General features: G+C 56.7%; 55 protein-coding genes, 1 tRNA gene and 2 pseudogenes. 23 read left to right on the forward strand and 35 right to left on the reverse strand.

Annotation, left to right across the window (positions count from 1 at the left end):
- Positions 1-70 precede the first annotated feature (70 nt).
- Together E5K03_RS17865 and E5K03_RS01550 are read left to right on the forward strand one after the other, a co-directional pair.
- Positions 71-280 (forward strand): restriction endonuclease, encoded by a 210-nt coding sequence (locus E5K03_RS17865; protein WP_138004683.1) that lies wholly within the window; start codon positions 71-73, stop codon positions 278-280.
- 400 nt (positions 281-680) lie between these two features.
- Positions 681-1,079: a hypothetical protein gene (locus E5K03_RS01550; RefSeq protein WP_138004621.1), complete on the forward strand. Its 399-nt coding sequence runs from the start codon at positions 681-683 to the stop codon at positions 1,077-1,079.
- 236 nt (positions 1,080-1,315) lie between these two features.
- Here the strand turns inward: E5K03_RS01550 and E5K03_RS01555 are convergent, their stop codons facing one another.
- The 3 genes from E5K03_RS01555 to E5K03_RS01565 all read right to left on the reverse strand — a co-directional run bounded on the left by E5K03_RS01555 (position 1,316) and on the right by E5K03_RS01565 (position 4,156).
- On the reverse strand, positions 1,316-2,410 hold the full coding sequence (locus E5K03_RS01555; protein WP_138004622.1) for a type I restriction enzyme HsdR N-terminal domain-containing protein: 1,095 nt from the start codon (positions 2,408-2,410) through the stop codon (positions 1,316-1,318).
- 618 nt (positions 2,411-3,028) lie between these two features.
- Positions 3,029-3,517, reverse strand: a complete 489-nt coding sequence (locus E5K03_RS01560; RefSeq protein ID WP_138004623.1) for a hypothetical protein — start codon at positions 3,515-3,517, stop codon at positions 3,029-3,031.
- A 309-nt stretch (positions 3,518-3,826) separates the two neighbouring features.
- Positions 3,827-4,156 (reverse strand): hypothetical protein, encoded by a 330-nt coding sequence (locus E5K03_RS01565; protein WP_138004624.1) that lies wholly within the window; start codon positions 4,154-4,156, stop codon positions 3,827-3,829.
- Between the two features lie 382 nt (positions 4,157-4,538).
- Here E5K03_RS01565 and E5K03_RS01570 point away from each other — a divergent pair, with 382 nt between their 5' ends.
- The gene (locus tag E5K03_RS01570) at positions 4,539-5,174 is read left to right on the forward strand and encodes a hypothetical protein (protein ID WP_138004625.1); all 636 of its coding nucleotides are present in this window, start codon (positions 4,539-4,541) and stop codon (positions 5,172-5,174) included.
- A gap of 1,038 nt (positions 5,175-6,212) precedes the next feature.
- Here the strand turns inward: E5K03_RS01570 and E5K03_RS01575 are convergent.
- The 6 genes and pseudogenes from E5K03_RS01575 to E5K03_RS01600 all read right to left on the reverse strand — a co-directional run bounded on the left by E5K03_RS01575 (position 6,213) and on the right by E5K03_RS01600 (position 15,079).
- Positions 6,213-6,839, reverse strand: a complete 627-nt coding sequence (locus E5K03_RS01575) for a hypothetical protein (protein ID WP_138004626.1) — start codon at positions 6,837-6,839, stop codon at positions 6,213-6,215.
- 334 nt (positions 6,840-7,173) lie between these two features.
- Positions 7,174-7,356 (reverse strand): annotated as a pseudogene (locus tag E5K03_RS17815) (HesB/IscA family protein); the annotation flags it as partial.
- 104 nt (positions 7,357-7,460) lie between these two features.
- Positions 7,461-8,045, reverse strand: a complete 585-nt coding sequence (locus E5K03_RS01585; RefSeq protein WP_138004627.1) for a DUF7437 domain-containing protein — start codon at positions 8,043-8,045, stop codon at positions 7,461-7,463.
- A 199-nt stretch (positions 8,046-8,244) separates the two neighbouring features.
- Positions 8,245-11,133 carry a UvrD-helicase domain-containing protein gene (locus E5K03_RS01590; RefSeq protein ID WP_138004628.1) on the reverse strand — a complete coding sequence of 963 codons (2,889 nt, stop codon included), beginning with the start codon at positions 11,131-11,133 and terminating at the stop codon, positions 8,245-8,247.
- Positions 11,126-13,711, reverse strand: a complete 2,586-nt coding sequence (locus E5K03_RS01595) for a PD-(D/E)XK nuclease family protein (protein ID WP_138004629.1) — start codon at positions 13,709-13,711, stop codon at positions 11,126-11,128. Before E5K03_RS01595 ends, E5K03_RS01590 begins: the two co-directional genes overlap by 8 nt.
- Positions 13,712-14,131: 420 nt before the next feature.
- Positions 14,132-15,079: a hypothetical protein gene (locus E5K03_RS01600; RefSeq protein WP_138004630.1), complete on the reverse strand. Its 948-nt coding sequence runs from the start codon at positions 15,077-15,079 to the stop codon at positions 14,132-14,134.
- A 138-nt stretch (positions 15,080-15,217) separates the two neighbouring features.
- Here E5K03_RS01600 and E5K03_RS01605 point away from each other — a divergent pair, with 138 nt between their 5' ends.
- Both E5K03_RS01605 and E5K03_RS01610 read left to right on the forward strand, forming a co-directional pair.
- Positions 15,218-15,463, forward strand: a complete 246-nt coding sequence (locus tag E5K03_RS01605) for a hypothetical protein (RefSeq protein WP_138004631.1) — start codon at positions 15,218-15,220, stop codon at positions 15,461-15,463.
- 49 nt (positions 15,464-15,512) lie between these two features.
- Complete coding sequence (locus tag E5K03_RS01610; protein WP_138004632.1) at positions 15,513-16,562, forward strand: metallophosphoesterase; 1,050 nt, start codon at positions 15,513-15,515, stop codon at positions 16,560-16,562.
- Positions 16,563-16,766: 204 nt separating this feature from the next.
- On the opposite strand, the gene E5K03_RS01615 is transcribed toward E5K03_RS01610, so the two are convergent.
- Entirely contained in the window at positions 16,767-17,693 is a 927-nt protein-coding gene (locus E5K03_RS01615) for an ADP-ribosylglycohydrolase family protein (protein ID WP_138004633.1), read from the reverse strand.
- A 338-nt stretch (positions 17,694-18,031) separates the two neighbouring features.
- Between E5K03_RS01615 and E5K03_RS01620 the strand changes: the two genes are divergently transcribed.
- Complete coding sequence (locus E5K03_RS01620) at positions 18,032-19,414, forward strand: serine hydrolase (protein WP_171006571.1); 1,383 nt, start codon at positions 18,032-18,034, stop codon at positions 19,412-19,414.
- A gap of 350 nt (positions 19,415-19,764) precedes the next feature.
- On the opposite strand, the gene E5K03_RS01625 is transcribed toward E5K03_RS01620, so the two are convergent.
- The 3 genes from E5K03_RS01625 to E5K03_RS01635 form a co-directional block, all read right to left on the reverse strand.
- Positions 19,765-19,837 (reverse strand) — tRNA-Arg (locus E5K03_RS01625).
- 105 nt (positions 19,838-19,942) lie between these two features.
- Positions 19,943-20,527 (reverse strand): 2Fe-2S iron-sulfur cluster-binding protein, encoded by a 585-nt coding sequence (locus E5K03_RS01630; RefSeq protein ID WP_138004635.1) that lies wholly within the window; start codon positions 20,525-20,527, stop codon positions 19,943-19,945.
- 132 nt (positions 20,528-20,659) lie between these two features.
- Entirely contained in the window at positions 20,660-21,559 is a 900-nt protein-coding gene (locus E5K03_RS01635) for a decarboxylating 6-phosphogluconate dehydrogenase (protein ID WP_138004636.1), read from the reverse strand.
- Positions 21,560-21,691: 132 nt separating this feature from the next.
- On the opposite strand from E5K03_RS01635, the gene E5K03_RS01645 reads away from it, so the two are divergent.
- The 3 genes from E5K03_RS01645 to E5K03_RS01655 all read left to right on the forward strand — a co-directional run bounded on the left by E5K03_RS01645 (position 21,692) and on the right by E5K03_RS01655 (position 23,929).
- Entirely contained in the window at positions 21,692-22,798 is a 1,107-nt protein-coding gene (locus tag E5K03_RS01645) for an aminopeptidase (RefSeq protein WP_138004638.1), read from the forward strand.
- A 34-nt stretch (positions 22,799-22,832) separates the two neighbouring features.
- Positions 22,833-23,429, forward strand: a complete 597-nt coding sequence (locus E5K03_RS01650) for a metal-dependent hydrolase (RefSeq protein WP_138004639.1) — start codon at positions 22,833-22,835, stop codon at positions 23,427-23,429.
- 161 nt (positions 23,430-23,590) lie between these two features.
- Entirely contained in the window at positions 23,591-23,929 is a 339-nt protein-coding gene (locus E5K03_RS01655; protein ID WP_171006572.1) for an ArsR/SmtB family transcription factor, read from the forward strand.
- Between the two features lie 235 nt (positions 23,930-24,164).
- Here E5K03_RS01655 and E5K03_RS01660 read toward each other — a convergent pair whose 3' ends face one another.
- A complete protein-coding gene (locus E5K03_RS01660) occupies positions 24,165-26,291 on the reverse strand; it encodes a bacterio-opsin activator domain-containing protein (RefSeq protein ID WP_138004641.1) in 2,127 nt (708 codons plus the stop codon).
- Between the two features lie 49 nt (positions 26,292-26,340).
- Positions 26,341-27,027, reverse strand: coding sequence for a DUF5806 family protein (locus E5K03_RS01665; RefSeq protein WP_138004642.1), 687 nt, complete (start codon positions 27,025-27,027; stop codon positions 26,341-26,343).
- A gap of 97 nt (positions 27,028-27,124) precedes the next feature.
- On the opposite strand from E5K03_RS01665, the gene E5K03_RS01670 reads away from it, so the two are divergent.
- A complete protein-coding gene (locus E5K03_RS01670) occupies positions 27,125-27,493 on the forward strand; it encodes a universal stress protein (protein WP_138004643.1) in 369 nt (122 codons plus the stop codon).
- Positions 27,490-28,047 carry a GNAT family N-acetyltransferase gene (locus tag E5K03_RS01675; protein WP_138004644.1) on the forward strand — a complete coding sequence of 186 codons (558 nt, stop codon included), beginning with the start codon at positions 27,490-27,492 and terminating at the stop codon, positions 28,045-28,047. The genes E5K03_RS01670 and E5K03_RS01675 overlap by 4 nt, the downstream gene beginning before the upstream one ends.
- Positions 28,048-28,094: 47 nt before the next feature.
- On the opposite strand, the gene E5K03_RS01680 is transcribed toward E5K03_RS01675, so the two are convergent.
- Positions 28,095-28,544 (reverse strand): universal stress protein, encoded by a 450-nt coding sequence (locus E5K03_RS01680; protein WP_138004645.1) that lies wholly within the window; start codon positions 28,542-28,544, stop codon positions 28,095-28,097.
- Positions 28,545-28,668: 124 nt separating this feature from the next.
- Here E5K03_RS01680 and E5K03_RS01685 point away from each other — a divergent pair, with 124 nt between their 5' ends.
- Both E5K03_RS01685 and E5K03_RS01690 read left to right on the forward strand, forming a co-directional pair.
- Positions 28,669-29,103 carry a universal stress protein gene (locus tag E5K03_RS01685; RefSeq protein WP_138004646.1) on the forward strand — a complete coding sequence of 145 codons (435 nt, stop codon included), beginning with the start codon at positions 28,669-28,671 and terminating at the stop codon, positions 29,101-29,103.
- 115 nt (positions 29,104-29,218) lie between these two features.
- On the forward strand, positions 29,219-30,451 hold the full coding sequence (locus tag E5K03_RS01690) for a DHH family phosphoesterase (RefSeq protein WP_138004647.1): 1,233 nt from the start codon (positions 29,219-29,221) through the stop codon (positions 30,449-30,451).
- A gap of 48 nt (positions 30,452-30,499) precedes the next feature.
- On the opposite strand, the gene E5K03_RS01695 is transcribed toward E5K03_RS01690, so the two are convergent.
- The 6 genes from E5K03_RS01695 to E5K03_RS01720 all read right to left on the reverse strand — a co-directional run bounded on the left by E5K03_RS01695 (position 30,500) and on the right by E5K03_RS01720 (position 34,770).
- Positions 30,500-30,934, reverse strand: coding sequence for a DUF5807 family protein (locus E5K03_RS01695; RefSeq protein ID WP_138004648.1), 435 nt, complete (start codon positions 30,932-30,934; stop codon positions 30,500-30,502).
- Positions 30,935-31,021: 87 nt separating this feature from the next.
- Positions 31,022-31,456, reverse strand: a complete 435-nt coding sequence (locus tag E5K03_RS01700) for a DUF7112 family protein (protein WP_138004649.1) — start codon at positions 31,454-31,456, stop codon at positions 31,022-31,024.
- A gap of 40 nt (positions 31,457-31,496) precedes the next feature.
- Positions 31,497-31,898, reverse strand: a complete 402-nt coding sequence (locus E5K03_RS01705) for a 30S ribosomal protein S6e (protein ID WP_138004650.1) — start codon at positions 31,896-31,898, stop codon at positions 31,497-31,499.
- A 97-nt stretch (positions 31,899-31,995) separates the two neighbouring features.
- Positions 31,996-32,460: a PaaI family thioesterase gene (locus E5K03_RS01710; RefSeq protein ID WP_138004684.1), complete on the reverse strand. Its 465-nt coding sequence runs from the start codon at positions 32,458-32,460 to the stop codon at positions 31,996-31,998.
- A gap of 106 nt (positions 32,461-32,566) precedes the next feature.
- Positions 32,567-33,766 (reverse strand): multicopper oxidase domain-containing protein, encoded by a 1,200-nt coding sequence (locus E5K03_RS01715; protein WP_138004651.1) that lies wholly within the window; start codon positions 33,764-33,766, stop codon positions 32,567-32,569.
- Between the two features lie 104 nt (positions 33,767-33,870).
- A complete protein-coding gene (locus tag E5K03_RS01720; RefSeq protein WP_138004652.1) occupies positions 33,871-34,770 on the reverse strand; it encodes a hypothetical protein in 900 nt (299 codons plus the stop codon).
- 168 nt (positions 34,771-34,938) lie between these two features.
- On the opposite strand from E5K03_RS01720, the gene E5K03_RS01725 reads away from it, so the two are divergent.
- Both E5K03_RS01725 and E5K03_RS01730 read left to right on the forward strand, forming a co-directional pair.
- Positions 34,939-35,646, forward strand: a complete 708-nt coding sequence (locus E5K03_RS01725) for a lipoate--protein ligase family protein (protein ID WP_138004653.1) — start codon at positions 34,939-34,941, stop codon at positions 35,644-35,646.
- Positions 35,647-35,705: 59 nt separating this feature from the next.
- The gene (locus E5K03_RS01730) at positions 35,706-37,040 is read left to right on the forward strand and encodes a dihydroorotase (protein WP_138004654.1); all 1,335 of its coding nucleotides are present in this window, start codon (positions 35,706-35,708) and stop codon (positions 37,038-37,040) included.
- On the opposite strand, the gene E5K03_RS01735 is transcribed toward E5K03_RS01730, so the two are convergent.
- Entirely contained in the window at positions 37,014-37,529 is a 516-nt protein-coding gene (locus E5K03_RS01735) for a hypothetical protein (protein ID WP_138004655.1), read from the reverse strand. The two genes, E5K03_RS01730 and E5K03_RS01735, sit on opposite strands and share 27 nt — an antisense overlap.
- A gap of 141 nt (positions 37,530-37,670) precedes the next feature.
- Here E5K03_RS01735 and E5K03_RS01740 point away from each other — a divergent pair, with 141 nt between their 5' ends.
- A complete protein-coding gene (locus E5K03_RS01740; RefSeq protein ID WP_138004656.1) occupies positions 37,671-38,150 on the forward strand; it encodes a DUF7529 family protein in 480 nt (159 codons plus the stop codon).
- A gap of 75 nt (positions 38,151-38,225) precedes the next feature.
- Positions 38,226-39,605: a serine--tRNA ligase gene (gene serS, locus E5K03_RS01745; RefSeq protein WP_138004657.1), complete on the forward strand. Its 1,380-nt coding sequence runs from the start codon at positions 38,226-38,228 to the stop codon at positions 39,603-39,605.
- Between the two features lie 51 nt (positions 39,606-39,656).
- Here the strand turns inward: serS and E5K03_RS01750 are convergent, their stop codons facing one another.
- Both E5K03_RS01750 and E5K03_RS01755 read right to left on the reverse strand, forming a co-directional pair.
- Positions 39,657-40,649 (reverse strand): zinc ribbon domain-containing protein, encoded by a 993-nt coding sequence (locus tag E5K03_RS01750; protein ID WP_138004658.1) that lies wholly within the window; start codon positions 40,647-40,649, stop codon positions 39,657-39,659.
- Positions 40,650-40,730: 81 nt separating this feature from the next.
- Complete coding sequence (locus E5K03_RS01755; protein WP_138004659.1) at positions 40,731-41,057, reverse strand: nuclear transport factor 2 family protein; 327 nt, start codon at positions 41,055-41,057, stop codon at positions 40,731-40,733.
- A 91-nt stretch (positions 41,058-41,148) separates the two neighbouring features.
- Here E5K03_RS01755 and E5K03_RS01760 point away from each other — a divergent pair, with 91 nt between their 5' ends.
- The gene (locus tag E5K03_RS01760; protein ID WP_138004660.1) at positions 41,149-41,679 is read left to right on the forward strand and encodes a DUF367 family protein; all 531 of its coding nucleotides are present in this window, start codon (positions 41,149-41,151) and stop codon (positions 41,677-41,679) included.
- A 35-nt stretch (positions 41,680-41,714) separates the two neighbouring features.
- Here E5K03_RS01760 and E5K03_RS01765 read toward each other — a convergent pair whose 3' ends face one another.
- Positions 41,715-42,074, reverse strand: a complete 360-nt coding sequence (locus tag E5K03_RS01765) for a DUF5518 domain-containing protein (RefSeq protein ID WP_138004661.1) — start codon at positions 42,072-42,074, stop codon at positions 41,715-41,717.
- A gap of 154 nt (positions 42,075-42,228) precedes the next feature.
- On the opposite strand from E5K03_RS01765, the gene E5K03_RS01770 reads away from it, so the two are divergent.
- Complete coding sequence (locus E5K03_RS01770; protein WP_138004662.1) at positions 42,229-44,712, forward strand: heavy metal translocating P-type ATPase; 2,484 nt, start codon at positions 42,229-42,231, stop codon at positions 44,710-44,712.
- Between the two features lie 68 nt (positions 44,713-44,780).
- Here the strand turns inward: E5K03_RS01770 and E5K03_RS01775 are convergent, their stop codons facing one another.
- Together E5K03_RS01775 and E5K03_RS01780 are read right to left on the reverse strand one after the other, a co-directional pair.
- A complete protein-coding gene (locus tag E5K03_RS01775) occupies positions 44,781-45,344 on the reverse strand; it encodes a magnesium transporter (protein WP_138004685.1) in 564 nt (187 codons plus the stop codon).
- Positions 45,345-45,445: 101 nt separating this feature from the next.
- On the reverse strand, positions 45,446-46,018 hold the full coding sequence (locus E5K03_RS01780; protein ID WP_138004663.1) for a magnesium transporter: 573 nt from the start codon (positions 46,016-46,018) through the stop codon (positions 45,446-45,448).
- Between the two features lie 119 nt (positions 46,019-46,137).
- On the opposite strand from E5K03_RS01780, the gene E5K03_RS01785 reads away from it, so the two are divergent.
- Together E5K03_RS01785 and E5K03_RS01790 are read left to right on the forward strand one after the other, a co-directional pair.
- A complete protein-coding gene (locus tag E5K03_RS01785) occupies positions 46,138-47,082 on the forward strand; it encodes a hypothetical protein (RefSeq protein ID WP_138004664.1) in 945 nt (314 codons plus the stop codon).
- Positions 47,083-47,128: 46 nt separating this feature from the next.
- Positions 47,129-47,422 carry a hypothetical protein gene (locus tag E5K03_RS01790; RefSeq protein WP_138004665.1) on the forward strand — a complete coding sequence of 98 codons (294 nt, stop codon included), beginning with the start codon at positions 47,129-47,131 and terminating at the stop codon, positions 47,420-47,422.
- A 38-nt stretch (positions 47,423-47,460) separates the two neighbouring features.
- Here E5K03_RS01790 and E5K03_RS01795 read toward each other — a convergent pair whose 3' ends face one another.
- Positions 47,461-48,105: a DUF7344 domain-containing protein gene (locus E5K03_RS01795; protein ID WP_321167620.1), complete on the reverse strand. Its 645-nt coding sequence runs from the start codon at positions 48,103-48,105 to the stop codon at positions 47,461-47,463.
- Positions 48,106-48,871: 766 nt separating this feature from the next.
- On the reverse strand, positions 48,872-49,093 hold the full coding sequence (locus E5K03_RS01800; protein ID WP_138004666.1) for a hypothetical protein: 222 nt from the start codon (positions 49,091-49,093) through the stop codon (positions 48,872-48,874).
- A 1,141-nt stretch (positions 49,094-50,234) separates the two neighbouring features.
- On the opposite strand from E5K03_RS01800, the pseudogene E5K03_RS01805 reads away from it, so the two are divergent.
- A pseudogene (locus tag E5K03_RS01805) lies at positions 50,235-50,396 on the forward strand (IS66 family transposase); the annotation flags it as partial.
- A 124-nt stretch (positions 50,397-50,520) separates the two neighbouring features.
- Here the strand turns inward: E5K03_RS01805 and E5K03_RS01810 are convergent.
- Both E5K03_RS01810 and E5K03_RS01815 read right to left on the reverse strand, forming a co-directional pair.
- Positions 50,521-51,138, reverse strand: a complete 618-nt coding sequence (locus tag E5K03_RS01810; protein ID WP_138004667.1) for a hypothetical protein — start codon at positions 51,136-51,138, stop codon at positions 50,521-50,523.
- A 28-nt stretch (positions 51,139-51,166) separates the two neighbouring features.
- Entirely contained in the window at positions 51,167-51,736 is a 570-nt protein-coding gene (locus E5K03_RS01815) for a DUF1102 domain-containing protein (RefSeq protein WP_138004668.1), read from the reverse strand.
- Positions 51,737-52,178: 442 nt separating this feature from the next.
- On the opposite strand from E5K03_RS01815, the gene E5K03_RS01820 reads away from it, so the two are divergent.
- Positions 52,179-53,411, forward strand: coding sequence for an MBL fold metallo-hydrolase (locus E5K03_RS01820; protein ID WP_138004669.1), 1,233 nt, complete (start codon positions 52,179-52,181; stop codon positions 53,409-53,411).
- Between the two features lie 38 nt (positions 53,412-53,449).
- Here E5K03_RS01820 and E5K03_RS01825 read toward each other — a convergent pair whose 3' ends face one another.
- The 3 genes from E5K03_RS01825 to E5K03_RS01835 all read right to left on the reverse strand — a co-directional run bounded on the left by E5K03_RS01825 (position 53,450) and on the right by E5K03_RS01835 (position 56,301).
- A complete protein-coding gene (locus E5K03_RS01825) occupies positions 53,450-55,186 on the reverse strand; it encodes a histidine kinase N-terminal 7TM domain-containing protein (RefSeq protein WP_138004670.1) in 1,737 nt (578 codons plus the stop codon).
- 290 nt (positions 55,187-55,476) lie between these two features.
- Complete coding sequence (locus E5K03_RS01830; RefSeq protein WP_138004671.1) at positions 55,477-55,947, reverse strand: redoxin domain-containing protein; 471 nt, start codon at positions 55,945-55,947, stop codon at positions 55,477-55,479.
- A gap of 60 nt (positions 55,948-56,007) precedes the next feature.
- Positions 56,008-56,301 carry a DUF6360 family protein gene (locus E5K03_RS01835; RefSeq protein ID WP_138004672.1) on the reverse strand — a complete coding sequence of 98 codons (294 nt, stop codon included), beginning with the start codon at positions 56,299-56,301 and terminating at the stop codon, positions 56,008-56,010.
- Positions 56,302-56,308 lie beyond the last annotated feature (7 nt).

Raw genomic sequence — 56,308 nt, forward strand, 5'->3', positions numbered from 1 at the left:
TCGCTATAGTTCGGTCAAGTTCTTCTACAGCCAGTACCCCTCAGTAAAATTTCACAAATAGGGTCTCCAGATTCACACTTCGCTTGGAAGTACGCCACTTCAGAAGCTTGCAAGTACCTTGGCGATGGGAACAGCAGATCAAATCGTTGTTGTAACAAGTTCATCGTTTGCTAAGACTGCGAAAGATTATGCCCGCGACTTTGGCTCTGAGATATTATTGGTTGATGGATCAGATCTAATTCATCGGCTCACGGATGCTGAAGTTCCGCCACCATTATAAATTTTCTAGGCTCTTACCGAATTGAGTAAAACAACACCCTGAAAATTACGGCATCCCGCCGTACGCTAGTCGCTATGTACGAACAGTCAGCCTTCGGCGAGATGCTACGAAATATTGTTGATCTTGGGTCAATAGTGTTGCGCCTAAGGCCGCTCCATTTCATCATCGAGCGGCGCTGTAAACAAGCGTGGGAGCAGGCTCTTTGTCCGAAGTGTGGCGAAACCACCATCCTGCCCGAGGACCGCAGTCCCCCGGATCTGGTTTCCAACTGCCGGTATGTCTTCACCTACACGCGCAACACTCCCTTCGAAGGGCGAACTCTCTCATCTGCGTCACTAAGAGCTACCTCCCGTAATACAACAGCCAAAATATCATTAGAATGTGCCTCAATATCTAAATTATGGTTGACAGAACAACTGAAACGCGTGTTACGACCGAAACGGTCGACAGGTACGTCTGTCCCAACTGCGAACAAAAATATGACGAGAAGGAAATGGTATCTATCGGACTAGGAATTTCAAGAGAAACAAAACAATCTGTCAGGTTACCAGTTAATAAAAATGTAACTAGGTGTTCAGAAATATCAGCAATATGTGAGAACTGTTCAGAGAATATTTTTGATTATAACGGCGAAAATGGGGATCTATTACATAAAAATGCTTCCGAGTTTGAATTACCTTCTAAGACTTTGATGGAGTCTCTACTTGATCATGAAAAGCTACCATTCTTCTTCTGGGTGATCATAGTACCACTCTTAATATTAATAATAATTTTGTTGACTTTTTCTCCCGGGATATGACACCGTATCATCAACTGTAGGAATATAGTCAACTAGATACAAAATTCGAGCAATTCAGCTGTCAGGCTTAATCGAACACAAATGGCGATATTCAAGCTCAGAGATGACCAAATCGTGGTAAAGGTCGAAGATACTTTGTCCCAAAATATTCGCGTCACTAAGCAAGCTTCAACGACTGGCTGTTTCCTTCTGTGATAGCTGAAAGATAGGATTTCAAGGAGCCGATTCAATTTGTTCTAATGGGACTCCCAACCGCCTTCAAACTCAACGCCAAGACTACACATTTCGGCAAACCGCTGTACGTGACGCTTTTTTGAATCTTGATTTAGACTTGTATAGAGGTAGTATCCGGAGTTCAATTCACGATACGTTCTCATCTCCCGATCACCGCCGGGATGGACAGGCTGGTCGTTGAGAATCGCATTCTTTTGACCGGGGACATAGGGTAGTGGCCCAACCTCAGAGATCAAATTGTAGTTCACAATCATGTACTCTGTCGCTTCCGCCATCACATTGCTTTGATTGTCATCCGCAAAGTTAGCAATAATAGTATCTCCGTCTGTTATTTTGATACTGTACTCACCGGTTATATCGTCACTACTCCTAATTTCTGGCGTGGGTACGTCATTTGCTTCACTCGGCGATGTTGTAGTGCCAATTGCTCTTCGCTGTTCCTCAAGAACGGAAATTAGCTCGTCAACAAACTCTGTGGCTTGCGCTTCAGTATCCAATGGGACGGACGCACCAATTTCATCCAACAGTACTTTGTTGAGTTCATTCGCCACCTGTTGCTTATTTTCTCGAAGATGGAGGATCGCTTCGCCTGCCTGTGCGATCTGAGTAGCGATCTCATCAGACTTACCGGACTGAATCGAATTTTTAGAGAGAATTTCCACCAACTCGGGACGCTCTTTCAGGTCATCCAACTGAAACTGAATGAGCGAGATCTCTTCTTGTCTGCCGTCAGTTCCCTTAGTTAACACCTCAAACGATTTGCCATTGGTCACGACACCCCAATCAACTTCCAACTTCTGACGCATATAGCTCCGAAGTTGTGCGACACTATCCTCATCGAGCCCTGAACGGGCGGGCTTGGCTTCAATAAAAACAACTGGCGTATCTCCTATCAGTAGAGCGAAATCTACCTTTGTCTTACCAGTCGCCATCCGAACCGTATATTCTGGCTCAACTTCTGTTGAGCGAGTATCCCATCCAAGAAGCTCAATAAAGGGCAAGATGAGACGTAACTTCGTCTTCTCTTCATCCATTTGCGGTGACGCTTCTAAGATAGATTCAGCTTCCTCAACAAACCCTCTCACCGCCTGTTCCATGATTGATTATAGAATGTTCAGTCTACTGTTATAAAGGTATCCGGCTCATCGTGCAAAATCGGATCAGATTCGGTCTTCTGTGGCTATTGTGTGAAAATACAGGCAACTCAGGCAGGTCTGTACCTGTGTCAAAGAGCAATGCCGGGTAAAAAACCCGACGAACTGACAAAGTATGGAACGTGGGAGTAGCCGGACGGACCAACGGCAGACGAGACGCAACAGCGTTGTGTTTCGTACTATCGACTAAGCGTTTAGCGTTCGTTGGCTTTGTTGAAATATTTATCAGATGATATTTATGACCTGGCTCCGGCCAATACATGAGTATCACATACCGATTTCGACTACTAACTTCTACGCAACATGTCCGTAGCGGCGTACAAGATGTGATTATAAGTTCAGCAACAGTCGATCGCTCATTTCAACGTATTATATTTACTCTTTCGACAAGCAATCAGAGAAATCCCAGTGTGCTAATAGAGTGAGATGGGTCATGAGGTTTTATATATTCTCCAAAAGTTGAGTATAATCGGCTATATGACTTCCTTTCAGCATACAGTATGAGGTTCTACGATAACCCCTATAAATACGCATATTGAGTATGAGTTTAGCGTCTGACTGTTATCCGACCTCCTCGATAACTTCAGATTCTTTTAAACTTTCTTTCTCGTAATAAAGTCGATCATCAGTTGTTGTGAGCACACGATAGTACCTGTGATGCCGATTGTTGTGACTAGCTCCACTGACTTTGATGATATCTCCACTTTCCAAGCCAGATACGTCCATATGATACGTTTCATCTATCCTCTGTTTTTTAAGCCATTCTCCATCTACGCTATATTTATCATGGGTGTCAGTAACATGCAGGATCCATGGCCTGACAGCCTTTAGATTTGGATGTGCAGAAAGTTCACTCCATTTAACCCATCGACGGTTCACAAGAGGGAGGCTCTCAGCATCCTCAAGATCAGTCTTGCTGTCACGTTGTTCAAGTTCTTCAGCAATCTTAGTTTGGAGTTGCTTGAGTTCCTCCATTCCAAGTTGCTGAATTTTGTTTTTGAACTGATTAAACTTGATTTGGTCTCCATCGTTGGTGCTATTAGTAGACATCTCTACAAACCAAAGTATGAGATATTTAGTTTAAAAGGTTAGCCCTACTAAATAATATTGAGGGAGTGGAGCTCCAATACTTTCTAAAAAATTCAAGCAACAGCACGTCGATCAGACTAATAGCAGGACTGTATTGCGATCGTAGAAAATGATTTTTCAAAAGATCATTTGTAAAAATATTATTTCATTGGTTAGGTGATTGGAATTAATTACAGAAAGAAACGTTCGATATGGAAGATTGAAAATTATATTTGCTTCTTTACGGTGAGAGCAGATGGATCGTTCAGCGATACGACCCATTCCTCTGCGTCACTTTTCCATTCCGCTCTTGCCACAGGATCGCGGATATCGGATAAAAATCCGGGCAACCAGCGCACTCCGGATTTGCGATCCAATCCGTGAATGGACCATATCCTCCTCGTATTTTTGTTCGCTGTTGGGGATATCGATGATCTCATCTGGTAAGTTGAGCTCGTCGATGAGCCAATCCTCAAGAGCGTCGAGAGCAACCAGAGGATCCCCAGCATATCCGTGACATCCGAGCACCCAGTCGTTTTCCGCTCGGAGAAACGAATAATCGCGCACGTTGTCCGGACCGCCTTTGGGAATTGTGATACCATGTGTTTCTGTTGATACCATTGCAAATAGTGGGGCCCTGTTGAAGCCCTAAAGAATTGATAGGGTCGGCGTGCGAGATACAGAGCGTGAATTCAGCAAGTTCGAGTCGTCTCTATCCAAAATGAATTGGTTGAAACACCGTTAATTGCGTGAGCCATGCTGGTCAATTTTGACCCATTCTCACCCTACGATCTTGCAGGGAATATTGTTTGTGGAGAGCGATTTGGTGATTTCACCAGGCGACCGTGGTCTACAAGAGGGGTGCGAGTCTAGTCCAGCGAGGAATTCTATCGGCCCAACTCAATGTATGGGCCGTCACCAACAATCTGCTTCACAAGAGTATATCATAATACATCTTATGATTGTAGCAAGTTCTATAAATATCGTTGAGCAATTCTCATGTATGTCAATAAGTGACGCAGCCCTCAATTCCCGAGTAACTAATGCTCTATCTGTAGGTCTAACCAGTGGGGGTTTGCTTCTGGTAATAATCGGTGTGATACTCACTTTACAAAATATGCGGAATGGGAATTCTGCAGCGACTAGTCACTATTCTTCATTTGTAACTGCTTCTGCGACAATAGTATTGGTAGGTGTGACATTATCGTATGCTTCAATTAGCAATCGGATTGCTAACGAGCATCAGAAAGACCGGCAACAGCGGAAGAATCAACGAGAAGAGGCAGCGAAGGGTCTGAGAAGGGCATTACGAAACGAGATCATGTCGGACAGTAACTACGACGACGCTATGGATTGGTCGTTGCAGGAGCTCATTACCGTAGAATCGTGGAGAAACGACAGACTGTACCTACAGAATGCTACACGGATGCATTTATTGACGGAAACTGAGATAGATAAGATTATTGGTTTTTATACAGCACAAAAATCGGTCGATAATATATGTAGCTCATACGAGACCTCAGATGATCTTCCTGAGAATTATGGTCGACTACATGAGAGAATCAGAAACAAACTCAAGGAGCTAGATACCGCACAAAAAAAGGCTAAATCTGAAATTGAACAGCATCTGGTTGATTAAAATCAAATGATTTCTTGACGCTCCTATAGAGAGCACTGTTGGTGGAGAGCGGTTCGGTAACTTTGCTGTGATTTAACCAAGCGACCGTGATCTCCAAGGTGGGTGCGAGGCTGGTCCAGCGAGGAGTTCTATCAGCCGAATACACGGGTCGTCACTAACAATTAGCTTCACAAGAGCATTTTTGACTACTCTGATGCGAGATATGCGGTGTGTATTCAGCAAGGCTGTTGAAACTTATCATCGATTGAGGGTTTCAACAAGGCTTTAAAAATCGAAAAAGAACCTGAACAGCTCATCGTACAGGAGACAGACGGTCGCGGCTGATTTTTTCATATACAAATGAAATGAGATGAGCGGGAGCTCAGGAATTCGCTCTGTTGATTAGCGGGATGTGGCACCCCCTGCGTATTGGAGTAATTTGTAATGGTGATCACTGATCGTTTCGTAGGTGGCTATCTCGTTAGCCTCTGCGAGCGTCCGGCCGAGGAACCGTAGTGTGGCATCATCTACTTTGGTCGTGTCGCGGAACTCGAATGGGAGATATGTGGCATACTCATATCGATCGAGTTGGTCAACGATCGGCGAGATCGTGTCACGTACCGCTCCGAGCGTGATGTCGAGTGTGTCTGTAGTTGCCCAGTGTGCGAATGATGACGTGGTTGGGAAGCAGTCGAGCGCCAGGCGTTCGAATGATCTGCTGAAATACCGCGAGTATTCCTCGATTGAGGACGCAAGTTGGTACTCACCGATGAGTGCGCCGACGATGATCTGTGGAAGGATATCTTCCTGACACCAAGTGTAGACTGTGTCCGTTGACGTGTTGGCTAATATGCTCGATAGCGCGTTTCGAGTAGTCGCACTGGGGCATCAGCCGGTTGCCGTTCATCAAGAGGACGACATCATTCTGAGCGATGCCCTCTTGTACACGGGTTTCGATCTCGCCAGGGTCAGAGACGGACTCTGGCTGGAACGTCATAGAGAGTAGTACACGGCGCTGCGGCAAATGGATTCCGCAAAGTCTGATGTGGTTCCGGTGGCCTACTTGTAGAAGAACCACCAAGCTGCGGTTCTTGAGTAGTCCCATCTCCGAGAGCCGCCGCCCCCGCCTCCCGAGTTCTGATTGGCGGTGTCGGAATCGCCGAACAACAGTGCAAGGATCAGGAGTACGAACACTATCTGTAGGCCGTGGATGATGGTCGCGTACTGCGGGAAGAAGATCTTAGCAAGATCTCCTGCGAAGTACAGCGATATCGGGAGTGAGATAAGCCACCCTGCGACCCCTATTATCGCAGGAATCATCATTAGCGGCGACAGGAGGGGGATATCCATATCGATTATAATCATTGAGATGATGAAGCCCCCGAAAACCAAAATGTACAGTATCTGGAAATCAGTCCAGAGGCCACCGGGGTCCGGACCCATCATCTTAGGAATCTGCAATATGACGAGTGGGCCAATCGTGACTGACAGACCGACAATTATGAAGACCCCAAAGCTGATGAGATCTAGACAAGTGCGCAGGAGTGATCTGTCTTCTACTTCTTCGTCCTGATCGGTAGATTCTAGAGACTCTTCTGTCATATCATCCGTATTTTCCGCCGGCTTCTGGGCGTTCGTGTACATGCCCTGACTCTCGAGATAGTCACGATATTCTTCTTCATCCATCTGTGTATATCATATATTAGATACTATATAAAACTGCTGACAGGATGGCCGCGGGAGGGGTAGTGCTGGTTACTCTTCGTCGGGGTCCGCATCACCGACGCCGTGGGTCAAGAGCATCCCCATTGCCTCTGAGGTCCGGCGCTCGATCATACGCCACCTCTGAGAGTGTAAGATGCCACGCCGCTCGACCGGGGGCGAGCAACCGGCGCGGGTGGCGTGGCGTTCATGCTGGCATGAGAATAAGGATCGTCCGTCTTGAAACCTCCCGTCTCTCAGAAGAGTTGTGTAACGACCGTGGCCGGTCTGTTCCTCTCGTTAGTGCTCTGTGCTAACGCTACGTTCGGAAAGACTCACCGCAGCCACACTCGGAGACGACGTTGGGGTTATCAACGTTGGACCCAACGGCCTGAAGACCGTTTTCGTAGTTGAGTGTGCTGCCGCCGATATAGTCTTATCTCGCTAGATCGATGAAGGTGCGCAGGCCGTGATGTTCGGTGAGGGAATCGTCTTCCTCGGGGTTGTGATTCTGCTGGCGACCACATGCAATGAAGAGGCCTGTATCGGCGACCCATGCTACCTACTTGTGCAACGGATCGAACGGCTCGCTCATCTCCCTCGCACTCACTCCTCGACGATTGGTGGCTGCTCACGAGCGTTCCGGATTTCGTCGAAGTACGGATCGACTGTCCTCATATCAACGACGACATCTCGCAAGGCCTGCAACACAGCAATTGTGAACGAGTATTGGAGATCAAGCTCACGGGCTGCGACCCGTTCTGACATCTCACCCTCTGCGTACGGGAGCGCATACGCGATCGCTGCGGCGAGCTTTCCGAGTCCATACCGCTCGATCAGGAGGTCAAGGTCCTGATCTCGGGGTGATCGACCGTATGTTTCGATGAGCGTTGGAGTAATCGTGTACTTGTCTCCGTCGAGATTCGCGGTGAGCGTGATTGGAACTGCCGAGTACGTGTGGGTCTTTTGTTCTTCGTCTCGAATCAGTACCCCGAGTTCAACGAGCGTACCCGCATCAGAGTACGCCGTGGTTCGCGGCATCTCCAATTCTGCAACGATATTGTCGATGGTAACTTCGCCCTCGCGGAGAACGAACGTGTAGAGTCGCGCCAGCCGTGGCTCCTCTAACAACTGTGCGACCGACAGCAGGCCATTAACCGCTCGCTCGGGATCGCCAGCAGCCTTCGACATGTAATTTATAATTCGTGTATTATGTAATAACGCTTGGGGAGATGGACACGCGATAAGATGCGAGTAATGTAGCCCATTGGTACCAGAATCGTACTCGATGCGATGTCTCTACAGCTTGGCGTCAGTTGGGATATAGTGATACTGGTCAAGAAGCGGCTACTTCCTACATAGCGTGCCTGCCGTGGAACTTTGCGTACAACTATTCGTCTTCGTCATTGCCTGCTTCGACTGTGCGAATGATGTCACGCAATTGGCCCAGTGAGAGTGGATCAATGTGCTGTCGTTCATTGGTCGCCGTATAGAAGATACTGGCAGTGACCTCCTTCTCGGGAAAACAGTCCGTGAGGACGTGGTAGTACACACTGAGCTGTTTGCAGTATTCTTTTTCCGCGCGTCGTGTCTGATCGGTTTTGTAGTCAATGATTTCAACGCGAGTTGGAGTCTCGTGGACAAGATCGACGATCCCAGAGACAGTCACTTGCTCGCCATCCACCGCAAGCGGGAGCACTGCTCGTTCTTCGACGTGTAGATCGCCGGGGAGGGAGTCAATGAACGCTTTGACGTGTTGTTCGTCGTCAGCATCGCTAGTCGTTGGAGAGACATCTTCCCCGAGTGCGTAGGCCTCGGCGAAGTCGTGGACCCGTGATCCGAACTCTTGACCCCGGAACTCTACTGACTCCATGTGGATCTCCTCTGTTGCAAACACATCACTATCCATCAGCGTGTGTGGCGTATGGCCGATCGGACCATCTGATGGCACGATAGAGAACGGGAGTTGCGCCTGCGTTGTCGTTGGCTGGTCAGCGGCGTCAATCGTGGTGTCCGTGGGACGAGGTGTGAATGGCAGTTCCTCAAAGAACGTGTTTGGCTCCTCGCCGCCCGCAAAAATAACGTGATTTTCAGCACGAGTGATAGCGACGTAGAGCAGTCGTCGTTCTTCATCGTAGTCACGAGACAGACAATGACGGCTAATGTCGTGCCGCCAGTTGTCGTAGACGTGGGGATGATCTGCAACCGAGGCGTACGTTTTTCGCTGGCGGATGCCGAGCGGTTCGGTGAATTGAATAACGCCCGATCGACCTCCACGTGGAGGGAATTTCCCGGCATTCATGTTAGCGAGCACAACGATCGGGTATTCAAGCCCTTTTGCAGAGTGAATCGTCTGAACTGTGACCGAATTCACACCAGCACTGGTATATATGTCGTGCGTACTTCCCTGTTCGATCCCGCGTTCGATATACCGAATCAAGTCCCCGAGCGTCTGTGTTGACCCATTGTGGACGGACTGTATCGTGTGGAGGATGACATCCGCGTGTTCGCCGGTGTATCCGTATCGATCGAAAACTGCCCGGGCGACAGCACCAACGGATTCTCGCTCACGGAGGTCGTCCCTGAACGCGATCATATTGTCGGGATACGCACCAGTGTCGAGGATGTGATCAACCTCATCAAGTGTGTATCCTGCGTGTTCGAGTACGACTGCCCAGCCACGGTCTGCATCAGCCGTAAGAATCCGCAGCCACGCGAGCAGAATCTTTGCCTGGTTCGTTCTGAAGAGTTCAATCCCGCCATCGTACGCCATCGGGAAATCATACTTCTCTGCCACCGACAGCAGTTCTCGGCCGAAGTCGCGGGTTCGGGTCAGAACTGCAATATCTCCATATTCTGGCGGCCGTGGCTCGCCGTCATCGCCTTCCACAGCGTATGCTTCGGCCCCAACAATATCTTGGATGGTAGAGAGGACCGCCTCATGTTGATCGGCATGGGCTATCCCCTCGATATGCGTATTGTCAAACGCAGCATTGGCGGACAACGAGTCAATCTCTTCGAGTACCGATCGATCGACATCATCGTGTTTGCTGCCCGGCGTTACGAGTGCTTCTTCGGAAAAGTCAAGCAGCGTTTGTGTCGAACGGTAGTTTTCGGTGAGAGGAATTCTGGTACTGTCGTCGATGTCAAAGGAGATTCGAGTCCGATCGGCGTTGAGCTCAGCGGTAAACCGCTTGATTCGATTGTCGAATTCACGGATATTCTCGACAGCAGCGTACTGAAACGAATAGATACTTTGTTTCCAATCCCCGACAACGCAGATATTGTCTGTTTCGGCGAACAAGAGCGCGAGTTTGAATTGGATCTCACTCGTGTCTTGGAACTCATCGATCATCACGTACTCGAAACTAACGCGGTCTCTGAGCGAGTCGTCTTCACATAAGAGGACAAATGCGAAGAGCTGCAAGAAGCCGAACGTGAGGTAGTTCCGGCTGAGTGCGAAGTCAAGATATTCGAAGTAGATGTCGTGAATAAACGCTTTGAGATCCTCTCGATCTTCTTCGAAAACACGCCTAGCGACGCTGTCGGGAACCTGTTTTGTCCTGCTACCTCTGATCTCAGATTTAGCTGGGGCATCAGGAAGATACGTCTTGTTTCGTCCGAATCGACTGAGTTTACCCCGGAGTTTTGACTGCTTGCTCCCGCCGTTTCGTGGCTGATTACTGTCCTCGAAGAGCCGCTTGAACGCGTCAAAATCACCGTCAAGCGCGTCCTCGCCATTTCGATACCATCCGGTCGATGTGGGAAAGATTCCTTTTGAGGCAAGTTCTGAGACGATATTGAGCAGGTTGCGTGGAGAAGACAACACACGGAAGAAATCAGCATACTCAGGGTGATCGTCACAGAATCCATCAATGAACTCCGCAAAGAGTTCATTCTCGAGGAGATCGTCCTCAACGACACGTGTTGAGTCGGTGATGCGTTCAGAAAGCCCGAGATGTGTCGGGGCGTGATGCCCGTGTTCACGTAATAGATCGAAGCAGTGAGAATGGAACGTCTGTATCGAGCCTTCAGTTAATTCGCGGAGGGAGTACGTCGAGTGCTCAACAATGCGTTCTTTCATTTCGGTCGCAGCGCTCCGGGTGAACGTCACTAACAGAACGTCTTCTGGCTCCACGCCTGGTTGATCAACAATGCGTGCGTAGCGACGAGTGACAGCGAACGTTTTCCCGGTGCCTGCACCCGCATCAACAACGTATATGCCGTCAGTACTGTGGATGAGCTGCCGCTGCTGTGAATTCGGTGTCGGTTCAGTCATTGCTCACCTCCGTAAGAATGAGATCACGGTTATCCACTCGCCGGTAATTTGGCTCGCCCCCCAGCCCGTCAACCGGGAATCGACCGTTGCCGCGACGGTACTCATTGAGCTCTGTAATCCTGTCGGCGACGAATGCTTCGATTGCGTCTAAATCGGATTTGAAAAACGAATCCTTCCGAATACCGTTGAGCGCCCGAATCGCTTGGTCACAGCCTTTTTCAGCATTAACACTGGCAGACGTGTGTTTCTTTACTGCGCTCGTAAACGATGTCGCAAAGTCTGATTCGCGGAGTTCGGATTTGACTGTGCTGTCGGGGAATGAACGTTCACTCAGGATATCGTGGTATGCCTCGAATCCTAGGTCCTCGAACGTTTCGACGCAGTCGTTGTACCCGCCAAGCAGCGTCTTGTAGGCGGTGCGTGAACGAATATGCTCGTCGAACGACCACGGATAGTACGTCACTGTTGTGAGCGTATCGTCTAGGTTGGCGTCGCCGGCGATGACATCATCAAGCGTTTCAAGAAAGTGGAAGAACGTAAACTGCAGACGCTCGTCAGGCTGAACGGTCCGGAAATGGCAGAGGTACATTGCCGCCTGATAGTTTGGTGTGTCGTGTGGCGGGTCAATGGCTGATTGTTTGATCACATCGCGTTTGGACTTCTTGCGACTGCTTTTGAAATCTAGTAGCTGATTCGGGCTGTTGATCAGGTCGATCTTGCCTTTCATCCCGAGCGCGGTATCCTCAAACCACCGCTCAGTGAGCGGCGAGTCTACCGGCGTATCGAAATAGTCTGCGAAGTAATTGTTACCCCACCCAGTGGCCGGCGTGAGAAAGTCATCGGCTGCCGGACCATGAGCATCCAAGTATTCGATAATCGTCTCAAGCCCAATGCGGTACGTACGGCGGCGTAGCGGCTCGTCCGTATCGGACGTGAGCGACCGTGCCTCCGTGAGCATGACCTCGATAATCTCGTTCAGGACAGCTGCATCAACGGCATCCGGGTGATTTACATAAAATTCTGCGAAGTCGTGAAACAGGTTGCCCTCTACAAAGTAATCTTGGTCCGGATTATCGACTAATCGACTGAAAAAGTAGTCCCGGGGACAATTGACGTACTTGTTGAGGCTTGATTGGCTAATTGCCTCTACCGACTCCGGAGCAACATCGATCGGCTCTTTCTCAAACCCGGTTGAGTCTGTGTCGTACGATCGTCGGTGTCTGACGGCATTCAAGTCACTAAATCGCTCATAATCCGTATCGAGTAACTCGTTAAAATACAGACACGGCGTGACTGGCTGTCCGCCTTGCGTGTCCTGCACGAGATAGTATTGCTCAACACCGCTTTGCAGAAGCAGCTGAAACTGGTTGAGATATCGCTGAAACTGTGCGTCAGTATCTACCCATGGTCGCTGTGGCGCACTGTGTGTCCACGCTTCATCAATCCCAAGATGGAACACAACAGGCCGATCGACATATCCTGACGATTTTGCATCAGCCAAGAGGACACCCTCATTCTCCCGATCCACTGGGACCTCGTAGGTTTGGAAATAATACGTGAGCTCATTGATTTTGTGTTGGCGAACGCGGCTGTGTAACAGCCCTAACCGAGATAGCTCTTCTCGGAATGCGTCTAACGGTTCCCCTGTCTCAGATGCATATTCGGTGAGTGCCGCTGAAAATGTCACATCAGACAATGACGTGCAAAACTCAGTCACCCACGTCGTCGCCGGGAGATCAACCTCAAACAGTCGCTTGTTGTCGTGATCGATCGGGACATCCACACCCATCTGCGTCAGCGTTGGCTTCACATCTCCGACGGTCGTTTCCGAGCCGCGGAACGCAGTCCGGCAGAGATTAAGGAACGCACGATGGTGTGGGTTGTCAATGAATCCTGGTCCACCATAATACGGGATGTCGGCGGCTTCCAACCCAGCTTCGATAAGCGAGGAGTACCGGCTGTTGGCATCCAATACAATAGCAACGTTCTCTGCAGTGTCGGGCGTGACGGTGTCGAGAATCGCACTCACAATATCTGCTGATGAGTCGAAAATATTGAACGAGGGGTACGCGAACGACTCAGCGGTGAATAACTCAATTTGATCGTATTCGTCAGGGAGGACGCTCTGCTCTAATGTCGTCAACTGCTCTCCGCCGACAACTGCGACAGACTCCGTATCGATGGTACACTCAGTGAGTGATTGTGATGTCGATCGGAGATCTGCCATGATGTCAACGACATCTCGGGTTACCTCATCAACATACGCATCATACTCAAGAATTGACTCAATGGTCCCTTGATGCTCCCAGCACTGTAGGATATTCCCGATGGCGTAACTCACTGACTTCCAATCGTGGTCAGTTTGCTGCACAACTTCTAAAAACGCGGTTCGGTCCTCTGCTTGTTCTCGACGGCCTGCCGCAAATCGACGAGGAGTTGTCGCAAATGTGCCGAACTGTGGCACATCCACTCGACGATTGATTGCGCTTGCCAATGGTGCGTCTGGGGTGAGGACTAACTCATACTCTGAGACTTCTTCATAGAGTTGTTGAACTGGTTTAGCGCGCTGAATAGGCACGCTTCTACAGTGCGCAACCACCTCGTTAAATCTTGGTTTTGTTTGTCATGATCTCAGCTGCTATTTTATTCGTCGATAATTTGTTCGTCACTGATAGACAGAGAGGTGAGTTTTGCAACCAAGTGTAGGTCATGGAGATTAATATCGAAAGCAACCATCTCATTCCATTCCACTGACGTGGAGGGAAAGAGATTCACAGTGATATGATCGTCAGTCGGGAACGTATCTTGCGCTTGGACTTGATTTCTGACGTATGAGTGGGAACCGATGATTCTCTCAATACCCTCCTCAAAGTGGCTGATATTTTCAACGGACTATTGCGTACTACTCGCCGTTTGGCGAGTGCACAGTCGTTGTTGCGTACAAGATATTTGCAACGATTGATTACCGTGTGTCGAAATTACAGTGTCGATGAGGCTGTTATTCAAGAATCAAGTTGTTTTGGATATCTGATAATATCTTCCGCTGTTGTACGAACCACTCAACAACTTGTTCGTGGTCAGATGGTTCAATTGTCTCATTAATTGCGACAGTTGCAACTCCATTCCAATTTGATACAACATTCCAATTCTTAAACGACTCATCTAACATCTCTTCGTTCATGTCTACAAATTCTCGTATCTGCCCTTTTCGTTGGCTGTCAGTTCGTATATTAAGTGTGATGTTGCCTATATTATCGCCACTGTCTGCCTCTTTTGTGACATGCTGTCGCACACTGTAGTAGATATCAAAATCACCGATAGGATCTGGCTCAGTTTCATAACATCCGCTTTCTCTTGGGGATCGTTTGTTTCGTTCGAGTTCAGCTATGTCCTGATTAGCAAGTTCATCTGAGAGATGATCAAAAATAATTACTCGATCCATTCTAAGACCACTGGGAAAGGTAGCACTTCGATATTCTTCCCAGTCGCTTGGAGAAACAGCTTGCGTGAACCCCATTGTTACAGACTCATCATTGGAATGACTAATCGATGGGGAAAGTGCAAAAATAAACATTTGGTCATCATTTTCACCTATTCTAGATAGCTGTCTCTGAGTTATTGATGAAAATCTGTCAGCTATGTAAACTAAGACTGTTGCATCTTGTTCAATCGCATACTTGTGACCACGAGAAATGTGATCGTCATCAAGCTCACCAATCTTCGATTCAACTACGATTTGATCTGATCTACTTCCATAAGGTTCTGCTAAAATATCGATCCGTCCACAATCCGTTTCTGCTTCACGCTCTGCTTTACGAAACTGTACTCCAAGTTCGTACTCAAGCGCCTCACTGTGTTTAACAAGGGAGTCATTGAACTCATCTTCACTTCCAAATGCAGACACAATATCTGCTGTATCACGCTTGGCACGTATTTTTTTAGTCATACCGCTAGTTCAGTGGCAAGAATAATAAATATGTTAATTCATATATATGAGCTAAACTGGGTAAATTATGAGTGCCTGAAAGAACATGGGCTACCCAGATTTAGGTGGGATAAGACATAATAGTGTTATTGAGATCACATGGCCGGATATCCAAACATAGACGAAATGGATGAATTATGGCCTGAAGAAGGCTATGCAGTGATCATCGAAGATGAGTGGAAACCACCCGACAGTGACGATTTTATAAATATTCTAAGCGAGTTCTCCCATCCAAATTTCGAACTCCCGGTATCAACTGAAGGCTACTCATACTGGGTACATGATGCTGACGGGAATAGGTACACCCGATCCGAATGGGAAGCACATAAAGAACATCTTGACTGATTGTCTGTGGACGATTTGACGGCACACGTGGAATCTGAGAAGTGCTTCAGTGTCTGTGGGAGTCAGTAAGGCAGAAATAAACACCTTGGATACATCACCCATCGTAGTGCGCTATAGGGATGATATCGTTGATGGAGAGCGACTTGATGAAATCTCAGTCACAGTCTTTGAGGCAGAGAAATCTCCGAATTCTTCCCTCGCATGGATCCTTTCAGTCAAAGACGACGCAGGACAAGAGTTTGAGGTTAAGATCTGGCACACACACGACGTGGACATGTGGTGGCGTGAGGGCCAACGATATCTTCTGAGAGATGGACGTGGTACGAGACGCAGCGCCAGCGACATACTCCTCCACAGTACAGCAGATTTCACCGTCCATCGTCCGGAGGGCGTCGTTGACCTACTTGCGATAGGTGATAGCCACATTGGCAGGGAAAACCGCCCAAAAGACAGCGGTGACCCGTTTCATACCACTCGCCAATTCGTCGCGGCAATGGGATACGCAGTCCGCTACGATGTCGATGCAGTGATCTACGCGGGTGATCTGTTCGACGAAGGTCCGAGTGTAGAGGAAATTGCTATCGCTGAGATCGGTCTCGATATTTTAGGCAAGAATGGCATTCCGTTCTATTTTGTTTACGGGAATCACGGTGTTGATACTGCAAAAGAGTTCTATGACGGGATCGAGAGCACGGACATCTCATATATCGGTCCCAAAGGGGTCTCTTTCAAGGGGAGTGTTGAAGTGTTTGGTGTTGACAATGGATCGAAGGAGGACATCAGTTCTGTTGTCTCTGACTTCGTCTCCTCTCCTGAGATAGACCGTCAGATCCTCGTGACACATAATGAGATCAAACCACCTCGTAAAACCGGTGTGATCACCGTAGAAACGCTCTATGCACTTTCGCAGATACAGTTTGATTACATTCTGTCTGGTCATCTCCATGACGCAGAATCGGGCACCTACTGTGAGACTGAAATACAATATCTCGGATCAACCGCCGATATCAGCGCGAATAAAAACGCCACAGATCAGTCTGCCTGGCTGATACATATCACGAGCGACGATATCAACAGTAGCCGGCTGAAAGTGAGCTGAGTTCCTTCGTTGTCTGTAACGCGGTATTATTTTCATCGGCATTCCGTTCATTTGCAGATTGACTGTTAATCAATGGCGGGGCCAAGAGAGGATTTTCAAACAACTCGCCAATAAAAACGCTCCCTCGAAAACTCTCGATCGAACTGTCGAGTACTACCTACGAGTGTGCGGCGAGACAACTGCGACCCTCCACAGGCAAAGCACTCAGACCGATCCCGTGATATCGGTTGTTGCTAACGCTTGGTCGAGTCGCGTGAGTTCGTCACAATACTCGATTGCCTCAAGCCATCGGTCAGGCAGAGCGTCACTCCCGAACCGCGCACCCGCAAGCGCGCCTGTCACCGCACCAACAGTGTCCGTATCTCCACCGCGGTTGACTGCTGTAATGATAGCGTCTTCAGCTGTCTCAGCCGTTATGGCGTCGTATAGCGCCGTCTGTATGGTATGGACTGCATATCCCGTGGTTTTCAACTGTTTGTCATCGATCGTATCAGGAACCTTCTGCAAGGCAGTAATCAGCTCGTCTGGGGCTTCACCCCGGACACGATCGATCGCGGTCTCAAGCGGTTTGTCCACCCCGCGGAGATAGCCGGCGATCGTACAGTTGAGAATCACACACCCATACGTACATCGCGGATCGTAATGTGTGATCGCCGAGGACTGCTTGCTGACCTGAACCAGCGTGTCAAAATCAGCAGCAAAGGCAATTCCGTGCGGGGCACAGCGCATCACGCTACCATTACCTGCGTTTTGCCCTTCAGGACGGTCTCGCCAGACAGTACGGCCAGCCTCACGCCAAGAGACACCGCGATCGTACGCCCGGAGCGAGTCAGCAGTCATCAATCCGATATCGAATGGACCACTCTCATACCACGCGCGAAAGCGATCCGCGATATCCTGACCGTCAAACGCCTCTCGCTCAACCAAGCTTCGGGCGATGCAGAGCGCGAGATCTGTATCATCAGTCACTGTTCCGGCTGGTTGGCCATGCGACCCGTGTCCGAGCATCTCCGTGACTTTCCCATGCTGGGCAGCGATCCACTCGGCTGAACGAAATTCGACAGGACGACCGAGGGCGTCTCCACACGCAAGGCCGCAGAGCACCCCTGTTGCAGAGTTATGTGAAACCATCAGTTATCTCTCCACGATTGACAGACTGTATGCGTAGCTGTATGAAACCCACTCTGATGTGACAGACGCTCGAATGCTACAGGTAGGGTCATCACATTAGTGGAAATCTTTGGGCTCTGTTGAACTCCTCAATTAGTGATACTTTTCACCGAGCTTGCTGAATACACAGCGCGAGTCGGGGACGGTACTGATGGGAGTATGTCGGCGGTAGTTGGGGAGGGGTCGCCAAATTGGGGTGCCTATTCGCTGCTGTTCGGGTCGTCTATCGGCACTGTCCTCGCACGCTGTAATTCCTGATGATAGAGTAATAATTAGTGAGTAGAGATGGAAAGCAACCTGTGACACTAGAAGACTTTTCAGAGGAGCAACGACAGTCCGTCGAGACGTTCATCTCGGACTGGTTGACCCAACATCGGATTCCCGGGGCTGCAGTAGCCGTCACCGAGGAGGGCTCGGTGGTCGCGGAAGGGTTCGGCGCCCGAACGCTTGAGAACAACACGCCGGTGACCGGAGACACGCTGTTCGGTATCGGTTCCTGTACCAAGGCGTTCACCGCGACGGCCATCATGCAACTCGTCGAGCAGGGTGAGTTGGCACTCGATGATCCGGTCGACGAGTATATCCCGCATCTGATTGATGTGCCCGGTGAGCCGGTCACCGTCGAAGAGTTGCTCACGCACACCTCGGGTATGCCGAGCGACGACGTTGCACTGCCGCTTGTGGCCCGGCAATTCGGCGCCGGGGGTGAGGTGCCCTTATCAAGTGAAGCAGATTACCGCCGCCATGTTCAGGGGTCGACCGACCGTCGAGTCACCGACCGCGAGACGTTCTTTTACTACAACTCGGGCTATATCATGCTCGGGCGCATCATCGAGACAGTTTCCGGGAAAGAGTTCGCAGCGTACCTCGAAGAGGAGCTACTGAGCCCGCTCGGCTTAGAACGAGTGACGTTCGACCGAGATGTTTTCGAGGAAGACGACGATCGGATGACTCCGTACATGAAACAGGAGGGGCAGTCGGCGGAAGCGCCGTTCCCGTTCGACCCGCTCATCTATCCCGGGGGAGGACTCGTCAGCTCGGTACGCGATCTCGCTCACTTCGTGCGTGAGCTGTTAGACGGTGAAAGCGGCGATGAGGCTCTCCTGACGGCTGAGAGTCGCGCCTCAATGACCTCTCCGGTTGCGACACGTTCACGGTATCTTGATGGGAAGGAGGTCGGGTATGGATACGGACTCGCTATCGAGGAATTTCTCGGTGACGACCTGATCAGCCACGGGGGGTCAATCGGTGTGTCGAACGCATGGTTCGGATATCTAGAGGAAGCGGAACTCGGCGTCGCCATCGCTTGCACGACCACGCCCGAGACACACCCAGCCAAGGCCGGGAGGGGGGTTTTGGCGCTTCTCAAAGACGAAGACCCCGACGAAGTTCTCCCGTACTACCAACTCAAGAATGCGCTGAAGACGGCGTCGGGCGAGTATGCCGGGTACCAGAGCATCTCTCAGGCCAGCGTCGAACGCATTGGAAGCAACCTGAAACTACAGGTAGAGACAGCCGCTGGTGGGCAGGAGTTTCTACTCGTGCCTACATCCGTCGAAGAGGCACAGTTGAGTTGTACGACAGCTGACCCGATGGGCATGAAACAGGATGTTCGCTTCGAGCTACAGGGCGATGAGGTTGACCTCTTTATCAGCCGCTTTCGGTTTACCAAGTCAGCCTGAGCCGCCAGTTGTGTAGCTCGCCAGCGGCAGACAGCTCTTTTACCCAGTCACGAGGCGGTGCTGTTTGTTCGGGACTCATGCTGACTATATGCAGCACGCGCTTCCTATCAGTTGCTGAGGGTTTCAACAAGCCCAATCTTTGATATAGCAATCTCAAATCCATCGATCCGATGTGTTTGACCCGGTCGAACCCTAGTATTATGTGCGTGCGCTGTCATTCAAATGTAAGCGAATCGCATGACAATGGCGACCCCCATCACGGAGCGTGACGAAATCAACACGGCCGAAGAGGGGTTCTTTTATAAGTGTCGTACTGCCGTCTGCCAAATGTTAGTCGTCACGCAGAATGACGGGCGCGACGGGATTTGAACCCGCGACATCTTGGTCCGGAACCAAGGACTCTGTCCACTGAGCTACGCGCCCTTGCGGATGTGTACCGATCGATCGCTGTTAAGCGTTCTGAAACGCACCCTCAAACAGCACACACGGAGACACCAAAATCAGGCAGCTACGAAGAGAAACGCCGCGTTACGGTGCTTCGCCGGTCTCGATCGTGAAGTCGGAAATTGGGTAGGCCACACAGGTGAGCGTGTAGCCCTCGTCGAGTTCGCCGTCGTCGAGCATCTGTTGGTTGTCGTGGCGGACGTAGTCTTCGGAGTTACCGCCGCTCGTGATGTGGCCCGCACAGGAGACACACTGGCCCTGCCGGCAGGCGTACGGGAGGTCCATCCCGGCGTCTTCGCCCTGTTCAAGGACCGTCTTGTTGTTCGCCAGTTCGATCGTCTCGCCTTCCTTTTCGAACTCGACCTCGAAGTACTCGACCTCGTCGTCGGTGATCGCGGAGGGATCGAACCCGCCGTCGTCTTCGCCTTCGAGTTCAGCGGCTTCCTCGCCTTCGGCGCCGCCGACCGCAGCGACCGCGCCGCCACCACCACCGATCGAGCGGTTCATCGGCTCCGGGAAGTCCGTCTCCGGGACCGTCGAGGCGCGACGATCGAGCAGTTCCTGGGAGATGTCTTCGGAAGCCCGCCACTCGGTTCCGCGCGCGAAGTGTATCGCGACGAACGAGAGCACGATGGTAGCCCCCAACCCAAACGCCACTAAATCGACCATACGCGGTCTACGGAAGCGGGGTTTAACAGCGTTTTGTTTGGCACGGACGGCCGCTATCGGCCGGTTGGCACCCGATCGATTCGACCAATCGGAACTGAGCGCGCGATCGCCGACCTGTCCACCGAGAGACGATCAGTTGTCAGTGCGCGGGACCTCGTGACGGCCGAATCCGTACCGAAGGCGGTTCGCCAGCCGACGAGAGAATCGCCCATCGTTGCGGCTGTCGAAGCGCTCCGCAAGCGCCTGGTATATCAGCGGCACCGGCACCTCCTGGGCGAGTGCCTCCTGGACGGTCCAAGTTCCGGTCGAGCCGCCCTCGATACGATCGGCCACGGTCCCGAGGTCGTTGCCCTCCATCTCGAAGGCTTCTTCGCAGAGTTCGAGCAGCCACGATCGAATCACTGCGCCGTTGTTCCACGTCCGGGCAACCGATTCGAGGTCGAGATCGTAGCGGCCGTCTGCGAGCAGTTCGAATCCCTCGCCGTACGCCTGCATGAGCGCGTACTCGACGCCGTTGTGGACCATCTTCACGTAGTGGCCCGCGCCGCGTGGGCCCATGCGATCGTGGCCGTCTGGTCCGGTCGCGACCGCGTCGAACACCGGCACAAACTCCTTGTACGCCCACTCTGGGCCGCCGATCATGAGCGAAAAGCCCTCTTCGGCGCTTGCGGGCCCCCCGCTCGTTCCGCAGTCGAGGTACGCCGCAGAGCACGCCGCCGCACGATCGACCGATCGCTCAAAGTGTGAGTTCCCGCCGTCGACGACGATGTCACCGCTGTCGATATGCGGATCGAGGTCGTCTAGGGTCGCATCCACTGCCTCGCCAGCAGGGACCATGAGCCAGATCCGTTTATCATCGCCGAGTCGGTCACAGAGGTCGTCGATCGACTCGGCCGGTTCCGCGCCGGCAGCAGCCGCCTCCGCAACCGCGTCCGCGGAGAGATCGAACGCGACCACGTCGTGACCTGCGTCCATGCTTCGATTCGCGACAATCTGCCCCATCCGGCCGAGTCCGATCACGCCGAGTTGCATGTGCGAGATTCAACTGGCCGCCCTCGTAGCCGTTGCGGTTCGTCGAGCCCTGCGGATCGACCGATCGAAAATCGACGGTGGAGGAGATCCATTGGCCATGGAGTCTTTATTCGATCCGATCGAACTGGCGGTATGGACGATCGAATCCACGAGCATGCACGCGTTCTTGTTGACTGGAGTGCCCGCGTCGAACGAGGAGACAACGTCGTGATGAGCGTCGCCGAGGATGCCCACGAACTGGCCGTCGCCGTCGCCGAAGCGCTGGGGGAGCGTGGCACAACGCTTCAGACAGTCTACGATTCTGACGAGGTGTCGCGGGCGTATCTCACTGCCCACGACGGTGACTTCGAAGAAAACCCCAGCCACGAACTCGCGCTGTTGGAGGAGACAGACGTGTACCTTCGCCTTGGAGGCGGCCGAAACACGGCCGCAGGCTCGGACATCCCCAGAGAGACCAGACAGGCGTACAGCCGATCGCGACAGGCCGCTCGGGAGGCACGCATGGACACCGACTGGGTCTCGACGATCCACCCCACACGGAGCCTCGCCCAGCAGGCCGGTATGTCCTACGAGACCTACTGTGACTTCGTCTACGACGCCATCCTGCGCGACTGGGAGTCGCTTGCCGGGGAGATGGCACAGCTCAAGACGCTCCTCGATGCCGGCAGCGAGGTTCGTATCGAGTCCGATCGGACTGACATTACCATGTCGATCGAGGGACGCACCGCAGTCAACAGCTGTGCGTCGGTCGCCTACGACTCACACAACCTGCCGTCGGGAGAGGTGTTCACCGCCCCCTATGACACCGAGGGGGAGGTGTTCTTCGACGTGCCGATGACGATCGACGGCACGCGTCTGCAGGACGTCTGGCTCGCCTTTGAGGATGGCGAGGTGGTTGATTTCAGCGCTGGACAGGGTGAAGACACACTCGCTGGAATTCTTGATACAGACCCGGGCGCGCGTCGGCTCGGCGAACTGGGAATCGGCATGAACCGCGGAATCGATCGGTTCACCGATAACATCCTCTTCGACGAGAAGATGGGCGATACCGTCCACCTCGCGGTCGGGCGTGCGTACGATGCGTGTCTCCCGGCCGACGAATCCGGCAACGAATCGGCGGTACATGTGGATATGATCTCTGATATGAGCGAGGAGTCAACGCTGTCGATCGACGGCGAGCCCGTTCAGCGAAACGGAACCTTCCGGTGGGAAGACGGTTTTGACGCCGAGCGTATCTGAACACCGTTATTATGCTCGGGGAAAACAGTCAGATATGCCGAACTATCCGACCCACTCACGTTGGGGCCGTATCGGCGGTGCCGTCGTCGCGATCATCGTCGCAGCTGGGCTCTTTTTCGCCTTTGAGGCACTGACCGTCGCCGTTGCCGCAGCGCTTGCGGCAGGCATCACAACGTTCGCCGGTGCGATTTATCCAGATGTCGATCACCACAAGTCGATCCCAAGACGAAAGGCAGTCAGAGGCTTTCAGGGGCTCACGATCGTCGCGATCGCCTCGGCGGCCGCGCTGTACTGGACTGCGTTTGTCCCGTTGGTTGAGTCACTTGCGATCCAGGTGGCCGGTCCAGAACTTCCGGCACCGCCAGAACTCATCTCGGTGGCGGTGGTACTCGTCGGGACATTTGTTGCCGCGTCGCTTGTCGATCCGCTGATCGGACTCATCACGTTCAGACACCGCGGCTGGACCCACAGTGTGCCCATTAACGCGGTACTGATCGCGATCGTGGCCGCCGCCGTGTGGGTACTGACCCGCGATCTTCCTGTCGCACACCAGGCTGCGGCGATTGTGGTCGTCGCTGCGTTCTTCGCCGGGACACTCATCCACCTCGGGCTCGACGGAGAAATCCGTTGATAAGACTGAACAGGGCCGCACACGCCCATTTTGAATCTCGGCGTGCTCCCAACTGCATGGACCAGACTACGCAATAGGTAATATGTATAGCTGTGGTATTTTGCCACACATGATTCAGTATGGCCGTTATCCTTGGATGCCGGGCGGTAGTATCTGTAAATATGAGTGCCAGAGCATGGCCCGAAGAACGGCCCGAGCGCCGATCAGTCGAGATCGAGACCGCGATCGAGCTGCTGGCCGACGAGTACGTTCGCATGGTGTTGCGGTGTCTGGCTGACAAGCCGCGATCAGCGCCCGAAATCACCGATCGGTGTGCCGCTTCCCGCGTGACAGTGTATCGACGGCTCAATCGCCTCGAGGAGGCCGGGCTCGTTAGTGTCGAGACCGCGATCGATCCGACAGGGAACCACCACAACATCTACCGGAGTCTTGTCGACGAACTCACTGTGAAGCTCCACTCAGATGGGCTCGTTGGTTCGGTAACATACACCGAAGAGTGATGGCGTGCAGGCAATGCCCTCCAGAGGCCACGTTTGTCCTGCCTCTCCCGCTGACGCCAATCTGTCCTGCATCTCCCGCTGACGCCACTTCCGTCCACATATCTCCAATGACACACTATCTCAAACTCTCCGCTGGCGTATGGCCGCAGCTTCGGTTCTACCCACGTTCGCCAGGAGACCGCCACTCGACGCAAACCGCGTCTGTCGTTGACGATCGCCTGCCCCGACCGTTAAATCAGCGTTCAGAAAGACGCGGGCGATCGGTCGTGTCCGCGGGCCCGAACAACAGATCGAATAGTTTCCCCTCCGCGAGTCGGAGATGTTTCGTCACCGTCGGTTGGGTGATTCCGAGCCGATCAGCGACTTCCTCGCTCGTGTGCTCGCGAGGCCAGCGGAAGTAGCCCATCTGATGGGCCGCCTGTAGAGTTTCGTGTTGGCGATCCGACAGCGTCGACTCAAGGCGATCGCGAAACTCCGATGTCGTCGGTTCGGTGCGCTGATGTCGCCGGATCGCATCCAACGAAAGCGCCGGATACTGCTCGTGGAGCCGATCAACGAACGCTCTCACCTCTGTCTTTTCGGGAAGCTCGATGACAAGCCGGGCACCATCCGCATCGACAACGGCCTCACGGATCACGCCGCCAGTGTCCGTGATCACAGACCCAAACCATTCTTCACCGTCGCGTTTGAGAAGGATTTCGCGTTCGCGACGCGAAGCGATCGAAACGTGTCCATCCACGGCGGCTTCGATCTCGGCCGCTGAAATGGACTCGACCGAACCGCGAACTGAAGCATAAACGCTTGCTGTGCCGTCCGGCGATCGAAACACCCGCTCGTAGCGAACAGTCTGTTTGGGATCAGTTGCAAACGCCGAAATCGGGAGCGCCGATCGTGGTCCACTGAATGCGACTTCGAGGGTAGTCTCGGCTTCGAGGGCGCGTCGTCGATCGATCGCCGTGATTGCGTGGGCGATCGAGGTGCCGAGTTGTGCCAACACGTCGACAGTCGGATCGTCGAAGCCCTCTGGCCGGTCACAGACGACGGTCAAAACCCCGTGAGTGATTCCTTGGTAGGTGAGTGGCACACTACACAGCGAGCTACCGCCTGACTCGAGTACATCCTGTCGCCACGACGATCGCCGGCTTCGGCGGACAACCTCGTCGATTGTTTCGATTGTGTCCGTTCGCCATGCGTCGATCGACGGATGTTGGTCCGACCGGTCGGCATCGTTCAGTCGACGTTCAATCTCCGCTGAGTCAGCGCCTGCAACTGTCGTCGGCGACAGCCGGTCTTCGCCAACCTCGACGGCCCCGATCCACGCCGAGACAAACCGATCGGCCGCAGCGAGTCGCTCACAGACGGCCCGTTCCATCTCTTCGCGTGTCTGAGCATTTGTGACCGCAGTCTCGATCTCGTAGGCGAGGTCAGTCAGCTGGCTTAATCGCGATGCTCGGCGCGTCTGTGCTTCGAGTCGTTGCTGTCTGTCACGCAAGGCGCGTCGCCCGCGAAGGTGATTCAATGCGCCTTCGAGCGTTGCCGCGACGACGTGTTCGGCCTCCGAGACCTCCGTGGCAGGGCTGTCCTCATCAATCCAGACGACAATTCCGTGTTCGCCAAGCGGCAATATCGAAACGGACACCTCCCGGTCAATCGGAAGCCATCCGATATTCGTCGCCGTACGTCGGACCGGCTGTTCGGTCGCAAACACCGACCACGCCGTCGATTGATCCGCGTCGAGTCTCGGTAATGCGTCGAGGGTGAGCGAACTGGGTGGCGTCACTGCCGTCGGTTCAAGACGGCCGTCTTCGTATCGAAAGACGGCCGCACAGTCGACACCAAACACGTCAGCGGCCGCGCGCATTGCTAACTGACACGCCTCATCAGGTGTGTCGACCGACGTGATCTCTTTGGTTGCGATATGAAACGAATCCAACGTTCGTTCACGACGATGCGAAACAGTCACGTCGCGGCTGACGACGACCGCACGCGGTGTTTCATCGGGGAGGCAGAGTGGGTACACATCCGTATGAACCCACCGCGTGTCGCCGTTCGTGTGTTCAATCCGATACTCTGTCGCGTATCGCTCGGCAACGTCGCCCGTCGCTGCATCCGCGGCGATCGACTCGAGAAAGGCCTGATAGTCGTCCCTATCATCAGGATGTAGCGTGTCGAAGAAGCCCTGTGGATTGGTCTCGGCTATTGCTGCTAACGGTTCACCCCAGATTGCTTCGTATCCAGAGCTGACAAACTCGGCGGTGAAATCGGGATCGAGCAGATCAGTAATCGAGGTGAGCAACACTGCCTCGTCGATCCGATCGAGGATTGCTCTGAGAACCGTTTTTTCATCCATGCTGGAGGGCATTGGCCCGAAATTTTCGATACTGGCTCAAAAGCGCTTCGACGAACCGATCTCAGACGTCGTGCGTTTGCCCACAGTGTGGACACTCGACCTCCTCAGCTCGGAGCTTCGCGCTCTCGGTTCGCACTTCTCGCATCACCGCAGAGATTCGATCTTCCGCATCGAGCTCTTCGGCGACCGCGAGATCGACACCCTCGACTTCAAGTAAGAACTTCGCGATCTCTGTGACCTCGTACATCAGCTCATCGAGCTCTTCGGCAGTAAAAAAACCGCTCATCGCACCATACAAGAAGGTCGCGCCGGATTTTGTCACCTTGTCTTCGAACGACGATCGCGCCTGGTTGACCGCCTGTGGAGTGTACGTGTCAGTCATAAATGGGACCAACTCGGGGAGGTTTTCACCAATTTTCGTCATCTCGACGCCAGTTTCAGTACGAAAGTCTGCACACAGTCGTGCGATCGCCCACTCGCGGGCGGTAATGTAGGTTCGATCGCGCAAGAACCCGTTGACACGATCGTACGCCGCGCCGTCCATCTTTTTGAATCGTTCGTACTTGCGGACGTCTACAGGGACGGACTCCTCAGTAGCCGATTCGTCCCCTCCTGATTCGTCGACAGTAGATTCGTGGTCGACATCCGCACCCTGGTCGGTCGAGTCCGTGTTTGGGACTGTCTCGGCTCCGTCTTCGGAACCTGAGGTGGGCGAGGTGGCCGGCTCTGACGTGCGATCGTCGTTCATGTCCCGGATTCCGACTGCCCGATGCAAAAGCGTTGTCGTGGATCACCGTTTGCATCGACAAGCAACCTTTTTGACTCGTCCGAGAGCAGACTGGGACATGAAAGTACTTCTCGGAATTGGCGGCAGCGAGGACTCTATTCAAGCACTGGAAAAAACAGTGGATCGAGCTGAATCAGCAGGTGATAACCTGACTGTCGCGATACTCCAAAATCCGAACGCAGATCGAACGCCCGACGAGATCGAATCACAGGTTCGTGAGTATCTCACAGACCACACTATAGAATCGTCTATTCGTCACGTCGAGGGCGACCCGGGCAGCATGCTCGTGGACATCGCGGAGTCAGAAGGCTATGAGAAGATTGTGATCGGCGGCGGACAGCGGAGCCCGATGGGGAAGATCCAACTGGGTCAAATTGCCGAGTTCGTGCTGTTGAACTCGCACACAACGGTGACATTGGTCCGATGACTGATCGCCGCTATCCTACCGAACCGACCGAAGGCTTCGAGACCCCGCCAGTCTCGTTCACCGATCGGACGGGGCGGACGATCACGATCCGCCCGTATGACGGCACAGATTCGGCATTCGAGACGCTTGTCGAAATGTACGAGGCGTTCGACCCGGCGGATCGCGCACAGGGGATCCCGCCCGGCCAAGAGCCGCAGATCCGAAGCTGGCTCGAGACGATTCTTGGGAACAACTGTCTGAATATTATCGCGTGGGATGGTGGCACTGCTGCCGGGCACGCAACGCTCGTTCCCGATGGTGACGCGTACGAGCTCGCGATCTTCGTGCTGCAGGCGTATCAAGAGGCCGGCATTGGGACGCACCTAATCGAGGCATTGTTGGGTCACGGAGCAGCGAATGGGATCGAAAAGGTCTGGCTCACGGTCGAACGATGGAACCGTCCGGCGGTTGGGTTGTACAAGAAGGTCGGCTTCGAGACGAGCAACGCCGAAAGCTTCGAACTGGAGATGGCGATCCGGTTGGCCGCCGAACCGGTTTCCGACGACAGCGAGTAATCACCAGAGATGGGGTGTGGGCGATCATCTGACTATTTGACGATCGATCAAACCGACAGCACTGGCTGACTAGCGTATAACAACACGTACTCGGCAGCTTTCTCGAGGACGTCACTGGCGTCGTCGTTTCGTGGTTCTCGAGGGACGACAATGAAATCCGCGTCGATGTCCTCGGCAGTATCGAGGACCACACTCCCCGGATGGACGGTCTTGATTCGGGTTGAAAATCCGTACGCGATCGAACTCGTCAGTTCGACGCTAGCGGTCGCCGCGATCGTTCCGATATCGGTCGTAAACGAGTGCGTATCGTCTGCAACATCGTCTTCGTGGACCGCACCGTTTTCCAGCCCCCGGACGATCTCTTCGCCGAGCACGTACACCGCGTGGACCGACGCATCGTATACGTCAGCGATCGCTGCGGCGTACTCGACGGCGCTCCGAGACTCATCGCTCCCGTCGACCGGAACCAACACGAGATCGATATCGAGATCGGCCATGAGAGTCTCTCGAACGGGAACCCTCAAAAACGCTCCCCTCCGATCGTCGAGTTCCTGTTCCGTGTGTCCATTTGTCACGGACGTGTGTTGAGGTTTTATACCAGATGGCAGCGAATCGTTGGTCATGTTTGAACGGATCGCGATCGCCACGGACGGGTCTGACAGCGTGAGTCGGGCAGTCGACGTGGCGCTCAACCTCGCCGAACGGTTCGACGCGGAGGTACACGCGCTGTCGATCGTTGACGCCAGCGAGGTCGAATCCTCACCGGAAGCGATCAGAGACGATCTTCGTGAAGCACTGTCGACGCAGGCAGCCGATGCGCTCGAGTCAGTTCGCGATCGGGCTGGTGAGCGAGTCACGACTGCAGTCCGAGAAGGGCGGCCAGCCGCAGAAATTACCGCGTACGCACGAGAAAACGACATCGACGTGGTCGCGACCGGCACGCGCGGGCGCCACGGCGAAAATCGATTTCTGATCGGCAGCGTCGCCGAACGAGTCGTCCGTACCTGTCCCGTGCCTGTTTTGACCGTTAGACAGCTCTCAGAGGCAGAACAATAACACACGCCACTGCGAGATAGCCAGCGTACGAAAGAACGCACGTCATTACGAGATAGCCAAGCGCGCGAGCACACAGAACACGCGGGCTTTTAGGGCTCTGTTTCGTCGATCCGGTATGGACGACGAGTTTTTCGATACAAATCGGCTCTCGCTACGGCGACGATCGCTCATCCCGGGTGCGGGCTTTTTTTATCCGGATTCGCTCGACGACGAACGCGCCGAGGCACAAGCGAAGGACGCAATTGAAGGTACGGAGGCCGTCGTCGTCACTGACTCGGACGCCGACGGACTCGGCTGTGTCGCGCTCATTCGTGAGGCGTACGACGCTGCACTCGATGTTGACCCCTACCTCGCCGCAGTCGAAGCCAGACTGGCCGAGGACACAGATTCCGACGATGAAGCTGTGCCTGCGGTAGACGATGGCAATACGTCTAACGAAGAGCCAACAGAGACAGAGCCAACCGGAGATGAGTCACCGGTTGCACTGCTGGCCGCCAGCCCGCATTCGCTCGATACCGCACTCGAACGCGTGGCAGCCTACGCCGAACCGGGGATCGACCTGTTCGTCTGTGACCTCTGTCCGGACTCGTACGATCGGATCGCCGAGCCGCTCGAGACGCTGTCGGAACGCTGCGATCGAATCGCGTGGTACGACCATCACCAGTGGGGCGACAATGTCGAAGCCGCGGTCCGAGACGCTGGCGTCGAGCTCGTGATCGGCGAGTCTGACGAAGAGTGTAGCACAGATGTCGCACTGCGATCAATCGACTACGACTTCCCGGCGCGCTTCGAGGAGCTTGCAACGGTGACCCGAGATCACGACCTGTGGCTCAACGAGGACGAACGGAGCGCGGATCTCGCCGACTACGCCTACTGGTCGGGTGCCGAGGAGTACGCCGCGATCGTCGGCGCATACGGCGCGTCACTGCCCGACCCGGTTGTGGACTACATTGCCCACCGGCGGGTGGAAAAAGAGCGGCTAATCGAAGCCGCAGTCGATCGGGCCGAGCACGTCGATGTCGGCCCCTGGACCGTTGGCGTGACCTACGGCCGGTGTTCACAAAACGAGGTCGCCGACGCGCTCCGAGAGGCAGGGACGGATGCCGCGGTGATCGTCAAACCCTCCGGCAGTGCGAGCATCCGCGGCAGCGACGGGTTCGAACAGAGCCACCTCGTCGCCCGGCAGGTCAACGGCGGCGGCCACCCGAAAGCCGCCGGCTGCAAGCCAGATATCTACGACGACATGCTCGATTACGCCCACCACTGGACGACCGAAGGCGCGGCTGCAAAGCGCGTGATCCTAGCTGCGTTTGATCGCGTTGCGGACGGAAGCGTCGCTGAGGAGTAGCGCAGAAGCGATCGTCCTATTGGACGTATTCGGGATGATCGTCCGTCGTTAGCGATCGCCGGCAACCCACTTGTGACTGAAATTCACGCCACACGTACAGTGGGCGTACGCATGAATAACGTCACCATCGGCGTACATGCCGCCAACGCCGGAGTTCTGTGCTTCGGCGAACGAAAAGACGAATTCGATCTCGTGGGTTTCGTCGGCCTCGCCGTCACTGTTGGGACAGACGCCGCCGGCGAGATCGGGAGCAATATCTCCCTCGGTGCCCATTGCCGCACCTGCGAATTCCATGGGATCGATCCCGGTGCCCTGTGAGAACGCGGCGCGACCCTCCTCGCCGTCGACGACGAGCACGACGCCGCCATCGACATCTTCGCCGTGGTTCGCGATCACCGCGTTTTGATTCATGAACGCGTTGCTGACAAAAATCGCTACGTCGTCGAGGCGATCGCCGGCCAGGTACGCCGAAAGCTCGCTCATACCCGCGATAGCTCTGCCAGGGGTAAATGCGCTCGCAATTTCGATTGGGGACGATCGATGAGCGGAGAGAGTCCGATCAAGAGACGATTATCTGTCGCCGTCAAGACGCTCTGCGATCGACGAAAGCGAATCTGTTGGACCCGACACCGCGTCGTACACCGCTCTATCACCCGGCCGCCGGAGGCCGTACAGCTCACCAGGAATGACCGAATCGAGGTCGACCCCATCGCCGACCTCGCGATCGAGTTCAGCGAGCCACATGGCGAGATAGTTCTCTTCTCCACGGCCGGCTCTCGCTTCCCGTTTGAACGCGAACGCGCCGCGGAGCAAGCGCCCGCGCGCGTCTGTCTCAACACGTGCGTGTCGCTCGGATCGATCGATCACAAGGCGGATAAAATCGCCGTCAGAGAGTTCATCATCGAGCCCGTCGGGGAGGCGAAGACAGCGGGTGCGGGTGCTGCCAAGCCGGGCGATCTCTGCTCTGTGTGTCTCGAGGTCGTCGCTCGTCACTCTGGGTGCCATGGAGTTGGTGTGCTAGCCGTGCGGAGGGCCGGTGGTCTCGTTATTCGTCGTCTTCGTCCTCGCCGCCCTCGCCGAGCGCGTCGGCGACAGAGCCGTCGCCGTCGACAACAGTGGCGTTGATCTGGGCGACCGCGTCGCTGATTTCTCGGCCGCGGACGGTGACGCGCTTGCGCTCGCCGTCGCGGGTTGGCTTGTAGCCGACACCGCCTTCGAGGAGGAGCTCTTTCAGGCTCGAGCCGGGGACGTCTGCCCGCAGCGGACGACCGGTTTCATCGGAGCCGCCCGTCAACTCGAGCGTGAATCCGTCGAGGCCGACGGCGCTACCGTCGACCTCGTCACCGAGATCACGGCCGAGGAATCGGTTTGCGTCCTGTCCGTCAACTTCGAATTGGAACGTCTCGCCGGTCTCGGGGTCGGCGACGACGACTTTGAATTCTGCCATTACGAACTCTCACTCGACGGGCGATAAAAAGCACGTCGAAAGCGATTTGACTCGCGACGATCCGTGCAAGCCTGTTTTTCACCGAAATGAATGCTCCTTACTCTCTGAATAACCGATAGGAGCCCTGTCCGACGACGACTGTCTTGGTTCCCCCCTCCGGGGTCGGGCTTTCGACGCGCATCTCTGACACGCCGATCGAACTGCCCGAGCGGACCACTTCGCCGATCGCCCGCAGATCGCCGTCAGCCCGACGCAGGTAGTTCACGTTGAGGTTCACTGTCGCAACCCCACCCATCGTGGGCTCATCGAACGTCGTTCGTAGCGCAAGGCCACCAGCGGTGTCGATGAGCGTCGCCGCAACCCCACCGTGGACCGTCGTCGGCATTGTCGTGTTGGTTAGCTTCTCGTCGAACGGAATCGACATGACGATCCGCCCTTGCTCGACCTCCTCGATCGTCGTATCGAGCCACGACAGGTAGCCGTGTTGCTCTTCGATTGCGTGACAAAGCTCCTCGACGAACGCCTCGTCGATCGATCCGGCACTGTCTGATTCTTCGCTCATGTACTCCCGGTTGTGATAGGCGAACTTGTGCGCGCCGGTTTCGATCGGGATGTTCGCCCGTTGCAAGGCAGCCACAGGACACCCGGGTTCAACTCTGCCGGGCCAATCAGCCTTCGTAGCCGGCTTTGTCCATCGCGTCTGCGAACTGCGGGGTATCCATCGCGCTCTCGTAGACAATCGCGGTCAACATCCCACCGGGGTAGTTCTCGCCGTTCATGACGTGGTGGACCTTGTGACAGTGGACTAGGTAGATGCCAGGGTCGGCGTCCGCGGTGAACTCGATCGTCTTGCGCTCTGCGGGTGCAAGCGAGGTCACGTCCTCCTCGTGGCGTGCTGCCGGTGGGATGACGCCGCCGTCTTTTTCCACGACCTCGAAGCGGTGGTTGTGCAGGTGAATCGAGTGCGATTCGTAGCCGTTGTTCGTCACGTGGATGCGGACGCGATCGCCCTCCTTGACGACGAACGGCGACCCCTCCTCAGGGTGGAAGGTGTACGGCGCGCTCCGGCCGTTGATCGTGAAGACGTCTGGACGGCGATCGCGGTGGCTATACTCCGTGTTGCCACCAGCGAACTTGTTGGAGAGCCGCGAGTCCCACTCTTTGACGGTCATGAAGAACTCCTTGTCCGGCAGTTCGTAGTCAACCGGATCGACACGGACGATTCCGTACATCCCCAGATCGAGGTGGTTCTGCGTCTGGTAGTGACAGTGATACAGGTGGGTTCCCGGAACGTTTGCGGTTAGCCCGTAGGTGTGAGACTCGTCTGCACCGACCTGAATGCCGGTGCTCGCTGGTGCGCCGTCGTCCATCCAGTCTTTCTTGAGGGCGTGGACGTGGAAGGTGTGCGGCCGGACGTCCTCGGTGTTTTCTAGGTGGACGTCGAACTCCGTACCCTCCTCGACGCGAAGGATCGGTCCCGGGACACTCGGATCGTTGTCGTCGGCCTGCCAGGCCCACACCTCCGGCAGTTCGAGCGGGCCGCCGGCGGCCTCGCTGACGAGCGTGTGCCGCGAGGGAACGACTCGCATCGTCGTCTCTGCGCCCTGTTCGTTCAGATCGACGATCGTCGGCACCCCCGTGTACGGATAATCTGTCTCGGCGGGGTTCGCCGGTCCGTTCGGCTCTTCGGTCTCCTCAGTCTCGTCGCCGCCGTCGGTCGAGGTCTGTTCGCTGCCGTCTGCGTTACTGGTTGCGATCGGTTCACGTATCGGGGCCGCACAGCCCGCTAGTCCAAGGATCCCGGCGACGCCGGTCGCCTGGACGAATCGCCGTCTCGATGCCCGTCCGCTTGTGGAACGATCTGCCATAGCTACCTCTGGCACTGGGGGAATATATCCCCGAAGCACCGTTCTCAGCGGGTTAGAACGCTTGTGCGACTCGTGTGGACAACCGACACGAGGTGTGTGAGCGCTCAGCGGCGGCCACCGAGGCGGATCGGGTCATCGCTCGGCTCGATCGTCACCTCGACACGATCGCCAACCGCGAAATCCGCGTCGATCGTCACGAGTTTCCCACCCCAGTCGCCGGTTTGATCCGCAAACAGCGACAAGCCGGTGATCCGTTCGCCGTTCGCGAACACATCGACTGGGTCCCAGCGAACCGTCCGTCCCGAGGCAATCCCGATCGGGGTGCCGAACAGCCGAAGGTGGCAATCTGCCGCAGCACCCGTTGGGGCCGAGAGGACGCCACCACCACCGTAGTGTGTGAGCCCACCGTCGATAGGCACACCCGCATCTGTGGCGATCGCTGCGAACTGTCCAGGATTGGGGTGCGATGGGGTATCCAGCCGTGCGTGTGTCGGGCCGGTTTCGACGACCGTCCCGGTCCCGTCCCACGCGATCGGTTCGACGTTGATCGGGAGACTGATGGGCACAGAGCCGCTCGCCCGCCGTGGATGTTGGGTCACGCTGCGAAAGTCGAGATGAAGGTGATTTGCAACCCACCGTCCGAAGAACCCCGATCGGATGAGCGTGCCGAGGCGGTCACCGATCTCGACGCGATCACCCGCTTCAACAGACGGCTCGACGTGGAGGATCCGCGCGACGAATCCCTCCGGCAGGTCGGTTGGCGTCGCCCCGCGGTCGACCTCGACGACGATCAGATGGTCGCGATTGACGGCGTAGGGGCGATCCGGACAGTTGACCGACAGCGTCTCAGTGACCGTCCCGGCGACCGGTGAGAACGCGATGTCCGAGCCGGGATAGAGGTCGATCCCACAGCCGCGATCGTGAGCCGGATACGGCGAGTTGAAAAGCGAGAACCGATCGTACGACCGCAGCACCGATTCATCGACGACGACGGAGGGGTCCATTCGAGTTGGGTTATGAGTTACATCCTCAATATCTGCGCGGTTTTCGGTGCCTGCGTGTGGTTGGCGGGACAGATCAGACTCACTGTGGCCACGCACGAAAACAGCTATGCGATTTGCTGCAGCCGCGCCGGAAAACAGCTATTGCGACCGGCGGCCAAAAGAGCAGCCGTGATCTGCTGTCGCGGGCGACTGGAATCGATCGATGCGGACCGGCGAGCGACGGCCGCGCTGCTCGATCGCAGCGCAGAGACCGATGAGACGATCGTCCGCGTGTGGACACCCGCCCGCCAGCTCGCGTTCGGCCGTCGGGACGCCCAACGCGACGGATACGAGGAAGCCCGGACGATCGCCAAATCCCATGGATATCTGCCGATCGAGCGGTCCGTGGGTGGCCGTGCAGTCGCCTACACGGGCAGTGTCGTCGCGTTCGCGCACGTCCAGCCGATCGAGGACATCAGGCGTGGGATGGACGACAGATACGACGCGGCCGTGGAAACGGTCATCGCCGCGCTCGAACGGACGGGTGCGTCGGTTCGTTCCGGCGAGCCAGATCGATCGTACTGTCCCGGTGCACACTCCATACAAGGGACGGGGTCGGTCGGCAAGATCGCTGGGATCGCCCAGCGGGTCACCGCCGGTGCGGCGCTCGTCTCCGGCTGTGTAACCGTCTCAGCGGTGGATCAAGAGTCGATCGCCGACGTGCTCTCCCCAGTCTACAGGGCACTCTCAGTTCCGTTTGCACCGGCATCGGTCGGCTCGGTCGAAGCCGCAGGGGGCACGGATGACCCAGAGACGGTTATCCGGGCGATCGAACAGGAACTCGCAGGCACCGACCCAGAGATCGTTGATATCGCAGCTGTCATCTCTGAGACGTGAGCGATCGCCGTCGCCTCGAAGCCGCCGGCTTTAGGACGGTCACTCGCGGAGTATCGCGTATGCTTATCACCGACGCGACGTTGGCGGACGGCCGGACGGTCGACGTACGGATCGACGGGGAGACGATCGCCGCCGTCGAGCCGTCACTCGATTTGCTCGACCACGAACGGCTGATCGACGCCGACGGGAAGCTGCTGTTACCCGGCGCGATCGACGCACACGTCCACTTTCGACAGCCGGGGTTCACCCACAAGGAGACGTTCGAGACGGGCTCACAAAGCGCCGCAGCCGGCGGGGTAACGACCGTGATCGATCAGCCCAACACAGCGCCGCCGACGATCGACGGCGCGTCGTTCGATCGCAAGGCAACCGCAGCAGCAGCGTCGCTCGTAGACTACGGACTCAACGGTGGGGTGACCCCCAAGTGGGATCCAGAATCGTTGTTCGATCGACCCATTTGCGCGCTCGGAGAGGTATTTCTCGCAGATTCGACAGGAGAGATGGGGATCGATCTCGACCTGTTCGCGGATGCCGTTGAACGGGCCAGCGATCACGGCGTTCCAGTGACGGTTCACGCAGAGGACGCGACGCGGTTCGACGAATCACAGCGCGATCGCGACGCCGGTGGAACGGGAAAAGATGCGAACGCGGACCTGTGGAGTGCCTACCGAACGGCTGAAGCGGAAGTGGCAGCGATCGAACGTGCCGTGGACGTGGGCCGCGACTCGGCAGCGTCGATCCACATCGCACACACCTCGACGCCCGGAGGGATCGACGCCGCGACCGCCGGCGGGGCGACCTGTGAGGTCTGTCCGCACCATCTATTTTTATCCCGTGATGACCTCGACGAACTCGGCACCTTCGGGCGGATGAACCCGCCGCTGCGCAGCGAAGAACGACGGCAAGCGGTGTTCGATCGGGTCGCCGACGGCACTGTTGACATTATTGCCACCGATCACGCGCCGCACACCACGGCCGAAAAGCAACAAGGGCTCTGGGACGCACCAAGCGGCGTCCCCGGCGTCGAGACGATGGTTCCGCTGCTTTTGGCGGCCGCCACAGAAGGCCACTGGGACTACGAACGGGTCCGTGATCTGGTTGCGACGAATCCCGCGCGGATCTTCAATCTCTCCCAGAAGGGCCGGATCGAACCCGGCCGCGATGCGGATGTGGCGCTGTACGATCCAGAGCGTCCACGTTCGATCCGTGGGGACGAACTGCACTCGAAGTGTGGGTGGACGCCGTACGAGGGATTCGAGGGGATATTCCCCGAGCTGACGATCGTCCGTGGGGCGGTCGTCTACGAGCAAGCACCCGGCTCCGCACCAGCCGACGCCACCGATCGGGCGACAGAGCGGTTCGGCGAACTACCCGGACACAACGTCCGCCGATAGCGACGCCGACTCATCCCCGCCAGCGCAGAGATCGTGTTCGTGCCGGAGTACCGCACCATCACGGGTCACGTCGATCCACAGCCGAAACGGCGCGCTGTCGGCGGCAGTAACGGTGACGGTGGCGTTTTCGCGGTCGATCGAGACCGTCGGCGGCGAATCGTCTCCCGGACGACTCGCGGATGCGTTCAGAATTGTCCCGTCGACTTCGATCTCGACGGTGGCGTTGTCGCCGGACTGGTTGCTCCTAACGCTGTCGATCCCGGTTCCATTCTGGATTGTCTGATCGATTGTGTACTCGCCACTGTGTGTGGGTTCTGGGTCGCCGTCGAGTTCACAGCGGAACTCAGAGAGCGGGTCCTCGCCGATCGGGCTTGTGGCATCAGTAGTCAAAACGACGTACAATCCGCCGACACCGGCGGCGACGGCCAGCAGGCCGAAGCCGACACCGAACGCAAGCGCAAACTGATATCGGCTCAATCCGGATGGCATTATCGGGTGTACGATGGCGGGATAAATCAACGTTCGCCGATCGAACCACCAGACGGACTGTGTGACAGTCCGATTGGAATAGCGCTTCAGATTCCGATCCGAACCCGAAGCTTTAGTCCGATCGGCTGACCACCCTCTCGCATGACTGATCGGCCTGCGCGGGTTGCCTCGGCGGTGTGGGACGAACTCATCAGCGATCGGGACGCGACGGCCGCTGAACTGGCGGCCGAGGGCTGGGTGGTCCAGTCGGTGACAGTCGGCGACGTGACTGCCCTGCCGGCGAAAGACGGTACCGAGAACGACTTTGTCGGCCTGTCCGTGCTCGTCCCCGGCGGCGAGTTCCGCGAGCTGGAGGCGTCGATCGATGACGGGGATGTTGACAGCTACGAGGCCTACGGCGCGGTTCGAGACGGCGTGATGCTGTTGGTGCTCGTCCTGAAAGCGAGCGAGGACAAACGCGCGGTCTGTCTGCCAGCGTACTACGGCATCCACGAGGCCGAGGCGATGATCGACGCCGCCCGCGACGTGGGTCACATGTCGACGGCGATCAGGCCGCTTTCGGGTGATCGGCGTGTGGTGTTCAGCCACGACGATGTCGAGCCGTTGCTGCCAGCGCAGTAGCTGGTCTCGACTGGTTTTTGCCGATCGCTTTCGGACCCGATACCGTTTTGAGTCGCCCCGAAGAACGGACGACAAATGCTGTCCAGACAGTTCGTTCGCGAGAACCCCGAGACGGTCCGAGCGGCCCTCGACAACAAGGGGGTCGACGTGGATCTCGATCGGGTCCTCGAGACCGACGAGGAGTGGCGATCGCTCAAGAGCCGCGGCGACGACCTTCGACACGAGCGAAACGAGGTGAGCCGCTCGATCGGCCAGCTCAAACAAGAAGGCGACGAGACGGCCGCCCAGGAGGCGATCGAGCGATCGAGTGAGCTCAAAACTGAACTCCAGGACGTCGAAGCCCGCGCGGACGAACTCGAAGCCGAACTCGAATCGGCGCTGTTGACGCTGCCCGGGATTCCTCACGAGTCGGTGCCGATCGGCGCAGACGAGTCCGAAAACGTCGAACGACGGCGAGAGGGCTTCGACGATCTTCGGGAAGTCCCCGGGGAGGTCGTCCCACACTACGATCTCGGCGAGGAACTCGACATCCTCGACTTTGAGCGCGGTGCAAAGGTCTCCGGTGGCGGCTTTTATTTCGCGAAAGGTGATGGCGCGCGGCTCGAACACGCGCTGGTGCAGTTCATGCTCGACGTCCACCGCGAGCAGGGGTACGTCGACGTGTTCCCACCGCTGCCGGTCAACAGCGCCTCGATGCGCGGCACCGGCCAGTTCCCGAAATTCACCGAGGACGCCTACCGGATCGAGGGCTCGAACGAGGAACCCTACGACGACGACGACCTGTGGCTGTTGCCGACCGCCGAGGTGCCGGTGACGAACCTCCACCGCGACGAGATCCTGCTCGACGACGACCTGCCGCTGAAGTACCAGGCGTACTCGCCGAACTTCAGACAGGAGGCCGGCGAACACGGCACTGAGACCCGCGGGATCGTCCGGGTCCACCAGTTCAACAAGGTCGAGATGGTCAACTTCGTCCGCCCAGAGGACAGCTACGATCGCTTCGAGGGACTCGTCGATGAGGCCGAGGAAGTCCTCAGACGACTCGAACTGCCGTATCGGATTCTCGAGATGTGTACGGGCGATCTGGGCTTTACCCAGTCGAAAAAGTACGACATCGAGGTGTGGGCTCCCGCCGACGACATGGACGAGGGTCCCGACGAAGGCGGCCGGTGGCTCGAGGTGTCGTCGGTGTCGAACTTCGAGGACTTCCAGGCCCGGCGGGCGGGGATTCAGTACCGTCCCGAGCGCCACGAGTCCGCGGAGTATCTGCACACGCTGAACGGCTCCGGGGTGGCGATCCCGCGGGTGGTCGTGGCGATCCTCGAATACTATCAAAACGAGGACGGAACCGTCGACGTGCCCGAGGCGCTACAGCCGTACATGGGCGACCAGACGGTCATCGAGGGTCACGAACCAGTCGGCGAGCGGGCTGTTGGGTCTGGCGATAAGGCCTGAGACAGCGCTCGGCTCGGTACGTATAATCGATGACAATTTATCTGTGACCCGCTACGATTCGAGATCTGACAGCGCACTCGCAGTCTCGACTCCCCGTTCGGCCGGTGGGTCAGCGCTCGTCTCCTCGAACTCCGATCGCGCACACTCCGCACAGTAGTGGTTGTGTTCCAGTTCGTGGGTGAACACCGGCAGCCCAGCGATCACCGTCTCATCGCGCCGGCGACGGATCATCCCGCCGTCGAATTGCTCGCCACAAACGACACAGGGCTCGTCGACGTGGTCGATCGGCTTTACCACTCGATGATCGACAGTCCGGGTACGGCCGAACGCGGTGATCGCGTGTCGACGCCCAAGTTTACACTTGAGTTGGCGCTCGATCGGCGGCGCGACCGCCAGCCCGAGTATGCCGATCAACGCGCCGGCGGTCCCGAACAGGAGAGTGCCGTCGCTGACCGCGATCGCACCGAACACGACCGCAAGAAACACCAATAGTACCGACAGCGCGTACGACGAAGCGGTCTCAACCGGGCCGTCCGTATTGTCAGTCCGGCGCTTCGGCGGCGATCGGTTCGCGTCATCGACGGAGAGATGACGGCGTTCAGCCCGCTTGACGTAGCTGTACCAGCCATACGCGAGGTTTCCGAGGCCGCCAGTAAAGAGCAACAACAGCAGGTGGACACCGATCGAGCCGATGTCGCGGTCGACGACCGTGACGCGATCGCCGTAGTCGTGTTCGATCTCCCAGCCTGCCTCGACGTGTTGTTCGACATGGTCGCGGAAGTCGTCGTAGTCCTGGTCGTTTGTGGAGCGTTGGGGTTGATTGTGTGGCTCCGCGACATCCGCATCAATTTCGGGTCTGGGGGTACCACAGGCCGAGCAAAACCGATCGCCGCGATCGAGCGTCTCACCACAGGCGGAACACTCGGCCACACCGAGCGACTGTGCGCCGCAGTTCGGACAAAACTGTGCGTCCGGCGGGAGCGTCGTATCGCACTCGTGACACTGTATTCTGGCCGCAGGAGGTGTCTCAGACGAGGAGGGCATCTAGTCGTTCGTTTGGGTGGACGGCACTTAGCTCCAATGTCTGCTTTCGCCGGCAGGGACAGTGGGTGAACAACGCGTCTCTCAGCTGTACGTCTCGATCGCGTCGATCGCGCCCGCATCGTCGAACCGAAACACGTCGATGAACGCGAACACGTCGGTCCCATCGGCGCCAATCAGCGTGCCGTGGGCCGCCACCCCGAGGTCGTTCGCGAGCACGTCCGCAAGCTGATGCGTGGTGTCGGTCATCGGTCGATCGTCTCGCATGAACGCCACGAAGGCCACTGGGCTTTCGAAGGTCCGGTCCGGGCGATACTGTGTAAACGAGTCGCTGAGATGCGAGCGGAGGGTCTCGTAGTCGCCCTCGTCGAGACATCGGTAGTATTCGTGGACGACTGCGGTTCGATCCATGTGCTGCTGTTGGGCTGATTGGCACAAGAACGTTCCCGCAACCGTTGCCAAGCGGGTCGTTTTTGTCCGTCGGTCGCCGAAACGCTCTATCGTGGAGTTGCACATCCGCTACGAGGGCGACGACGATCCTGACAAGTGCACCGCCCGAAAGCTCGCGCGGTTCGATCTGGCGACGTTGCACCGTAGCAACCGGGCAACGCCGTACGGGATCGTGCTCAATCCTCACGCCGAGCAGGCGCTCTCGCGAGCGGATCTGTCGGCGATCGGCGCGGACGCTACAGAACCCGACGATCGACCGGACGGGAGACTCGTCGCGTTAGATTGCTCGTGGGAGTCTGCCGGCGAAGCGCGCTTTAGTCTCGCCGGCGAGCACCGCGCGCTGCCATACCTCGTGGCGGCGAATCCAGTAAACTTCGGACGACCGATGCAGCTCACAACTGTCGAGGCGCTGGCAGCGGCGCTTATTATTCTGGGCGATCGCGACCACGCCGAGCGAATTCTCGCGAAGTTCACGTGGGGCGAGACGTTTCTCGAACTGAACGAAGAACCATTGCGCCGCTACGCGGCGTGTGCAGACTCGACTGCGGTTGTCGAGGTGCAGGCAGCGTATCTCGATCGCTGAAGGGCCCGAATCGACGGTCGATCGAGAATAGCTGCTCACCCGAAGACGCCGCCGATCGCCCCCGCCAGCGCGCTGTCGAGCGCAAAAATAACCGTGACGAGCACACCGGCAACGAGCACACCGCCAAAGCCGAGGACGCTCCCAAGTGGCCCGCCGACAAGTCCCAGTACGCCCGCGAAGATCGCAAACAGCACCGTCAGCACGATGCCAGCAATCGAGCCGGCCAAGAGACCGTGCCAGGCACCGCTCGCGAGCCCGCCACCGGCAACGTAGCCCGCGGCAAGCCCGCCGATGATCCCCGCGCCGATGTGGCCGACGATCGGCGCACCCGTCGCCAACACGCCAGCGATGAGCGTCACGAGAAAGCCGACGCCGACCGCGTACCAGTCCGTCATGTCGAATTGATCGTGCCCAACGGTCATAAGCCCTATCGACCCGATCGTGCTGACGGTGATACGACCTGCCAAATCCACGAGTTGTGAATTATTATTAAAAATTGGCCTCTTTTCGTAGCCGAATTAATATAATTGCAGCACGTATCTCAACACAATGACGACCGCAGCCGATCACTCGCACTCTCTCCGGCTGTCAGTTCCCGACATGGACTGTGGCTCCTGTGCGGCGAAAATCGAGCGTGGACTCGCAGAGGCCCCCGGCGTGTTGTCGATCCGACCGCAGGTCACCGCGGGGACGCTCGTCGTGGAGTACGATCCCGAGTTGATTGACGAATCCACAATTGAGGCGCTGGTCGAAGACACCGGCTACGCCGTCGAATCGACCCAGACTGAGCGATTCTCTGTACCGGAGATGGACTGTGCGTCCTGTGCTGGCAAGGTCGAGTCGGCACTCTCTACCAAATCGGGGGTTCGATCGATCGACACCCGGCCGACGAGCGGCGTCGTCGTTGTCGAGTACGACAGCACCGAGACGACCACCGGCGGGCTGATCGCAGCGATCGAGGGCGCTGGCTATGCAGTTGAACAGGGTGAGGCCGACGACAGCGAGTCAATCTTCCGAACTCGACGGGCGTACACGACGGCGATCGGCGCTATCATGCTCGCAACCGGGGTATTCTTCGAGTGGATCGTCCCTTCACTCAACGTGGTCTTCGCCGAGGTGTGGCTGTGGACGATCGCGCCTGACTGGATCGCGTACACCCTCGGCGCGCTCGTCGCCGGGACAGCAATCCTCCGGAACGGCTACTACTCCGCGCGGACCCGCCAACTCGACATCGACCTGTTGATGAGCGCGGGCATCCTCGGCGCGTTTGCCGTCGGGCTGCCGTTCGAGGCAGCGACGCTTGCGACGCTGTACAGCGTTGCGGAGCTGTTAGAGCGGTACTCGATCGATCGTGCGCGCAACTCCCTTGAGGAACTGATCGAACTCTCCCCGGACACTGCAACTGTCGGGCGTGACGGCGAGGAAGTCACCGTCCCGGTCGAAGAGATTGAAGTCGGTGAGACCGTGCTCGTCCGGCCCGGCGAGACAGTCCCGATCGACGGCCGAGTGATCGAGGGTCACAGTGCGCTCGACGAGTCGGCAGTGACCGGCGAGAGTGTGCCTGTCGACAAAACACTGGGCGACGAGGTGTACGCCGGGAGCCAGAACACCTCGGGGTATATCGAGATCGAAACGACCGCGCTGGCCGGCGAGTCGACGCTTGCGACGGTGATCGATCTCGTCGCCGACGCCGAGGCCGAAAAGACCGAACGCGAGCGGTTTGTCGACCGCTTTGCCGCGATCTATACGCCGATTATCGTTGTCGGGGCGCTTGTGACGATCATCGTTCCGCCGGTCGTCTTCGGCGCACCCTTTACCGAGTGGTTCGTCCGCGGGCTCACGCTCTTGGTCATCGCCTGTCCGTGTGCGTTCGTCATCTCGACACCTGTCAGCGTCGTCTCTGGGCTGACGAGCGCCGCGCGAAACGGCGTGTTGATCAAAGGCGGCAGCCACCTCGAATCGATGGGTGAGATCGGCGCGATCGCGGTTGACAAGACGGGCACGCTCACGACTGGCGAACTCTCAGTCACTGATGTCATCGCGCTCAACGGCAACGACGAGGCAGATGTGCTCTCGTGTGCGGGCGCGATCGAGCGCCGCAGCGAACATCCGATCGCCCAGGCGATCGTCACCCATGCTGACGAGAACGCGGTCGACACACGAGCGGTCGATGGCTTCGAAGCGCTCCTCGGAGAGGGTGTGAGCGCGACGATTGACGGGGTTCGCCACTACGCCGGCAAGCCAGCGCTGTTTAGCGAACTCGGATTCGATCTCGAACATGCTCACCTCCGTACTGACGGCGGAATGGCGACCGCCACGCCGATCGCCGATGAGGCGGCAGACTGTGAGCACGGCTCGTACCTTGATTTACACAACGAGACGATCCCCCGGCTCCAGCGAGCGGGCAAGACTGTCATCCTCGTCGGGACTGACGAAGAGATCGAAGGCGTGATCGCGGTCGCCGACACGGTCCGTCCGGAAGCACGCGAGGCAATCGAGCAACTCAAATCCCTCGGCGTCGGGCGGATCGTCATGCTGACCGGCGACAACGAGCGAACGGCGCAGGCGATCGCCGAGACGGTCGGAATCGAGGAGGTCCACGCCGGCCTGTTGCCCGAGGAGAAACTCGAACAGGTCCGGGAGTTGGATCGAACGACCGACGGCGGGGTCGCGATGGTCGGCGACGGCATCAACGATGCGCCGGCGCTTGCGACCGCGTCGGTCGGGATCGCAATGGGTGCGGCCGGAACCGACACCGCGATCGAGACTGCCGACATCGCGCTCATGGCCGACAACCTCTCGCGGCTGCCGTACCTGTACGACCTCTCGCGGACCGCCAACGGCGTCATCAAACAGAACATCGGTGCGAGCCTCGCGGTGAAGGCAGTGCTCGCGATCGGTGCGCCGTTGGGATACGTTTCAGTGATCGTCGCGATCGTCGTCGGCGACATGGGCATGAGTCTCGCGGTCACGTCGAACGCGATGCGGCTCGCGGGGATCGAACCAGACGAGAGCGAACCCAGACAGGAGTAGTCGTCTCGGCAGATCACAGAACGATCGAGACGAAGGGGGTCACAGGACGATCAGGACAACTGAGTGGATTACAGAACGATCGAGACAACTCCAAAGAGAATCAATACACCGGTGATATCAGCGATATTGGTCACCACCGGAATCGTCGTGTCGTCTGGGTTGTACCCCAGTCGGTAGGAGCTGTACACGGACACGAGGCTAAGTACGACGACGAACGCACACAGCAACATCCCGCTGACGAGCGAGATCGTCATCACCTCAACCAGGGAGAGTGTCCCGCCGAGGACCCTACCGATCGCCCACGCGGCGACACCGACAAGCGTGAAAACGGTGAATCCGAGGCCGAAGATCGCCAGCGAGTTCGATTGCACGTTATCGTTTCGCGGAGAGAACTCGAACGTCCCGAGGTGCAACTGTGTCGACAGCCGTGAACACATAATAGAGCCGAGGTTTCCGGCGGTGCCGATCTGGACGGGAACGAGGATCAAAAGCGACGGCGTCTCCAGCAGAATATCCTCGAATGATTCGAGCACCGATCCCGAGAGCATCTGCAGGATCGACAGTCCGGCCAAAAGCGGCACCATCGTCACGACCATCCGACGGATACTCCACTCGTCTTCAAGCTGGTCCATCAGGCTCTCGGGCTCATCGTCGGGATCGGCGAACAGCTCGTCGTAGAAGTCTTGGACCGTATCGCTCATCCCACCGAGATTTTCACCAGCGTCGATGTCGGTCATACGACGAGCCCCACGACGTAGATCGCAATTAACAGGAAAACGACACCAAACACGTCACCGAGGGTGGTGACGATCGGCCCGACGAGGTTGTCGGGGTCGATCCCGCGACGGTAGCCCAAAAACACGACCGTCACGAGCACGGAGAGCATCACGATCGCCGACAGAAACCCCGCGATGAGCATGATCCCGGCCAGTTCGAGGAGGCTCCCGTTTCGGCCGAGAAGCGACACGACGACGAAGGCGACGATCGCGATGAACAGCGAGACGATCATGCCGTTGATGAACGAGGCGATGACGGCGTTCGACAGCCGCTTATCCAGTTCGAACCGCGGTTCGATCACACCCTGGTGGAGTCCGCTTGAGATCCGCGCACCGAGCGAGCCGTACACCCCGCCGCGAGTCGCGAGGAACGCGGGCAGTAACACAAGGATGCCGGGCACCTCCTCGATGCCGCTGCGCATCGTCTCGCTGCCCAGTACCGTCCCGGAAAACAGCCCGGCGACGAGACTCACGAGGATGACCGGAAGCGCCTGCCGGTAGATGGTGAGCGCCGAGCTCCGTCCGCTCATACACGGTGATGACTGCCAACCCGAATAAAGCCTGATGTCTCCGATCGCTGCCATCCAGCCCTACCAACAACAGTGTTTCGTCGCCGGCTATTTACTGAAACGCGTCGTAGCTGGCGGTGATGGTCCCCGCCCCCTCTACAGACGCTTCGACGCCGTCGGCAGAGGACGACTCGACACTCGCGTCTGACCCGCTGCCTGCTTCAACTGTCTCGTGGGCAGTTCCCACGTTTCCACGGCTTGCCCGGACGATCGACGCGCTGTACGCCGGAAGCAAACTGCTCGCAGTCATATTCGTTTTGACGGTGGCTGCGATCGCGGCCTGGGGCGGAATTGCGGGCGGCGGCGCAGCGATCGCGTTCGTCGTCGGCTATCGGCTATTGCTCGCGATGTTGGTGATCGGTGTTCCAATTGCCGTCGCTGCAGGCGCAAAGCGAGGCCGATTGCTCCGAGATATTGGGCTCTCAGACCTCCTCCGGGCTGGACTGCCGATCGGCTCAGCCAGCGAGGCAGTCGTGGCAACGGTGAGCGCAATAGGCGTGGGAGCAGTGGTGATCGCCGCGGCACAGCATCCAGTTGGGTGGGTACTTGCCATGGCCGGAATTTCCCTTGTATTCGTGTCGCTGTCGTCAGGTCGTGGCGGAACCGCGCGAATCGATCCGAGCGATCGCGAGTATTACCGCGAATACGACGAACCGGATCGCCTCGGTGAGTCGGCCCGATCGTTCACATTGTCGGGACTGCGGACGGTGCGGGTGGTGACGATCGGCTCGGTCGCGCTCATTTCGCTCTCGGGCGGACAGGCTGGGTTGAGCGGCCCGGGCCTGCTCATCGCCCCCGCAGACAAGCGGGCGGAGATCGTCGAGACACTAGAGGCGATCGCGGCTGCGGAAGCCGACAGCGCAAACAGCCGGTGGCTCCGTGGCGTGGGCGTGGCGCTTATTATGGGATCAATCGGACTCCCGATCGTCGCGTTTGCCCTCGGTGCGTCCGGCGATCTGGTAGCGATCCTGGGGGTATTGGCCACGTTCGGTGTCTTGCTCGGGCTAGTGATCGCAGTGTACTGACCGCAGAGAGCGTGCGACTCAACCGTCTCGAACCCGTAGTCTTGTTGTGGACTACGAACAGCTCGATCGGGCGTTGAATGATCGCTTTGGCGGGACGGCTCCGGAGCGAAAGGTACTGTGCAGGGAAATCCGCGATCTTGTTGACGCAGGAATCGCTGCAGACGATCGTGGCGTGGAACTGACTGTTGAGGAGATCCTCACACACCTCTCGGATGCCCCCGAGGGGACAGATCTGATCGAGAAGTGGAACTGGTGGATGGGCGCGCTGGATATCGCCTACGGCGGCTACGAGCGGTTCACGATCCAATTCGTCTCAGAAGAAAACGACATCTATCGTTGAGTCACGGAGCACCGCTGAATCGCTGGGTTGTGTCGGGATCACTGATTGAGCATCGGCGGTTCCTCGAGGCCGCCGAGGCGCATCCGTCGGCCGACGATCTGGTGGATGATCGCCGAGACAGCGAAGCTGACCGAAATGAACGCGAAGATACTGTACGGCGAGAGCGATTCGAACCACGGCACGTCGACGGCGTACGCGAGGACGATCGCGCCGATGAGCACTGAGAGCCCGAGATAGTAGTACGCCCAGGGGATTTCACGGCCGCGGATAATTTCGACATAGACATCAATCTCTTCGAGTAGCGGCGTGGGCTTGACGAGACTTTTTTCCTCGTCGATCTCAACGACGCCTTTTGATTCCAACAGTGGCAGGTGCGATCGCTGAAGCGTCGTGTGAACGCTTCTGCGGCAGTCGTAATCAACGTCTTCGAGTGGGATTTCCTCCTCCCAGGCGGCGATGAGCGTCGATAAATCCTTGATCGTCAGCGGCTCCTCAGCGCGTTTGAGCGCGTGGATGGTGTAGCGCCGTCGGGTGTTTCTGAGAATTTCGAACACCTCCTGCTTGGAGAGGTCGATCGGGGTCGAGTGGCCGTGCGTTGTCGGACTGGCTGAGAGCATATTTGATGCGGGCATGTGTGGGCGTGCGTGTCGCTGGAACGCGTTGTGGCGGGGTCTGGTCCCCACCAGAGGTACTGTGCTGTCAGGCTAGAGGAAATAATTGCTTATAAACTAGTGGGATAATTGAACTTTAATATCCGGAATCATGACAGGAGATGGCATATCCTGAAGGCGTGTCAACGAGCACGTGAACGTACTGTTGAGATTCAAGCGGGTGTTAGCCCGCGATCTTTGGTTGGGACCTCAGCCGTTGATGGGCTTGACAACGACCACCTGAAGCGCGGACATCGGGCGTTGAATGCGATCAGCGGGTGGCTGAAGGATCGATCGGCATGCTTGTTGGACTACCGTCGTGTCGCTGTGGATTGTCAACGCGAGGGTTCCGATTCGTCAATATGAGACACCAATATACGTATAGTAGTAGTTTGGAATATGACCCAGATTTATATACAAATCCGACTGAGTATGGTCTGGAACGGTATTATACGCGTTCCGAACGGAATACAGACAACCAAATTGCCAACAACTGACAATAATATACCTCCCCATCATGAGGTGAGGGCTGAGCAAGACAGGGCATGTATGGGTGGGTTCGATTGTACACGAAGGTACTACGACCGTGAAGTGACGCAAATTCTGAGTCCGTTTGTGGGGCGTATTGAATCGTAATAAGACAGTGGAATACACTGTTTCACGGCTCGCTTGGTGGTATAGACGACACATGTCTGAATAATTTTACGGAACTAGGAACCCGCCCGCACGGCAAGAGTGATTAGCGTAAGATTTGCCCACCTGGGAGGAACGTATTAATCCAGTCAACGGCGAAGCTCAGTCAACGCCTCAACCGCAGGAAAGTCTCAGTGAGAAACTCTCTGAAGTGATCTTTGTCCTCGAAGCTCACTGGTGAAATCTTACGCTTGAAATCCATCCACAGCTGTTCGATCGCGTTCGATCTCAGCGAATATGGTGGAATAAAGACGAAGATGAGCGGCTCTTCTTCGATTGCTGGGTAGTCTTCGCCATTCTCGGCCGAGTGCATCCAGACGACGGTCATGGCGGGCGAGTCGTGTTCAATTCATATCTCGGCGGGCTCGCTCCCGTTGTGGACGACGTAGAAGAGGTCGTCTTCGGCCGTGAAGGTGTTCGGTTCACTCCCTCGGCGTCGGGGTTCGGGTTGTCCTCTGAGACGTCGATGACGAGTTCGCCCTCCTCGTGGAAGTACGCATCGGGTTGTCGCCCGGCTGGAGGGTGACCGCGTCGTTGAGGGGGGGTCGGTGGACCGTCTACCAGGTAGCACCGGTTGAAGCGATACATAGCAGCACAGTTCCGAGTGAAATCATGGCGAGGAGGGTGCTGGAGCCGTAACGTATACAAGATTGATCTCGGGTTATATATTAATAAGTAATCATAACACGCGGGGAGCTTGAGAAGTCCCTGAAGAGACAACATGGACACCACCATGGATGTTAAATGGACGCGGACCCGAACCCATTCTCGATCAATACGAGAGCTACCTCACAACGGCCTGTGGTGGTACATCTCCGAATTGAATTGTTACTGAATAGACTGGACATCTAAGCTTTCGACTCGATATGGAATGAGTAGGTGAACTCTCCGGCACCGTGGTTACCAGCGGAACATCGCATTGGAGGGAAATATAATTCGATTTATATTAAATTGATATTATTCTATTAGATTATAAAACTGCCAAAGAGACCACTCAGCGAACTACCAACTATCAGGGACTAATTAGAAATCTTCTATAAAAAGAAATAACACACTTGAGTCGGCTGAAATAGATATACTTATTTGAAAATTCTGGATCTAATTACTGAACGATTCCGGATCAGCCGCAGTAACAGAGAACCTTGCTCTGAAGTCGTCTCCAAGTTCTCCTTCAATCGCGTTTACAGCAAATGAAACACCACAGCCTCCCCGGGATCAAGGTTCTTTACTACAATCAGATCTTCGTTGGCTACTTCCCCTGAAAACAGGATTGTATCTTCGACTTCTCCGTCATGATGGGCCTCGAAAATCAAATTTGTTCCGTTTGACTGAGAGCCTTCCCGACCAAGCTCAAATTTGACATTTTTCACATCATTAGTCTAATTTGTTATGAGGGTAGTTGGATAGCAGTCCCATGCCGAGACGATTTCGTAGCAGTCTCATAGATCGTTCACTAGTACTGAACTACTGTGTCGCTGGGGAGTCGCGGATCAACGGAATCGACAGATTCCGTGATCCGCACGGATAATAGTTCGCTACTCCGCCAGCAGTTGGTAATCAAAGAGCTTGAGAACCGATTTCTACGACGCCAGATCACCGCACAAAAACAGGAGATCGAACTGGCGTCCGCGCCGATAGCGTGGGTGATCGCGGTCACACAGGTCTTACCGTCGGCGATCGGGTGTCGACCACGACGCCGACTAGGATGCGTTCGTCGACAGGGATGAGACGCGCCGTGGTCACCTCTGAGTAGCGCTATTCTGTCGATTCAGAGCGGATAATGATATCGGCCGCAAGAGAATCGCCGACATCGGCACCGTTCGTGTCTATAACAAACGATATACCGAACGCGTCTCCGACATCAAGAGTTGTCTGTACCTCGTATGTTCCATCTTCTGAGAAGCCTGCAGCGCTGATCTCATCCCCGTCGACATCATGACTTTGGAATAGGAGGGCCATCCCCTCAGGAATGCTCTGATCGATTGTCAATTCGACGAGCTGATCCTCCGTCGATTGGTTCACGACGAGAAACGCGGACGTGAACCCTTCACTGCTTGATATCGGCTTCTCCGTGGTTCGAGGATCGAATCCGTCACGTTCGTCTTCTGTTTCTGCGAAGTGACCCAACTGCGTCGTTGCGCTCGGGTTTAGCCCAGTACCGGTGAGATCTACTTCCAGCTCTCCAGATTCGGACTCTCGGATTCCTTTGATCTGCGTATTAGGAACGAGACCTAGATACGCGGAGGAATCCCTCGCCACTCGAACTGACATCGATCGGTCGGCCTCTACCTGACTGAACGCACCACTACCCACCAATAGAGTTGAGGCTGCCGCCGTCGATCCAACGCCAAGTAATAGTTGTCGTCGGTTCATGTCAAAAATCGGAATTGAGTAGAGCTACCTACCGAGATTCGGCCGCGAAAGTGACTGTGCCACCAAACTCTTCTGGGAGATCAGCTTGATCCGACGGCGTGTCTGTCGTATCAACCTTGATTGCGACCCGCATCTGCTCTCCGACGTCGGTGTTCCACGAGCGCGACTCCGAATCTGGGTAGACGAACCCATCATCATCGGGATCGTCCGCGACGTAGTACATGTTGAGCCCGATGTTCGATTCGACATCACCACCGAACTCAACAGAGATCTCCATGGGCTCCGTTCCTCTGTTTTTGATGGCGAAGACATCCTCAAACAGCGTTACGGCGTTTGGATTAACACCGAGTCCGCCTGCGTCGTTCTCAGCAAACTCAATCTCGAGCTCGCCATCATCGTTGATTTCGGCGTACTCGTAGTTGTTGTCAGGCGCGTCTCCTAGATCAGTTTCGAACTGGAGGTATGCGTCAGAGTCATCTGCAATCTGCACATTCATAGTCCGCGTCGCCTCAACAGAGCTGAACGCTCCCGTACCCACTGCAGCCGCGCTTCCTGTAGCCAATGCACCTAGTCCGATCACGAATTTGCGTCGTTCCATATCGTATCTCACCTGTGTTCACACGCCCCCGTAACCCAGACATCTGGGCCGGGAGCGCTTGGATATCCCATACGGGGGATGGAACATAGTTATGAGATCCTCGGCATGTCTCTGGGTCTCTCTTGATGGATCGACGGGGCCTCTTGATGCGTCACTCGCCCATTTCAGGCGCCAGTCGATAGGGGGGCGAAACTCTCAAGTAGCCGTCAGATCGACCTTCAGGCAGTCCTCGCGGTGTCATAAACGACACTCTGAGACGCGGAGTTGGATCGCCGTTCCGCTTCTGACTGCGCTTGCAGCGACGACAAGAAAATGCTGACATTATTAAGAAATCAAGTTGACAAATTAAGTTCCATTTTTTCAAGCGCAAATAAGAATGCGCGCAGCATACATTCTTTACAAGTCAGCGAATTAAAACAGCTGCTCGAGCTAGGTCCCAGTAATGAACCTCCAGTTTCTCGGCGGCGCGGGCGAAGTCGGCCGCAGCGCGATCGTCGTCAACGATCGCCTGCTGCTCGATTACGGCTCGCTGACCGCCACCCCCCCGCAGTATCCAGTCGGCGACGTTGCTCCCGACGCGGTGGTCGTCTCCCACGGCCATCTCGATCACGTCGGCGCGATCCCCGCACTCCTCTCGGGCACGAATCGCCCGGAGATCCACTGGACACCACCGACTGCTCGCCTGGCAGCCGTGCTCGCCCGCGACACGCTCAATCTTCACGGCGGGACGCTCGCGTGTCCGTTCACTGAAACCGACGTGATGCGGATGTCTGAGGTCGATCGCCGCCACGGCTACGGCGAGTCCTTCGAGGCCGCCGGCCACGAGGTCACCTTCTTCAACGCGGGCCACATCCCCGGCAGCGCACACGTCCTCGTCGACGACGGCGAGACGCGGCTGTTGTACACCGGCGATTTTCACACCGACGACACCCGGCTGCTTTCCGGCACGACCGATCGCCCCGACGCAGACGTGGTCCTCTGTGAGTCAACGTACGCCGACACGACCCACGAGGACCGCAAATCGGTCGAATCGCGGTTCGCCCAGCAGGTCAAATCGACGATCTGGGAGGGAGGTAGCGTCGTCGTTCCTGCCTTCGCGATCGGCCGGACCCAAGAGGTGCTCATGGTCTGTGCGGCCCACGACATCGACTGCTACGTCGACGGGATGGGCGTGGAGGTGCTGTCGATCGTCCGCGATCACCCCGAATTCCTCCGTGATCCCGATGCGCTTGCACACGCGAAGCGCCACGCCCGCATTGTTACGGGCCGAGACGGCCAGCGAAAGCGAATTGCCAACGGCAACAACGTGATCGTCACCACCGCCGGAATGCTCTCGGGTGGGCCAGCGATGACGTACATCCCCGAGATCAGCACGCACCCGAAACACCGGATCGCGCTCACCGGCTACCAGGTTGAGGGCACGCCCGGCAGAGAGCTGCTGGAAACCGGCCGCTGTGAGCTGAATGGCACAATACAGCCGGTCTCTGCGCAGGTCGATCTATTCGATTTCTCCGCACACGCCGATCGAGACGGCCTGCGATCGTTCCTCGCGAGCTACGAAGACGCAACCGTGCTCGTCAACCACGGCGATTCGACCGATCGCTTTGCAGAGACGCTCCGCGTGGATGGATACGACGCACGCGCGCCGAGCATCGGCGATCGTATGCGGGTATAAGCGATGGCGATTGGCCGCAGTCTGTCTACCCAAGACACTCAGTCCACAGAGCCCGCGGACCTCGTGTCCGACCCAGCGGCAGCGTGGGCTGCCGTCTCGGCGCTCGATTCCTCGTCAGTGACGAACGACAGCCCAGAGAGCCGGATCGCGAGGGGACAATCAGTTTGATCGATCGCGATAGACCACCCGTGCAGGGTCGCCAGCGTTCGGGCGTTCGCGAGCGCAAGCCGTACCTGGTCTTCGGTTTCGACCCCGTAGCGGAATAGTTCGTCCGTGTTGCCGGTCTGAAAGGCTGCACCATCGCTTTCGATGACGAGTGAGTTGTCCGAGAGCTGCACGCCGATCTTCGTCGCCCCACGCTGCTTGTGGGTCCGAAACAGGTACTCGAACAGCTCGATCGCCCGCTCTCGCTCTGTGCGGACAGCCCGCGAGGGTAACTCGCACGTGAACCTAACGGCGGGATCGGCCTGGACCTGCCATGCATCTTCAAGAAGCGAACGAAGCGCATACGGCTCGGAATCGACGATCGGCGTCCCGTGGCGGGTAATCGAGATTAGATCGTCGGTGACGACTTCGATCCGCTCGGCCGCACGGTGTGCAGAGTCAATCGCCGCCCGCGCGTCTGCCGACGAGAGCGCGGTGTCGGTCTCCTGGGATGCGATCTTCTGCAGCCGCGCGAGTTGGCCCAACACGATCGTCAGCGGGTTGCGAAGTTCGTGAGCCATCGCCTCAGTGAGGTTTTCGGCGTGTTTGGCCTGCTGTTCGAGCCGCGATCGCTTCCGCTCCAGTTCGGTGACATCGGTCAACACGAACACCCGACCAACCGTGTGTGGCCCGACTGAAACCTCGCGAATTAACGTCGTAAAGTGGTGGACGTGGCCGGTACGGTTGATCGTTGTCGGCGAGCCGTCGGCTCCGGGGATGATCTCGGGTGCGATAGCCGCAAGCGGACGGCCAGTTGCTTGCTCGAGTTCGGGGAACGTCTCGAGTGCGGCCGCGTTGTATTCGACGATTCGATCGGCCCGATCGACTGTGACGACGATCTCACCCAGCCGGTCGGGAAGCTGCCGCCAGGCAGTCCCGTGGACGGTCACAAACGAGTTCTGTGCGACGGTCACAACGCCCACGGCGAAGATTGCGGTCCCGATCGGCTCGTAGTGCAACAACAAGAGCACGTTCGGAAAGACGCCGGCGATGACCTTCGTGACCGCAGGCAGCGCGATCACGACCGTCAATCCGACGAGCATCGTTACATCTCGATCGGAGTCGAAATACGCCTCAAACAGCATATACAACCCAACCGCTGAGCCGGCGTACGCAATCGCCGTAACGAGCCAATACAACACCGACACCTCGGGCGCGAAATGGACGAACGGGGTCGTCTCGACTCGCGGTTCGAAGTACCAGCCGTGAATTGGATTGGTGAGCTTGACAGCGATGACTGTCGCGAACACCCCGATCGCAGCGGCCTGGATCCGTCGATCGTAGTGGTAGCCGTGGCCGGTATAGGCCGAACAGAACCACAGCCACGCAATGACGGTCCCAAAGCCAACCACGAGGCCGATCAGATAGACGACGTACAGTACGGCCTCCGAAGACACGACCAACAACAGCGTGTTAGACGCCGCCCACACGGCGGTGAACCACACGAACACACCAAGTGGCTGACGGATTTCGGCCTCCTCAAACTGCCGGACACGGACAGCGGCCCACACACACCCAACAGCGGCGAGCGCAAACGAAACGAGATAGCCGGTATAAAGGAGCGTAATCATAGTGTAATAAAGAGGGAGATGTGAGATGATGTACGCCGTTTTTAGGCTAGTAATATCGACCACACGGTCAATATATATAGTCTCAGGGGTCCGGGGTTGGGGGGTTGTGTGAGAACTTCGTCCGCGCTGCTGCGATCGGACTCTCGTGTGGCTGGCGAGCCACCACGAGTGGTCGCCACAAACGGAGTGACACCAGCCACCGAGTGTTGCATACAAAATAATTTCAGAGCGGTTTATAAAAATGAAGCGACAAAAATATCACCTCTGATAGATCGGGTGCGTCCGTCAGCTCAGGCACCGATCGCATCTAACACGGTCTCATAGTCCGGTTCGTTGGTCGGATCGTCGGCGATCCACGTGTACGTCACCGTCCCGTCCTCGTCGATGACGAACACCGCACGATTTGCGGATCCGTGCAGGCCGAGTTCTGGGATGTCGAGCGCCACGTCGTAGGCGTCGATCGCCTCGCCAGCCATGTCACTAATAAGATCGAACTCGATGCCGTGTTTCTCGCGGAACTCCCCCTGTGAGAACGGCGAGTCGGCACTGACGCCCAGTACTGTCGCTCCCGCCTCGTCGAACGAGTCGAGGTAATCCTGGAAGGCGATCATCTCGTTCGTACACGGCGGAGTAAACGCGCCGGGGAAGAACGCGAGGACGACCGGACCATCACCGAGATGGTTTTCAAGATCGAACGATTCGTGGTCTTTCGTGCCGACTTTTCCGGTAAACGTGGGTGCAGAATCTCCGGTTGATACCATCGGTATAGGATATGGTCGTCGGGCGAATAAACCCGTTGCCGAACAGCCCGACAGCCCTCGCTATTCGCTGTCCGACTCAGTTGCCACGTCGACCCGATCGGCGTATTTTTCCAGCTCACCGGCGAGCGTGCGGGCTTGCTCGGCTGAGAGCCGGACCCGATCGGCGTGCGCCGGCAGGTGCTCCAGTTGGGTGTTGTCCAGTTCCAATTCGAGTGTTACGTGATCGGGATTTTTTCGCGGCGCAGTGACGTTCAACACCGCCAGCGCCTCCTCCTCGAAGTCGTGGGCGATCGCCTCGGCGTCGAGCAAATCGAAGGTCGTGTACGCGTTCACGCGGATGAGCCGGTCCGGCATACCCGTT

This window comes from Halalkalirubrum salinum (assembly GCF_005543295.1).
GTDB classification, from domain to species: domain Archaea; phylum Halobacteriota; class Halobacteria; order Halobacteriales; family Haloferacaceae; genus Halalkalirubrum; species Halalkalirubrum salinum.

Excerpts from the sequence above, each read along its gene's own strand:
- E5K03_RS01585 (WP_138004627.1), bottom strand. The coding sequence starts at position 8,045 with ATGTCGAAGGCTGCTGGCGATCCCGAGCGAGCGGTTAATGGCCTGCTG.
- E5K03_RS01575 (WP_138004626.1), bottom strand. The coding sequence starts at position 6,839 with ATGGATGAAGAAGAATATCGTGACTATCTCGAGAGTCAGGGCATGTAC.
- E5K03_RS01785 (WP_138004664.1), top strand. The coding sequence starts at position 46,138 with ATGGTCCCCGCCCCCTCTACAGACGCTTCGACGCCGTCGGCAGAGGAC.
- E5K03_RS01605 (WP_138004631.1), top strand. The coding sequence starts at position 15,218 with ATGGCCGGATATCCAAACATAGACGAAATGGATGAATTATGGCCTGAA.
- E5K03_RS01700 (WP_138004649.1), bottom strand. The coding sequence starts at position 31,456 with ATGGCACCCAGAGTGACGAGCGACGACCTCGAGACACACAGAGCAGAG.
- E5K03_RS01765 (WP_138004661.1), bottom strand. The coding sequence starts at position 42,074 with ATGACGGACTGGTACGCGGTCGGCGTCGGCTTTCTCGTGACGCTCATC.
- E5K03_RS01685 (WP_138004646.1), top strand. The coding sequence starts at position 28,669 with ATGTTTGAACGGATCGCGATCGCCACGGACGGGTCTGACAGCGTGAGT.
- E5K03_RS01590 (WP_138004628.1), bottom strand. The coding sequence starts at position 11,133 with ATGACTGAACCGACACCGAATTCACAGCAGCGGCAGCTCATCCACAGT.
- E5K03_RS01690 (WP_138004647.1), top strand. The coding sequence starts at position 29,219 with ATGGACGACGAGTTTTTCGATACAAATCGGCTCTCGCTACGGCGACGA.
- E5K03_RS01555 (WP_138004622.1), bottom strand. The coding sequence starts at position 2,410 with ATGGAACAGGCGGTGAGAGGGTTTGTTGAGGAAGCTGAATCTATCTTA.
- E5K03_RS01705 (WP_138004650.1), bottom strand. The coding sequence starts at position 31,898 with ATGGCAGAATTCAAAGTCGTCGTCGCCGACCCCGAGACCGGCGAGACG.
- E5K03_RS01755 (WP_138004659.1), bottom strand. The coding sequence starts at position 41,057 with ATGGATCGAACCGCAGTCGTCCACGAATACTACCGATGTCTCGACGAG.
- E5K03_RS01715 (WP_138004651.1), bottom strand. The coding sequence starts at position 33,766 with ATGGCAGATCGTTCCACAAGCGGACGGGCATCGAGACGGCGATTCGTC.
- E5K03_RS01720 (WP_138004652.1), bottom strand. The coding sequence starts at position 34,770 with ATGGACCCCTCCGTCGTCGTCGATGAATCGGTGCTGCGGTCGTACGAT.
- E5K03_RS01670 (WP_138004643.1), top strand. The coding sequence starts at position 27,125 with ATGAAAGTACTTCTCGGAATTGGCGGCAGCGAGGACTCTATTCAAGCA.
- E5K03_RS01655 (WP_171006572.1), top strand. The coding sequence starts at position 23,591 with ATGAGTGCCAGAGCATGGCCCGAAGAACGGCCCGAGCGCCGATCAGTC.
- E5K03_RS01570 (WP_138004625.1), top strand. The coding sequence starts at position 4,539 with ATGTCAATAAGTGACGCAGCCCTCAATTCCCGAGTAACTAATGCTCTA.
- E5K03_RS01565 (WP_138004624.1), bottom strand. The coding sequence starts at position 4,156 with ATGGTATCAACAGAAACACATGGTATCACAATTCCCAAAGGCGGTCCG.
- E5K03_RS01630 (WP_138004635.1), bottom strand. The coding sequence starts at position 20,527 with ATGGTCGATTTAGTGGCGTTTGGGTTGGGGGCTACCATCGTGCTCTCG.
- E5K03_RS01695 (WP_138004648.1), bottom strand. The coding sequence starts at position 30,934 with ATGAGCGAGCTTTCGGCGTACCTGGCCGGCGATCGCCTCGACGACGTA.
- E5K03_RS01680 (WP_138004645.1), bottom strand. The coding sequence starts at position 28,544 with ATGGCCGATCTCGATATCGATCTCGTGTTGGTTCCGGTCGACGGGAGC.
- E5K03_RS01835 (WP_138004672.1), bottom strand. The coding sequence starts at position 56,301 with ATGCCGGACCGGCTCATCCGCGTGAACGCGTACACGACCTTCGATTTG.
- E5K03_RS01635 (WP_138004636.1), bottom strand. The coding sequence starts at position 21,559 with ATGCAACTCGGCGTGATCGGACTCGGCCGGATGGGGCAGATTGTCGCG.
- E5K03_RS01740 (WP_138004656.1), top strand. The coding sequence starts at position 37,671 with ATGACTGATCGGCCTGCGCGGGTTGCCTCGGCGGTGTGGGACGAACTC.
- E5K03_RS01600 (WP_138004630.1), bottom strand. The coding sequence starts at position 15,079 with ATGACTAAAAAAATACGTGCCAAGCGTGATACAGCAGATATTGTGTCT.
- E5K03_RS01800 (WP_138004666.1), bottom strand. The coding sequence starts at position 49,093 with ATGACCGTCGTCTGGATGCACTCGGCCGAGAATGGCGAAGACTACCCA.
- E5K03_RS01815 (WP_138004668.1), bottom strand. The coding sequence starts at position 51,736 with ATGGAACGACGCAAATTCGTGATCGGACTAGGTGCATTGGCTACAGGA.
- E5K03_RS01660 (WP_138004641.1), bottom strand. The coding sequence starts at position 26,291 with ATGCCCTCCAGCATGGATGAAAAAACGGTTCTCAGAGCAATCCTCGAT.
- serS (WP_138004657.1), top strand. The coding sequence starts at position 38,226 with ATGCTGTCCAGACAGTTCGTTCGCGAGAACCCCGAGACGGTCCGAGCG.
- E5K03_RS01650 (WP_138004639.1), top strand. The coding sequence starts at position 22,833 with ATGCCGAACTATCCGACCCACTCACGTTGGGGCCGTATCGGCGGTGCC.
- E5K03_RS01550 (WP_138004621.1), top strand. The coding sequence starts at position 681 with ATGGTTGACAGAACAACTGAAACGCGTGTTACGACCGAAACGGTCGAC.
- E5K03_RS01825 (WP_138004670.1), bottom strand. The coding sequence starts at position 55,186 with ATGATTACGCTCCTTTATACCGGCTATCTCGTTTCGTTTGCGCTCGCC.
- E5K03_RS01730 (WP_138004654.1), top strand. The coding sequence starts at position 35,706 with ATGCTTATCACCGACGCGACGTTGGCGGACGGCCGGACGGTCGACGTA.
- E5K03_RS01665 (WP_138004642.1), bottom strand. The coding sequence starts at position 27,027 with ATGAACGACGATCGCACGTCAGAGCCGGCCACCTCGCCCACCTCAGGT.
- E5K03_RS01775 (WP_138004685.1), bottom strand. The coding sequence starts at position 45,344 with ATGGACCAGCTTGAAGACGAGTGGAGTATCCGTCGGATGGTCGTGACG.
- E5K03_RS01615 (WP_138004633.1), bottom strand. The coding sequence starts at position 17,693 with ATGGTTTCACATAACTCTGCAACAGGGGTGCTCTGCGGCCTTGCGTGT.
- E5K03_RS01770 (WP_138004662.1), top strand. The coding sequence starts at position 42,229 with ATGACGACCGCAGCCGATCACTCGCACTCTCTCCGGCTGTCAGTTCCC.
- E5K03_RS01820 (WP_138004669.1), top strand. The coding sequence starts at position 52,179 with ATGAACCTCCAGTTTCTCGGCGGCGCGGGCGAAGTCGGCCGCAGCGCG.
- E5K03_RS01645 (WP_138004638.1), top strand. The coding sequence starts at position 21,692 with ATGGACGATCGAATCCACGAGCATGCACGCGTTCTTGTTGACTGGAGT.
- E5K03_RS01560 (WP_138004623.1), bottom strand. The coding sequence starts at position 3,517 with ATGTCTACTAATAGCACCAACGATGGAGACCAAATCAAGTTTAATCAG.
- E5K03_RS01830 (WP_138004671.1), bottom strand. The coding sequence starts at position 55,947 with ATGGTATCAACCGGAGATTCTGCACCCACGTTTACCGGAAAAGTCGGC.
- E5K03_RS01735 (WP_138004655.1), bottom strand. The coding sequence starts at position 37,529 with ATGCCATCCGGATTGAGCCGATATCAGTTTGCGCTTGCGTTCGGTGTC.
- E5K03_RS01750 (WP_138004658.1), bottom strand. The coding sequence starts at position 40,649 with ATGCCCTCCTCGTCTGAGACACCTCCTGCGGCCAGAATACAGTGTCAC.
- E5K03_RS01780 (WP_138004663.1), bottom strand. The coding sequence starts at position 46,018 with ATGAGCGGACGGAGCTCGGCGCTCACCATCTACCGGCAGGCGCTTCCG.
- E5K03_RS01675 (WP_138004644.1), top strand. The coding sequence starts at position 27,490 with ATGACTGATCGCCGCTATCCTACCGAACCGACCGAAGGCTTCGAGACC.
- E5K03_RS01810 (WP_138004667.1), bottom strand. The coding sequence starts at position 51,138 with ATGAACCGACGACAACTATTACTTGGCGTTGGATCGACGGCGGCAGCC.
- E5K03_RS01710 (WP_138004684.1), bottom strand. The coding sequence starts at position 32,460 with ATGAGCGAAGAATCAGACAGTGCCGGATCGATCGACGAGGCGTTCGTC.